The organism is Saccharopolyspora sp. NPDC002376 (assembly GCF_053593195.1).
Map to the genome: position 1 here is coordinate 1 of NZ_JBSFBZ010000057.1, position 51100 is coordinate 51100.

The window sequence follows — 51100 nt, forward strand, 5'->3', positions numbered from 1 at the left end:
GCGAAAACCGGCTCCAGGCGGTTTTCGCACTCACGACCCCCGGTCACGGCTTCTGACCGGCGCCCGCTACGAGTCCGGAGGTGAGCACGGCGTCGGCCTCGGCGCGGCCGTCGTGGACGTCCGTCTGCACCCCGAGGACCTGGAAGGTGCTCCGGTCGAACATCAGGACCGCGCGGTCGCCGGCGTTGTTGACGGCGTGGGCGACTCCGACCCCGTTGCGGCCGACCGCATCGGTGACGTCGTCGACGAACTCCACGTCCGGGACCGTCGCCGCGACGCGGTAGAGCGCGGCCTTCAGCTCTGGCGGCGCGGCACCCCGCACCAGACCTCCGATCATCTGGAACACCAGCTGATCGACCGTGTACAGCTGCTGGGCGCCCGGCCCGGAGCGGTCGAAGTCCGCCTGCACCTGCGCGTAGATCTCGGCGCGGAGCGCGGTGGGATCGGTCGGCAGCGTGGTCAAGTACTCGTAGGTCGGGTTGTACAGCGAAGGCGGCCCCAAGCCGTCGGTGACGGGGCTGAACTCGTCGACCTGGCCGTCGCGGTCGATGCGGACCAGGGCGTCCGTGCCGTCCACCTTCTGCCAGACCTCGGTGCGGACGACGCGTTTGCCGGCGTCCTCGTACACGTCGACCGTGCTCAGGTAGGTCCAGTCGCCTTGCCCCGCTGGCGTGCTGGACACCGCATCAGCCGCGTTGGCCAGCACCACACCTGGTGACGAGAACGCCGGGGCGACAGATGCGGGAGGCGGCGCGGCCGTTGGCGTCCCCGTGTCGGGCAGGACCACCACGGCGGTGACGACGCCGACCGTCGCCAGCGCGGCAACGCCGATCGCCAAGCGGGGAACCGGCCAGCGCCGCGGCGGGTTGGTGGCGTGGTTCAGCAGCGCGATCCGGTGCTTGGTGAGGACGGCGGGTTCGGGTTCGGCGGCATCGGGCCGCAGCCGGGAGAGCAGATCGAGTTCGTCCATGTCAGTGGTCCTCCTCGGGGAGCGCCTCGCGCAGTTTCCGGCGGGCGCGGTGCATGCGGGAGCGGACGGTTCCGATCGGAATGCCGAGCGCCACCGAGACTTCGTCGTAGGAGAGGCCTTCCCAAGCGATGAGCAGCACGATGTCGCGCTCGGCCGGGGAGAGTCCCGCGAGCGCTTTCCGCAGCGGTTGGGCCGCCGCGGTGACCCGGTCCGACACCAGCTCGTCGTGGCCTTCATAGGTGGTTTCGGGAACGGCCCTGGCCAGCGCCCGGTGCTGTCGCACCTCGGTTCGGCGGTGCCTGCGGAGCAGATTCGTCGCGATCCCGTACAGCCACGGGAGCGCGCTGCGCTGGGTGAGGTCGAACCGCCGCCGCTGGTCGAACGCGACCAGCATGGTCTGGCCGGTGAGATCGTCGGCGAGTTCGCCGCCGACCCGGCGCGCCAGGAATCGGTGCACGGTCACCGCGTGCCGGTCGAAGATGACGGCGAAGGCGTCGACGTCCGTCCAGGACCGCTCGACGATCGATGTGTCGTCGAGCTCATCGGCATCCGCGTCGGATCGTGCGGACATGGTCATGTGGAACCTCGCATCGGGCCTCCGTCGGGAAGTGTTCTCATCCTTCCTTTGCCCGAAGCCCGGGATCGAGTTCCCACGCGCCCGACGCCGCGATCTCAACGGAGATCAGAGGTGGCATGCATGAAAACGGGATCCCGCAGCCAGGCGGCGTCTGAGGTTCCGCCACCCGCACCGCCACGCAAAACGAGGATGGAAAAACCTCATTGAGATCGCGGATCCGCTCGCCGGGTCAGCGCTGGTCGGTGGACTCCTGGATCGAGCGCCACGTGGTGAGCAGGCGGGTCAGCGCCTCGGTGGTTTCGCGGATCGCCGTGACCGAGCAGGTTTCGTCGCTGACGTGGGCCTGGTCCGGGTCGCCGGGGCCGTAGACGATCACCGCAGGGGAGCCGAGCGCGGGCGCCAGCACCGAGGCATCGGTGAAGTACGTGGCGTATTCGGGGCGCTGGTCGGGGTTTTCCGGTCGCAACGCCGCCACGACGGCGCGGGCCAGCGGTGCCTCGGAACTGGTCGCGACGCCCGGCAGGTCCAGTTCGGCGGCGATTTCCGTGCCGGGGAGTGCGAGTTCGGTGATCGCGGTGCGTGCGTCGGCGGCGGTGAACTCCGGGGTGGTGCGGATGTCGAGCACCAGATCGGCCCGGTCGGGCACCAGGTTCGGCTGCACGCCGGAGTGGAACGAGCCGACGTTGACCGTGGCCGGGCCGTGCGTCGGGCTGGTCGGCCAGTCCTCGTTGCGGTGGATGCGCACGGCGGTTTCGGCGAGCGCGGCCAGGGCGTTCTCGCCGAGTTCCGGGCGAGACCCGTGCGCGCTCTTGCCGTGCGCGGTGAGCCGCAGCCACAGAACTCCCTTGTGCCCCAGCACGATCCGGTTGGCGGTGGGTTCGGCCACCAGCAGCGCGGGACTGGGCGTGAGTTCGGGCAGCAGGGCGGCGCCTTCGCAGCCCGTTTCCTCACCGAAGGTGAACACCAGCTGCGCGGCCAGCTCGTCCGGGGCGGTGCGGGCGGCCTGCACCGCGGCCGCGACGATCGCCGCCACACCGGCCTTCATGTCGCTGCTGCCTCGCCCGCGAAGCCGGTCGCCGTGGATCTCGCCGCTGTGCGGGTCGAACGTCCACGTCGCGGGATCGGCGGGCACCGTGTCGAGGTGCCCGGTGAGGGTGAGCGGGGTGCCGGTGCCGAACCTGGCGACGAGGTTGGCCCGGCCGGGGCGCGGCTCGTCGAGGGCGACTTCGAAGCCGGCGGAGGCGAGCAGCGGGGCGATCAGTTCGGCGGCGGCCTTCTCGCCCGCAGCGCGGGTGTCGAGGCGGACGAGTTGTTGGGCGAGCGCGATCGGATCGGGCACGGGGTCCTCCGGATCAGTGCTTGGGCGGAACAGCGGAACCGCGGATGACCAGCTGCAGCGGGAAGTTCCGCCGCACGGTGCTGCTGCCGGGGTCGGCGATGCGGGCGTGGACGAGTTCGAGCGCGCCGCGGGCCAGCTCGGCGACGGGCTGCTGCAGGGTGGTGAGCTTCGGGCGCAGCCATTCGCCGACCCGGATGCCGTCGCAGCCGACCACCGAGAGGTCTTCGGGGATGCTCAGGCCGTGCAGTTCGGCGGCGCCGAGGACGCCGACCGCGGCGATGTCACTGCCGATGAAAACGGCGGTGGGCGGCTGCGCAGCCCCGGTGAGGTACGGGAAGGTGCTCGCGCCGAACTGCTCGGTGTAGGGGCCGTGCAGGACCAGGCCTTCGTCGACCTCCAGCCCGGCGTGCTCCATCGCGTCGCGGTACCCGCGCAGCCGGTCGCGGGTGGTGGACAGCTCGCGCGGTCCGGCGATGTGCGCGATGCGCTGGTGGCCGAGCTGCGCGAGGTAAGCGGTGGCCTGGTAGGCGCCGCCGTAGTTGTCCACCCCGATGGTGTCCACTCCGGCGGTGTTGGCGATCTCCTCGTCCAGGACGACCACCGGCAGCCCGTCGGCGATGGCCTGGAGCAGCCGCGGGTTCTCGCGGTGCATCCCGACGTAGATCATCCCGTCGATGTCCTCGGTGCCTGCGACGAAATCGCTGACCTTGGCCTCGCGTTGCGCTTGCCGACCGGTGACCCCGATGACCAGCGAGGCGCCGCTGACGGCCGCGGCGGTGGCGATCTCCTCGGCCAGTGCGGCGAAGAACGGGTTGGCCAGTTCCGGGACGATCAGCGCGATGACCGGCGCGTGGTCGCGCCCGTTGCCCGCGGTGGCCGCCGGGCGCACTTCGTAGTGCAGCTCCTGAACGGCGGCGTCGATCCGCGCGGCGGTCTCGGGCTGCACCTTCAGTTGGCCGCGCAAGTAGCGCGACGCTGTCGAGGTCGACACTTGCGCACGTTGCGCAACGCGCGTCAATGTCATCCGCGCCCCTTCCATCGAGTGCTCTGGGCGCAGTGTATCGGCAAGGCGGCTCAGGTCGACGCTTGACGAAGGGCGCGGCGCGGATTAGTTTGCGCAACATCGAGCGCAAAATTTGCGCAACATCATCCAATCGAGGAGGCGGAATTGAGCCGCGTGCTGCTGGCCGGGGAGTCCTGGGTGGCCCGGACGACCGACGTCAAGGGCTTCGACGCCATCGATCGCGCCCAGCTCGAGATCGGGGCCGAGGCGTTGCTCGCGGCGTTGCGCGCAGAAGGCCACGACGTGGTCCACCTGCTGTCGCACCTCGTCGCAACGGATTTCCCCGCGTCGCTCGACGAGCTCGGCGAGTACGACGTGGTGATCCTCTCGGACATCGGCGCGAACTCGCTGCTGCTGCACCCGCAGGTGTTCAACCAGGGCCGCCGGTTCCCGAACCGGCTCAAGCTGCTGGCCGAGTGGGTGCGCGCCGGCGGCGGGCTGGCCATGGCCGGCGGGTACCTCAGCTTCCAGGGCTTCCAGGGCAAGGCGAACTTCCACGACACGCCGATCGAGGAAGTGCTGCCCGTGGAGATCCTGCCCTACGACGACCGGGTGGAGTCCCCGGAAGGCGTCTTCGGCGAGCTCACCGGCACCGCGCACCCGGTCGTCGAGGGCCTGGACGCGCAGTGGCCGGCCCTGCTCGGCTACCAGAAGCTGGTCGCCAAGTCCGACGCGACCGTGCTCGCCACCGTCGAGTCGCGGCCGCTGCTGGCGGTGCGCACCGAAGGCGCGGGCCGCACCCTGGCCTTCGCCTCGGACATCTCGCCGCACTGGGCGCCGACCGAATTCCTCGAATGGGACGGGTACCGTCGGCTGTTCCACCAGGCGGTCACCTGGTTGGCCGGCGGCCGGTAGGTAGCCCTTCCACCCCCTGCCCGCAGAACCTGTTTTCCAGACTCACCAATACACGGCAAACGCGCTGTCCTCGCCAAGAGCCCAAGTCGGGCGGGCACAGTCTGAGAACCCGCGGCGGTGCCAGTGCCGAGGGTGGGCTAAGCGCCTTCGGCGCTTCAAGACAAAGACAAAAGCAGGTTCGAAAACAGGCACTCGGGCAGCGCGGCACACCTCCAGCTCAACTACGCAGTTCGAGCAATCCGCAGCAATCCCACCGGTGCAGCACGGACGACAAAGGAGTCGCACCGCCATGACCAACACGCCCGCTCCCGAGCTGAGCCCGCCGGCCACGTCCGGCCGGGCGGCCAGGGGAGCCACCACGACCGTCCTGGTCCTGCTGACGGTCCTGGTCGGCATGCTCAGCCCGATGCAGTCCGCGGTCAACGGCGCGCTCGGCGCGACCGTCGGTGACGGCAACAGCGCCGCGGTGATCTCGTTCGGCAGCGGCCTGGTGCTGATGCTGGTGATCGTCTTCGCACGCCCCAGCACGCGTCGTCAGGCGCTGAGCATCCCGAGCCTGATCCGCAGCCGGCGCATCGGCTGGTGGAACTACCTGGCCGGGCTGTGCGGCGGCGCGGTGGTGCTCTCCGAAGGCATTTCGGTGGGGGTGCTCGGGGTCGCGGTCTTCCAGATCACCCTGATCGCGGGCCTGGTCATCTCCGGCGTGATCTGCGACCGCATCGGGGTGACCGCCACGGTCAAGCAGCCGATCTCGATCACCCGTGGCCTCGGCGCGGCGCTGGCCGTCGCGGCCACCGCGGTCACCATCTGGCCGAGCTTCCACGTGCCGCATGCGATCGCGCTGGCCGTCCTGCCCTTCGCGGCGGGCCTGCTCGCCGGTTGGCAGCCGGCCGGAAACGCCGCCGTGGCACGGGAATCCGGTTCGATGCTGGTCTCGATCACCTTCAACTTCCTGGTCGGGTTCGTCGTGCTGCTGGCCGGCCTGCTGGTCCGGTTGGCGCTGGGCACCGCCCAGTTCTCGCTGCCGCCGACGTGGTGGATGTACACCGGCGGGGTGCTGGGCCTGCTGTCGATCGGGTTCATGGCGCTGCTGGTGCGCGGCCTCGGGCTGCTGCTCCTCGGGCTGGGGTCGGTGGCCGGTCAGCTGGTCGGCTCGCTGCTGCTGGACCTGGTGGTGCCCTCGGTCGGGCAGCCGATCCACCTCGCCACCGTGATCGGCACCGTGCTCGCGCTCGTCGCCGCCGGGATCGGGATGATCCCCTCCCGCACCGCGGACGAACCGGGAGCCGCGCGATGACCGGCGGGATCGTGCAGACCGTCACCGGGCCGGTCGCCGCGGGCGAGCTGGGCATGGTCCTGCCTCACGAGCACCTCTTCAACGACCTGTCCGGGGTGCGCGACGAACCCAGCTACGGGTTCAGCGCGTTCCTCGCGGACCGAGCGGTGGACGCCGGTGCGGCGTGGGCGCTCCGGCACGACCCGTACTGCTGCGCGGACAACCTGGCCCCGAAACCGGTGGCGGACGTGATGGGCGAGATCGCGGCCTTCCAGACGGTGGGCGGCCGGACCATCGTCGACGCCACGTCCAGCGCCGCGATCGGCCGCGACCCCGACAAGCTGGTCGAGGTGGCCCGGCGCACCGGGCTGAACATCGTCATGGGCTGCGGCTCCTACCTGGAGAAGTTCGAGGGCGAGCGCATCGCGGCCCGGGCGGTCGAAGCGCAGGCCACGAGCATCGGCGACGAGCTGACCAGCGGCGTAGGTGCGCACCGGGCCAGGCCGGGGATCATCGGCGAGATCGGGGTGTCGCCGGACTTCACCCCGGCGGAGCAGGCCTCGCTGCGCGCCGCGGCGCTCGCCCAGCTCGACCACCCCGAGGTCCCGCTCATGATCCACCTGCCCGGCTGGCAGCGCCGCGGCGACGAGGTGCTGGACATCGTGCTGGACGAGATCGGCGTTGTTCCGGCGCGCGTCGTGCTGTCCCATATGGACCCGTCGGCGGAGGACGCCGCGTACCAGCTCGGGCTCGCCGGTCGGGGGGTGTGGCTGGAGTTCGACATGATCGGCATGGACATCACCTTCCCGAAGGAGGGTGCGGCGCCGTCGACCTCGACGACCGCGAGTGGTGTGGCCCGGCTCGTCGAGGCCGGCCACGGCGAGCAGGTGCTCCTGAGCCACGACGTCTTCCTGAAGCAGATGTGGACGCGCCACGGCGGCAACGGCTTCGCCTACGTGCCAACGATCTTCGCGGAAGAACTGCGCGCACTCGGCGTCAGCGACGAGTGGATCGAAACCCTCACCCGCACCAACCCGACCAACATGCTCTGCGGCTAGTCCCAGCAGATCGCCACCGCTCGACGGAGAGGCCCGTTGAACCGCTGATCGCAGGTCAACGGGCCTCTCAGCGGCGCTTGGCCAGGCCGTGGCGACTACGCGCGCAGCTCGGTGTGCGCGAGCATCGAAAGACCGCTGGGAGACAGGTTGTCCGTGCATTGCCACAGGACGCTGTCAATGGCATCCCGGGGATGCACGTGCTTGGTCGGGCCGAAGCCGTGTTCGGCGAGACATGTCGTCAGGGCGTCGGGGGTGGGGCGGGACAACCACGGCTCACCGCTGTCGGACACCACCTGCGCCACGGCCGAAGCATGAGTCCTGGTGGCCTGATCGCTGAGGTGCTCGGGGAGCATGTAGTCGAGGACGAGTTCGCTGCCGGGCGCTAGTCCACTGAGGACACCGAGCGTGCGGTCGACGGCCTCCCACGTGAGGTACATGGTGACGCCCATCCAGCCGATCAGCGCTGGCCGGGTCAGGTCGAAGCCTGCGGCCACGAGCTGGTCCATCAGCTGGTCTGTCTCGAAGTCGACCGGCACCCACCGCAGCATCTCCGGGACTACTATTCCGCCGTCGGCCAGCAGCTGTCGCTTCCACTGCTGCGTTGCCGGGTGGTCCACCTCGAACACCGCCAGCGGTGCGGTGGGATTCCGGTAGGCGAAGGTGTCCAGGCCGGCGCCCAGGATGACGTACTGGGTCACGCCTTGATCGGTGAGCGCCGCCAACCGGTCCTCGAGGTACCGGCTGCGAACTACGACATTAGCCCGGGCGTGAGACAGCAACGGGAGATCGCCGTGCAGTCGGTGGTAGCCGATCAGCTCATCAGCCCGGTCGCCGAGCAACTTCTCGGCGAGCGCGTCGGTGAAGATCGCGGGACTGTCGTCGACGACGAGATGAGCGGCGCGGGCTGTCGCGACCATGAGGGCAGTTTCGCTAGGACGATGTTCTCGCACATAGCGAAGCTAGCAACGATTTTCTGAATCATATCAGGTGAAGAAAAATACTGGAACTCGAATAGTGTTGCAAATCAATATCAATGCGCCTCGATGATTCGAGTTCCGTTGCTACTCATCGGGGTCGTGAGTGCTCAAACCGCTGGAGGCGGTATTCGCACTCACGACCCCGACGCTGGGCTAGGCCGCTGTGAGCAGGCTGATCGTGGACGAGATGCCCATGCCTGCGGCGATGGCCAGGACGACCCAGGCGAACGCCTTGCGGACGGTGCTCTCCGGGAGCCGGTTCGACAATCGCGCTGCGGCGATCGAGACCAGCATCGCAGTGCCCGCGAAGAGCACCAGCACGCCGAAGTCCAGCTGGGCCGCAGTGCCGGCGTGCGCGGCCAGCCCGGTGACCGAGTTGATCGCGATCACCACCATCGAGTTCGCGACGGCTTGCGGTGCGGTCAGCCCGAGCAGCATCGTCAGCGCGGGCACGACCACGAATCCGCCACCGACGCCGAACAGGCCGGTCAGCGTGCCGATCCCGGCCCCGGCAGCTGCCGAGCGCGGCAGGCACCGCTGGTGGTCGATGCTGCCGTCCGGTTTGCGGCACACGCCGCTGCGCTCGTCGTTGCCGCGGAACATGCGCAGGGCGACGACGACCATCAGCGCCGCGAAGGCCAGCATCAGCCAGTTCTGCGGCAGCGTCCGGCCGAGCGCCGTTCCGGCGAACGTGCCGGGAAGTCCGGCGATGCTGAAGACGATCGCCACTGGCCACTGCACCAGGCTCAGCCGACTGCGGGAGCTCAACCCGCCGATCGCCGACGCCGCCACCACTACCAGAGCGGTGGGCACCGCGGTGCTCATCGGCAGGCCGACGCCGTACACGAGCGCCGGGACGGCCAGGATGGAACCGCCGGCGCCGAGCAGACCGGTGCTGAGACCGATCAAGACGCCGAAAACGATGGCCAGCAGCATGACGTCAGCGCTGCGCGGACGAGGTCAGCGCCGCGAGCAGCGCCGGCCCGTCCTGTTCCGGAGTCCGGTTGTACGGCAGCCGCGAGAGCACCTGGGCCATCGCGCAGGTGTTGCTCAGCGCCGAGTAGGTGAGTCCGGCGCCGATGAGTCCGGCCAGCCACTTCATCTTCGGGGCGATGAGGCTGCTCAGGATCCCGGTGAGCACCAGGGAACCGGCGGCCAGGCGGACCTGCCGCTCCATCGCCCACTTCCCGGCGCGGGGCACGACGCACCGATCGGTCCCGCGGGAGACCGGAGCTCCCTGCTGATCCCAAGCGGTGATGCCGCCCTTCAGCACGGTGAGCTGCTTGAATCCCGCGTCACCGAGCAAGCCCCGGGCAGTCTCGGCCCGAACGCCGGATCCGCACACGAGCACGACCGGGTCCGAGTGGTCGGCGGTCAGCTCGGCGCGGTTCGCGCGCAGCAGGTCGAGCGGCACGTTGTGGGAGCCGGGGATGTGCGCGGCGGTGAACTCGCCGGGGGTGCGCACGTCGATCAGCCTGGTCCCGGGGGTGGAGGCCACTAACTTCCGGGCGGCGGGGACGTCGATCGACAACGAGTCGGTCATGCTTCTCCTTCGGTGCGGGCGGTCGTCATTCACCGGCGGTCAAGGCGACGCCGGAGGACTGGGCGGCGCCGAACGCGTCGTCGACGGCGACGACGGTGCGCCCGGCGGATTCGAGCAGCGAGGCGGCCGCAGCGGCTCGGTAACCGCTGCCGCAGTGCACCCACACGGAACCGGCCGGGACCTCGTCGATCCGGTTGGCCAGCTCGTAGAGCGGGATGTGCACGGCGCCGTCGACGTGCGAGGCACGCCATTCGTTGTTCGTCCGAACGTCGAGCACGACCTCGACGTTCGGGCGTGCACCGGGCTCGCCGTTGAGGGCGGCGGCCAGGTCGGTGAAGGTGGCGGTCTGGGTGCTGACCAGCTGGGATTCGTCTGCGGCCAGTTCCGCGGGCTGCCCGGTCGCCGCTGCGGCGGGCCGGTCGATGCCGATGCGGACGAGCTCGCGCTGGGCGTCGGCGATCTGCTCGCTCGACTCGCCGACCAGCGTGATCGGCGAACCCCACTCGATCATCCAGCCCAGCCAGGTCGCCATCGGGCCGTCCAGACCGAGGCTGATCGTGCCGGCCAGGTGGGAGTCGACGTAGGCCTTGCGGGCCCGCAGGTCCACCACCCATTCCCCGCGGCCCAGACGCTCGGCGAGCTCGGCGGGGGTCGCCTCGGCAGGTGCGCGGAGGTCGACGGGGTCCGGGCCGGTGATGTTGCGGATGCCCATGTGGGCGTAGTAGGCGGGGTAGGCGTCCAGGCCGGACAGCGTGGTCTCGACGAAGTCGTGCTCGGCCAACGACAGCGCGGGATTCACCGACTGCTGCTCGCCGATCGTCGACGAGTCGCCGCTGGCCTGGGTCGCCGAGCAGAAGCTGCCGAACCCGTGCGTCGGCCAGATCCGCGCCCCGGCGGGCAGCAGGTCGGCCAGCTTGCGCGCGGACTGGTACTGGTGCCGGGCCAGTACCTCGCTGTGCTCGGTGCCGAGCAAGTCGGTGCGCCCGGTCGTCCCGTAGAGCAAGGAGCCGCCGGTGAACACGCCGATCGGTTCGCCGGAGTCCTCCAGCGCATACGACAGGTGGTGGAAGGTGTGCCCGGGGGTGGCCACGACGCGCACCTGGAGGCGGTCGGTGACGTCGAGCAGGTCGCCGTCCTGCAGCGGGAGGTGCCCGAACGGCGCGTTGTCCGCGGCGGCGATGCCGTACTCGGCGCCGGTCAGGCGGGCCAGTTCCAGGCCACCGGAGACGTAGTCGTTGTGCACGTGCGTCTCGAGGACTAGCGCGATCTGCACGCCAAGGCGCCCGGCCGTGGCGATGATGCGGTCGATGTCGCGCTGAGGGTCGATCACCACGGCGCGTCGACCATCGGTGGCCAGGTAGCTGCGGTCACCCAGCGAGGAGGTCTCCAGGACCTCGACGTGGAGGCCGTCGGTCTGGGGGCGTTCCGTCACGTCGATTCACCTCTTATACCCCGGGGGGTATCGGTTGGACACGAGTGTCCGGCGGTCAGGTCGGTCGGGAAGTCAGGCGAGGGCGAGGAAGAGGCGTTCGAGCTCCTGCTCGGTCATCGGGGGTTCTTCGCCTTCTTCTCGGGCCTGCTGGCAGTAGCGCATTCCGCTGGCCACGATTTTGAAGCCCGCGCGGTCCAGAGCTCGGGAAACAGCTGCCAGCTGGGTGAGCACCGCGGCGCAGTCGTCGCCCTCTTCGATCGATTCGATCACGCTGGCCAGCTGGCCCTTCGCGCGCTTCAGTCGAGTTAGCGCGTCGCCGAGCATTTCTGGTCGCATCTGCATGTCTCTCGCCTCCTGATTCGAAGGTACCCCCGGGGGTATCCATATCGCTCGTATCTGTGGCTCAACGCACTTCCGCTGCTCGGCGAGCGGCCTCGGGGTGCCCTGTCCGACTTCGTGCATTGTGCTGATCCGCTGCATTCGCCTGGACGAGGGGTGAGCCTCTCCCGCTGAGTGGGACAACGCGCTCGGAACCGCGGTGATCGCACCACTGTGGGTGCACGACGATGCGCAGGAGGTGCTGCATGAGCAGTTTGGCGGGCAAGGTCGCGCTGGTCACGGGTGCGGGGCAAGGCGTGGGGCAGGGCATCGCGCTGGCTCTGGCCGGGGAAGGGGCATCCGTGGCGGTGACCGGGCGCACCGAAGCGAAGCTGAGCGCCACCTGCGCGCTGATCCGCGAGCGCGGCGGCCAGGCCGAACCGTTCCTGATCGACGTCACCGACACCACCGCCATTCCGCCGAGTTCGTCAAATCCATCCCGCTCGGCCGCATCGGCGAGTGCGAAGCCGACATCGGACGTGCGGTCGTGGCCCTCCTCGGCCCGGACCTGCGCTACCTGACCGGCGCCACCCTGCCGCTGGACGGCGGTCAGGCCTTTTTCGGCTGACTTCTGCCCATGCCAACGAGAGGTGGCCCCGCAGTGCCGGTTCGAAGTGGCTCCAGAAGTGCGCCGAGGGGAGCGATTACTTTGCCGACCTGGGGTTCTTGCGCTGGTTGGCGTTGAAGCGCGCTTTCTTCTGACGATTCCCGCACGTGCCCATGTCGCACCATCTGCGGGTGCGACTTTGGCTGGTGTCGAAGAAGGCGGCTCGGCAGGTCGGCGATGCGCACAAGGCCATTTTTCCGTCTCGTTCGCCTGCGATGATGCTGATCGCGTCGGCGGCGATCACGCCCAGGGCATCTTCTACGCAGGAAGCCGAGCTGAGTCGCCATTGACGATTGCCCTCGGGCGTCAGGACAGCCGCGGCCCGCCCCTGAATGCTGCAGTCATTGATGATCCGGACAGCAGACGCGGGGAGAGCGTCTTGGATCGCGGTCGCTGTCGCGGCGGCGTGAATTGATTCCCTCAGTTCCCGAGCGAGTTCGAGCTGGGCGGGGGTGCAGGACTCCACGGCGAGGCCGTTCACTGCCAGCCAGTCGACGAGTCGCTGCGGTGTGGGAATGCGTTCCACGGCGTTGCCACGCCGCTCCGTCAGCGTCGCCGTGAAGCTGGTCGCCAGCACGTTGCCGAGACGGAAGTCAGGGAACTGAGCACCCATGGAACCACCTTAGCGGGTTGCACGCTGACATCGAGGCCTGTTAGAACCGCCTTAGCCGGTTCGCGACAGGTCCACGCCGGCTCCGCGATGGCCAGGAGGTCTCATGCCCCGTCCAACCAGCGACGTGCAAGCATTTGAAGCCCGCGCAACTGACGCTGACCTCGACGATCTGCGCGCGCGACTGGCCGCGGCGCGGCTGCCGGAAGCTGAGACGGTCTATCGCGCCGCGCCCGACCCTCGCCGATGGGAACAGGGCGTTCCTCTCGCCGACCTCGTCGATGTCGTGAACTACTGGCGCACCGGGTACGACTGGCGGTCGTTCGAAGAGCGCCTCAACCGGATCGGCCAGTTCCGCACGACCATTGACGATCTGGGAATCCACTTCCTGCACCGCCGATCCGCGCGCGCAGATGCCACTCCTCTGATCTTGACGCACGGCTGGCCGGGCAGCATTGCGGAGTTCATCGATGTAGTGGACGAGCTGGCAGATCCGAAAGATGCAGACGCGCTGGCGTTCCACGTCGTGGTTCCATCGCTACCGGGCTTTGGTTACAGCGACAAGCCGGCCACCACCGGGTGGGGAACCGAGAAGATCGCGGCCGCATGGGTGGAACTGATGGGAAGGCTCGGCTACCGCAAGTTCGCAGCCCACGGCGGCGACTGGGGAGGCAATATCACCACGGTTCTCGGCGGCAGGTTCCCGGCGCACGTTCTCGGCATCCACACGACGTTCGCGGAGGGACCGCCCGGGTTGACGACGGACGGGCTGACTGAGGTCGAGCGCGAGTGGGCCGAGGAAACCCGCGATTTCTGGCGCCACCGCGCGGCGTACGCGAAGCAGCAGGCGGCCCGACCGCAGACCATCGGCTACTCGCTCGTCGATTCACCGGTCGGGCTTCTCGCCTGGATCCTCGACAAGTTCGCCGAGTGGTCGGACACCGAAGACAGCCCGTTCGAGACGATCTCCATAGACAGGGTTCTTGACGACGTCACCCTGTACTGGCTGACGCGGACCGGCGCATCGGCGGCCCGCATCTACTACGAAAGCCACAACTCGCTCGACCCCGAACTTCGGGTCGACGTCCCGTCGGCAATCAGCATGTATCCCCGCGACGTCGAGAAGTGTCCGCGTCCTTGGGCGCAGGAGCGGTACCGGCAGATCGTCCGCTGGAGGTCGCCCGAAACCGGGGGACATTTCCCGTCGCTGGAGGTTCCCGAGTACTTCGTCGAGGATCTGCAAGAAGGCCTTGCGGCAGTGCTGGCCGCCAATCGGTGACCCCCGCCGCCCCAACCTGTCACAGCCAGACTTCCCGGTGAGCGGGGCTGGACGAGGTGCGGGATCGCGAAACGTCCTACCTTCGCGGCATTTCCGCACCTCTCCTGAACCGCGAGGGCCGATGAGCGAACGACTGGGCACGATCGCCGATCTTCTGCTCGACCGCGTCGGCGACGACCGGCCCGGGCTGCGCAGTCGGGAGTTGACCTGGACCTGGGACGAGGTGGTCAGGGACAGCGCGGCTCGCGCGGCCATGCTCCGAGGGTTGCGCGACGAGAGCCGGCCGCTATCTGCTCCCAGGGACGGCTCGTCGGACTTGCCCGCCAGAACACCGCGAAGTACAGCATCGGCTGCGACGACGTCTGCTGCTGCATGCCGCTGTTCCACGGCAACGCCCTGATGGCGCTGTGGGCGCCCGCGCTGCTCGCGGGATCGTGCGTGGCGCTCGCTCCGAAGTTCACCGCGTCGGGATTCCTGGCGGACGTGCGCCACTACGGCGCGACCTACTTCACCTACGTCGGCAAGGCGCTCGGCTACCTCCTCGGCCAGCCGGAACGACCGGACGACGCGGAGAACACGCTGACGCACGGGTTCGGCACCGAGGCCTCGCCCGAGGAGCAGGCCGAGTTCAAGCGCCGTTTCGGGGCGAAGCTGTACGAGGGCTACGGGTCGAGCGAGAGCGCTGGGATGATCAACTAGGCGCCGGACGGTCCGCCGTCGGCGCTCGGCGTTCCGGCGCACGCGGGCATCCGCGTGGTCGACCCGGTGACCCGCGCGACGTGCCCACCCGCGGAGCTGGACGAGCACGGCCGGGTGCGCAACGCCGAGGAGTCCATCGGCGAGATCGTCAACACCGAAGGCACCGCGAAGTTCGAGGGCTACTACGAGAACCCGGCGGCCAACGCCGAGCGCGTCCGCCACGGCTGGTACTGGACCGGCGACCTGGACCTCCGCGAGCAGTTCGCCCGCGAACGGCAGGCTGCGCTTCCTCCCCTGGCGGGGGCGGCGTGAGAAGCGAGAGGAGAGTGCCGAAAATCAGGTTTATGCAGACCGATCTTGACACCCTCACAGCACTCCAGTTGTGCCCAGAAGAGCGCCGACGGCGTAGGTAGCGCCGAGTGCCAGCGCGCCGCCGACCACGACCCGGGCCGCGGCTCGTGCTCGGGATCCGCCACCGATCCAGGCGGCGATCGCGCCAGTCAGGGCGAGCGCGGTGAGAGTGGCGGCGAACGTCACCGGCACGCGCAGACCGGGACCGGGCAGCAGGATCGCGAGCATCGGCAGTACGGCGCCGATCGAGAAGGCAAGGAATGAGGCGATGGCGGCGTGCCAGGGACTGGCGACGTCGTCCTGGTCGATGCCGTGCCGCTCGCGTACCTGTGCTGCGAGCGGGTCGTGGGCGGAGAGCTCCTCGGCGACCCGGTGTGCGGTGCCCGCGGAGATTCCTCGTTCCACGTAGAGGTGGGCGAGAACCCGCTGCTCGCGTTCCGGGTCCTCGTCCAGCGCACGGCGTTCCCGCTCGATGAGCGCCCGTTCGCTGTCGCGCTGGCTGGAGACCGACACGTACTCGCCGAGGGCCATGGACACCGCTCCGCCGATCGCTGCCGCGAGCCCGGCCGTGAGAATCGGTCCGGTGGACACCGTCGCGCCCGCCACACCGACGAGGACTGCCGCGGTCGAGACGATCCCGTCGTTGGCGCCGAGGACGCCGGCCCGCAGCGCGTTGAGCCGCTGTTCGAGCAGGACGGTGCGCGGCCGATCGAACTCGGGAGTATCCGTATCAAAGGAGGGATCGGCGATATCTGAGATAGCCACGATTAGGGACGTTATTCCGATGCTCTGCGAATCGCAATCAAGGAAAGACTTACCTCATTCACGTCATCGGCCTTGCAATTAGGAAAGGCTCTCCTCGAATAGGAAAACCTCTGCTGGCTCCGGCTCGGGGTGCGGCTCCGGTGTGTCAAGGTCCTTGCAGGCAAGGGAAATACCGTCTCAGGCAAGCCGTGGTTGATTTGCGCACGGAGGGCGAACGGCGGGCAATTCGGCGCCCTGGCTGGGGTGCCGGTGTCGGATCGACGACGACTATTCCGGAACGGATGGGTTCGGGGATATCGGCGTAGCGGGTCAATTCGAAACCTCTGCTTTGTCATGCCAGACGAGAGCAAGGTTTTTACAGGTTCCAAGTGATGAGGGTTCGGGCCTGGTCAACGAGTCGGGACATTTCGAACTCTTCTGATTCGATTTCAGTCTTCGCCATCAAGAAAGGGTCTACCCGGTACGGGGCCGCGCTTCCCTCTTGCCTGCGAGACAGCACATAATTGCCTGCTGAGATTGACCTGGTATCCTCCTCGAGGATCCACTGAGCACCGTTCTCCGTGATAAGAACTTGGGCCACCAGGGCCGCAATTTGCGAGGTAAGCGTGTAGAGCTCTTCGTCGGATATATCCTCCACTGATATCGAGTCAAGTAGATCCTGAAAGACATCAAAGAGCAGAGAGGGGTCATCAAGGATCCGCGCAGGGGGCGAGATCTCTACGCGATCGGCAGTGGCGACAAGCAGCGAACGAGCCCCTGATTCCCACTTGGCGATTTCAGCTGCTTCATTTTTCGAGTTACCCACGTGACCCCTTCTTGAAATACTCGCGCGTTTCCTTCGCGCTCCTGAATTCTGCTGTGAATATTATACGAGCCTCGATCAACTTCTGGGCCAGGATTGCGTCAAAGTCGTGTTTCAGCATGTCAGGAGTAGTTCGACGGGGCGGTTGAAGTCGCGGGCGTGGTGTCGGGTGGCGGCGGTGATGTTGGTGTGGCCGGTGAGGCGGAGCAGGCTGATGGCGGTGTTGCGGAGGGTGGCCATGACCTGGGGGGATCCGGTGCGGATTTGGCAGCGGTCTTCGTCGTAGGCGACGTCGCGGACGTGGTGGAGTTGGTTCTCGATGAGCCAGTGGCCGCGGATCCAGGCGGCGATTTGCTCGGGGTGGGCGTCGGCGAGGGTGGGGCTGGTAACGGCGTAGAAGGTTTCGCGGGTACGTTTGCCGGTTTCGCGGATCGTGCGGGTGCGGGGCAGCCGTAGAACCTCGGCCGCACCGGGAAATCCGATACTCGTCGCCAGTTCGGTGGCTTTGAGGGTACGGGTGTCCTGTCGGCCGTGCCCACGTTCGCGGGAGACCGCGAGCGGTGGAATGTCTTTCCAGGGAAGGCTTTTCGCGCGTTTGCGGAGACTGGGCTGGTTGCCTTTGATGGTGAGGATGTAGTGGCCGCCGCGGTCGCGGATGCGCTGGGCGGTGTCGCGCTGACAGTGCAGCGCATCAGCGGTGACCACCGCGCCGTCGAGATCGAGGGTGTCTAGAAGTGTGGTGAGCATAGGGATCTCATTGGTCTTCGCGCCGATGGCGATCTGGGTCAATACGGCCGAGGTGTGCTGGCAGAGTCCGGCGAGCAGGTGTACGAGATTGCCCGCGGTGTCGCGGGCTCCTCGGAGGGGCTTGCCGTCGAAGGCGATCACCCGTTGTAACCAAGATCATCTCTGATCGCGCCGTGCCCGCTTCACACACCTACGAAACCCCAGGCCACACCACACAAACCCGACTTTGACGGCGCCCTGCCGCAACAATCCAGGATCGTTCGCGCCTCGGGGCGATGGTCTGCGACCAGGTCGCGCACCGCTTGGAGGGGGGCGGTGGCCTCCAGCAGAAGTTCGTCGGTCTTCCCCGGCGACCAGCTCTCGGTCGGCTGCTGGGGCGCCGATGCGAGCGCGGTCGCCTTCGGCGCGGAGGTGGGGGAGCGCGCCGTCCTGACCGGCGGAGAAGTCCGCTTCGGCAGTCCGCCCTCGGTGCAGGGCAGAAAGGCCTTGGCCGAGTTCTGCTGCGCTGTCGCAGTCTGGCGCAGTGGGAACGTTGTGGAATGGCGTGACCAGCTTCGTCAGCTGGCGGTCGGTTCGGGTCGCAGCCATCTGAGCGGCAGTTCGGGGAGTTCGATGATCGGGTTCGATTCCGGGAACGGCTCACGCGTCGCAGTGCCGCGTCGGGAGGGGTATGCGCCGCTGCGGGAATACGCGGCGCTGGGTGATGGTCGAACCGTGGCCCTCCTCGCCCGGGACGGTTCGGTGGACTGGCTGACGATGCCGGACCTGGACTCACCGACGGTCTTCGGCGCAGTGCTCGACGCGCGGCGGGGAGGCTGTTTCGCGCTGGAACCCGAGCCGCCCTACCAGGTGAACCGCCGGTACCTCCCGGACACGAACGTCGCGGAGACGACGTTCACCACGGCCGAGGGCGCGGTCCGGGTGACCGACGCCTTGACGCTGCCCGGAACGGCGTTGGCACCCACCCGGGAACTGGTCCGCAAGGTCGAAGGACTGTCAGGCGCAGTGCCCGTGCGCTGGCACGTGCAGCCCCGTTTCGGCTACGGCACCGCAGATCCGCGCATCGACCGGCGAGCAGGCGTGCCGATCGCGTCGGCAGGCACCGACGCGGTGGCCGTGTGCACCTGGGGCGCGGGCGAGCCGGTGTGCACCGGTGCGGCGATCGAAGGCGGGTTCGAGATCCGGATGGGTTCGCAGGCGGAACTCGCGCTGAGCTTCGCGCACGAAGAGCCGCTGGTGGTGCCCGCGCGCTCGGAGTGCGCGGCGCGGCTGGAGGAGACGGGCCGCCGTTGGCGGGCCTGGCTGCGGGATCGCTCCGGCGCCGGGCCGTGGCAGGAAGCCGTGACGCGCAGTGCGCTGGCGCTGAAGCTGCTGGTGTTCGCCCCGTCGGGCGCAGTGGCCGCGGCTGCTACCTCGTCGCTTCCCGAGGAGATCGGCGGAGGGCGAAACTGGGATTACCGGTTCTCCTGGCTGCGGGATTCCGTCTTCACCCTGGACGCCTTCCTCTCCCTCGGGTGCCCCGGCGAGGCGCAGGCCTACTTCTGGTGGCTGATGCACGCCACCCAGTTGACCGAGCCGCGCCTGCGCCCGCTGTACCGGCTCGACGGCGGGGTCCGCGCACCCGAGCGGGCGCTCGCGCTGGAGGGGTACCGAGGGTCAGCGCCGGTGCGGGCGGGCAATGCCGCCGCCGAGCAGTTGCAGCTGGACATCTACGGCGAACTGTTGCAGACGGCCTGGGCGTACGCGACGGCCAGCGGCCAGCTCGATGCCGACATCGCTCGGCGGTTGGCGAGGGTGGCCGATTTCGTCTGCGCGAACTGGCGGCGAGCGGACGCGGGGATCTGGGAAGTCCGCAGCGAGCCCCAACATTTCACCCAGTCGAAGATGATGTGCTGGATCGCTCTCGACCGCGCGCTGCGGTTGGCCGAACGAGGGCTGCTTTCCCACCGGCACGCACGCGCGTGGCGACGGGAGCAGGACGCGATCGAGGTTTTCATCGAAACGCGTTGTGCGAGCGAGGACCAGGACAGCTACGTGCGCAGCGCCGGCGTCGAGGAGGTGGACGTCAGCGTCTTGCTCGGACTGCTGCGAGGTTATGCAAGTCCGCAGCATCCTCGGATGCGCGGCACGATCCAGGCCATTCGCCGCGACCTGGCTCGCGGACCGTTCGTGTACCGCTACGGCGGCGACGACGGCCTGCAGGGGACCGAGGGAGCGTTCGTGGCCTGCTCGTTCTGGTTGGCTGAGGCCCTCGCTCGCAGTGGACACCTCGAAGAGGCCGCGGAGTTGATGGACGAACTGGTCGGGCTGGCCAACGATGTGGGCCTCTACAGCGAGGAGATCGACCCGACCACCGGGGATTTCCTGGGGAACATGCCGCAGGGCCTGACTCATCTGGCGTTGATCAGCGCAGCCTGCGCGATCACCGAGCGGGCGATGACGTCGTGACGATCTGGGGAGCGCTCGCCGGCGGATTCATCGGCACCCTGGTGCTGACCACGGCGTTGCGCGCGGCGAACGAGCTCAAGCTGACCCGCATCGACCTCCCGTTCCTGCTCGGCACCTGCCTCACGGTCAACCGCTCGCGAGCGAAAGCCCTCGGCTACCTGGCGCACTTCGTCTTCGGGGAGCTGTTCGCCCTGGGCTACTTCGGGCTGTTCACGGCCCTCGGCACCAGCAGCTGGTGGTTGGGGGCGTTGTTCGGTCTGGTCCACGGCTTGTTCGCCGGCACCGCGCTGGTGAACCTCCTGCTGCCGGTGGTGCACCCGCGGATGGGAACCAACCTCACCAGCGCTCCCGACACCGCGCTGCTCGAACCGCCGGGGTTCCTCCTGCTCAACTACGGAGTGGCGACACCGGCGGTCACGCTCCTGGGACACGTCGTCTACGGCGCCCTCGTCGGCGGATTCATCTCTTGCACCAGCGTTCCTTGAGCGGCGAAGACTGTCCGTTCTCAGGTATTGGCATGCATGAGAACGGAATCCAAGGCAAGGCGCTCACGGCGACCGGGTTGGGCGACTGCAGTCCAGGAACCACGCTGCAGAGCAGAGGAGCACCGCGTGACGGCTCAACATCGGCGCTGGCCGGAGGAACGCGCGAGGATGTTCGGGGCGCGCCTTCGCCGGCTCGGACAGGTCAATGCCGCGTTCGAGTGCTGCACAACGGGACTGGTGGGGTCCGGGAATGCGCCTGTGAACGGCCATGATGCTGAATCGGGCATGATGGCCGCATGCACGCAGATGCCGCAGAAGGACTCCGCAAGGTCCGTGCCTTGTTGGCGACCTTCAAAACGCCGTCCTGCATCCATCGTGCCGGCGAGCTGGACGGGGCCGCCGACAAGGTCACCTCCTGTGCCGCGGAGCTGCTCGACGCCGAGGGGGATCGGCTCCAGGAGCGTCTTGCATCCGCGGTCGGTGCTATCCAAGCGGCGGAGAAGGCGGCGGACGCCTACCAGCGGAGCCCGCTGCCCCGACCGATCTCCCAGGCGCGATTCGCCTTGAAGACGGGGTCGGCGATGGGTGCCCTCCAGCTCGCCTTGGAGGAACTGGACCCCGCGGAGAAGGCCGTCCGGGACGAACTGCGCGATCGGTAGCCCACGACGGCGCGGACACCGCAGCACCCATCCGCGATGCCCGTCCGGGGCGCCATGTCGTGGCCGGTCAGCACCTCGCAGTCCTGCTCGGCGGGATCGCCGCTTGATCGCCCGACCGCATCAACCTAACGTTTGCTCGGTAGGTTCTCGAGCGCCGGAGGTGCGCATGGCGGTTGAGCTGGACATGGCGGGACGGGTCGTCCTGGTCACCGGGGGGACCAAGGGCATCGGCCGGGCCATCGCCGCCGCCTTCGTGGCGGCCGGTGCGCAGGTGGTCACCTGTGCGCGGTCCGAAGTGGACGAACCGGCGCCGGGGACGACGCACCTGCGTTGCGACGTGCGGGACGCGGATTCGGTGCAGGCGATGGTGGATCGCGTGCTCGAGCAGCACGGTCGCATCGACGTGGCGGTGAACAACGCCGGGGGAGCGCCGTACGTCATGGCGGCGGACGCCTCACCGCGCTTCCACAGCAAGATCGTGGACCTCAACTTCACCGGGCCGCTGCTCGTCGCCCAGGCCGCCAACGCCGCGATGCAGAAGCAGGACACCGGTGGCGCGATCGTGAACATCTCGTCCATCAGCGCGCTCCGGCCCTCGCCCGGCACGGCCGCGTACGGCGCGGCGAAGGCCGGACTGGACTCGCTGACCCGCTCGCTGGCGGTGGAGTGGGCTCCGAAGGTGCGGATGAACTCGATCAACGTCGGCCTGTGCCGGACCGAGCTGACCGGGGACCACTACGGCGGCGACGACGGCGTGGCGGCGATCGAGCGCACCATCCCGCTGGGACGCATGGCGAGACCGGAGGAGATCGCCAACGTCGCGCTCTTCCTGGCCTCCGACCTGGCCTCCTACGTCAGCGGAGCCGCGATCGAATGCCACGGCGGAGGTGAACCCCCAGCCTTCCTCTTCGCAGCCCAAGGCCATTGAGGTTTTTCCATCCTCGTTTTGCGTGGCGGTGCGGGTAGCGGAACCTCAGACGCCGCCTGGCTGCGGGTGCCCGACTTTATGTATGCGCCAGACGCCGTCACCCTAGGGGTGGTCAATTTCGCGCGAAATTGACCACCCCAAGGGTGGCGGTGCCCCGAGGCGGAGCTCTGAGCTGTGGAGATGCAAAACTGGGTGGTGCCAATTTCTCGCGAAATTGACACCACCCAGGGTGACGCTGCGGGTCAGGTGGTGGGGGTTTCCTCCTGCACGGCAGCGGCTTCCGGCTTCTTGCCGTTGCGCTGCTCGGCTTCGAGGCGCTCCGCTTCCTCTCCGCCGACCGCTTCGCCGCGGGCGACGAGGCCCGCGACGTCCGACAGCGGGATCTGCTTGAGGACCAAGGCCAGGAGGAAGGCGATGCCGATGAACGGCAGCAGGTACCAGAAGACCGGGGCGAGGGCGTCGGCGTAGGCCGTGACCACGCCGTCGCGGATTGGTCCGGGCAGCTGGCTCAGCGTCTTCGGGTCCAGCGTCGCGGTGGCGGTCGACGCATCGGCCGCCGAGGCTCCCGCCGTGGTGAAGACGTCGGTGAGGTTCTCGGTGAGCCGGGTGGTGAAGATCGTGCCGAACACCGCGACGCCGAGCGAGGCGCCGACCTCGCGGAAGTAGTTGTTGGTGCTGGTCGCGGTGCCGATCATGGCCGGCGGGACCGCGTTCTGCACCACCAGCACGACCACCTGCATGATCAGGCCGAGGCCCGCGCCGAACACGAACAGGAAGGCGCAGATCAGCCAGACCGGGGTGTCGGCGGTCAGCGTGGTCATCATGACCATGGCCGCGCCGGTGATGATCGTGCCCAGGATCGGGAAGATCCGGTAGCGCCCGGTCTTGGTGATCATGGCGCCCGAGGTGATCGAGGTGCCGAGCAGACCCACCATCATCGGCAGCATCAGCAGACCGGAGGCGGCCGCCGAGGTGCCCGACGACATCTGCAGGAACGTCGGCACGAACCCGATTGCGGCGAACATGCCGAGACCCAGCGTGAGGCCGATCGCGGTGGCGTTGATGAAGATCGGGTTGCGGAACAGGCTCAGCGGGATGATCGGGTCCGCGGCGCGAGCTTCGGTGATGACGAACGCGATCGCCGAGGCCAGCAGACCGGCGCCCCAGGCCCACGTCTCGGGAGCGCTCCAGCCGTGCGCCTTGTCGCCGCCGAAGTCGGTGAAGAAGATCAGGCACGTCGTGGCCACTGAGAGGAACACGACGCCGAGCAGGTCGATCGGCTGGGTGGCCTTCTTGTCCGGCAGCGTCAGCGCGGCGAGCGCGATGATGAACGCGAGGATGCCGATCGGGATGTTGATGTAGAACGCCCACTGCCAGGTCAGGTGGTCGACGAAGAACCCGCCGAGCAGCGGGCCGCCGATGGCTGACAGGCCGAAGATGCCGCCGAGCGGGCCGAGGTACTTGCCGCGCTCGCTGGCCGGGACGATGTCGGCGATGATCGCCTGCGACAGGATCATGAGCCCGCCGCCGCCGAGGCCCTGCATGGCCCGGAACACCACGAACGTCCAGAAGTCGGGGGCGACGGCGCAACCCACCGAGGCGAGGGTGAACAGCGCGATCGCCACGAGGAACAGCCGGCGCCGGCCGAGGACGTCGCCGAACTTGCCGTAGATCGGCATCACGATCGTGGTCGCCAGCAGGTAGGCGGTGGTGATCCACACCTGGTGCTCGACGCCGCCGAGGTCGCCGACGATCGTCGGCATCGCGGTCGACACGATCGTCTGGTCAAGGCTGGCGAGCAGCATGCCCGCGATCAGCGCGCTGAAGATGATCCAGATCCGCCGCTGGGTCAGCAGCAGCGGTGCGGGAGCGGTGCTTGTCATGGCTTCCGTTCGGATTCTTGTTTCGGGGCGAGGAGATCGCGGGCGGCGGCGAGCCGGCGGGCCAGGATCTCCGTGAAGGTGTCGTTGCTGGTCAGGGTGAGGAATTCCCGTGCGGCCGCCCGGCAGAGGACTTGGACGAGCTGCACGGCGGCAGCTGCGCGGAGGTCACCGGGTGGCAGGCCTTCGCGCCGCTCGACGAGCTCCGTGTCGGACTGCTCGTCGCGCAGCATCCGCTCGATGCCCTTCGTGAACAGCCTGGGCTCGCGCTCGAACGCGGCGCGCACGTCTCGGACGCTTTCGGTGGTGATGCCGGAGGTGTCCCAGCGCTGCACCGCGAGCTCGACGAGGTCGTCGAGCAGATTCGCCGAAACCCCGGGGCTTTCCGGGGTTCCCCGAGCGGCGAACCAAGCGGTGAGCTCGTCGTCGTCCCTGCGGGCAGGCACTCCGAGGACCGCGTCGTCCTTCGAAGCGAAGTAGTTGAAGAAGCTGCGCCGGGATACCCCGACTCGCTCGCAGACCTCCTCGACGGTGAACCCGGACAAGCCGCGTTCGGCGGTCAGCCTGCGAGCGTGCGAAGTCATCTGCGCGGCGGTCGCTGCCATGCGCCGCCTGCGCGCGTTTGTTGCACGATTCATTGCATAGTGCATTATTGCACCCTCGAGCTCAGAGTGCATCGAGGTGTCGTGTGGTCCGGGACGCACCTGGGGTCTCGTGTCGGTCGCTCCCGGCGCCGCGCTGGCTGATGGCGGTCGTCTCGCCCACTGAGAAAGCGGGCTGTTGCAGATGTCCGAAGGGTTTGTTAATTCTCTGTTGAGTGGGGTATAGGTGGTTTCTATGGATTTTATTCCAAACTGGTCTGAGGTATGCCCGAACATTGCGTGACCTGCTCGTACACTCGGCTTTTCGCGTTGTTCGCAAGTGTTCCGGGATTCGGTTGGTTGGTGGTCCGAATTCGGTTCGATAGGGTTGTCGTGATCTCCGGGTGGCCGGTGGTCGCAATTCTTCGTTCAGCAGTTCCGCGGTTCGACGACGCCAGGAGGTTGGGATGAGCGATGCGATCCGCTCCCGCGAGCACCTGCCGATCCCGGACGAGGTCAGCGCCTCGGCCACCGCGCTGGACGCGCGCGACCAGCAGCCCCGGTTCGAACCCGTGCAACCGGTGCGGCCGCCGGAATCGGCGCCGAACGTGGTGGTCGTGCTCATCGACGACATGGGATTCGGCGCGCCCAGCGCGTTCGGCGGCCCGTGCCGGATGCCGACCGCCGAACGGCTCGCCGATGACGGGCTGCGCTTCAGTCGCTTCCACGTCACCGCGATCTGCTCGCCGACCCGGCAGGCGCTGCTCACCGGCCGCAACCACCACTCGGTCGGGATGGGCGTGACCACCGAGATGGCCAGCGCCGCGCCTGGATACAACGGCATCCGCCCCCGCAGTGCCGCCACGCTGGCGCAGGTGCTGCGTGGAAACGGTTACAACACCGCGGCTTTCGGCAAGTGGCACCAGACACCTGCCCGGGATGTCAGCGCCGCGGGGCCGTTCGACCGGTGGCCCACGGGGGAGGGCTTCGAGAAGTTCTACGGGTTCCTGTGCGCGGAGATGAACCACTGGTACCCGCTGCTGTTCGACGGGACGACCCCGGTGGAGCCCTCACGCCGCCCGGAGGACGGCTACCACCTCTCGGAGGACCTGGTGGAGCACGCGATCGACTGGGTGCGCGACCAGCGGTCCCTGAAGCCGGACCACCCGTTCTTCGCCTACCTGCCGTTCGGCGCCACCCACGCGCCCTACCACGTGCCCCGCGAGTACCGGGACAAGTATCGGGGCGCGTTCGACCACGGCTGGGACCGGCAGCGCGAGATCACCTTGCAGCGCCAGAAAGAACTCGGCGTGGTGCCCGAGGACGCCGAGCTGGCTCCGTGGGCGGAAGGCGTTCCGCACTGGGACGAGCTGTCGGCGACCGAGCAGCGGGCGGCCGCGTCGCTGATGGAGCTCTACGCAGGCTTCGCCGAGCACACCGACGACCAGGTCGGTCGGCTCGTCGATGCGCTGGAGGAGCTCGACGCGCTGGACGACACGCTGTTCATCTACATCCTCGGCGACAACGGGGCCTCCGCTGAGGGAGGGCTCGGCGGCACGCTCAACGAGCACCGCTTCGCCAGCGGCATCCCCGACAGCGCGAAGTTCATCGTCGACAACGCCGACGCGCTCGGCGACGCCACCACCCACGCGCACTACCCGGTGGGTTGGGCGCTGGCGATGAACACGCCCTACCAGTGGACCAAGCAGGTCGCGTCGCACTTCGGGGGCACGCGGGACGGCATGATCGTGCACTGGCCCCGGGGGATCGACGAGCAGGGCGGGGTGCGCAACCAGTTCCACCACGTGATCGACGTGGTGCCCACCGTGCTGGAGGCCGCGGGCATCCCGCACCCGGTCGAGGTGGACGGGATCGCCCAGAAGCCGATCGAGGGCACCAGCATGCTCTACAGCTTCAACGCCGCCGACGCGCCGGACCGGCACCGCGTGCAGTACTTCGAGATGGTCGGGAACCGGGGCATCTACCACGACGGCTGGATGGCGGTGACCCGCCACGGCACGCCGTGGGAGATGGTCCAGGGCGAGCAGCGCCGCTACTTCGACGACGACCAGTGGGAGCTCTACGACACCTCGGTGGACTGGACGCAGGCGCGCGACATCTCCGCCGAGCACCCGGGAAAGCTGAACGAGCTCAAGCAGCTGTTCCTCGTCGAGGCCGGTCGGCACGGGGTGTTCCCGCTCGACGACCGGATGACCGAGCGGGAGAACCCGAAGGAGGCCGGGCGGCTCGACCTGATGGGAGACCGCCGGTCGATCACCTTCCACGCCGGCGCCAAGCGGCTGACGGAGGAAACCGCGCCGAACATCAAGAACCGCTCCCACGCCGTGACCGCTGAGATCGAGACCGGCGACGAGGCAGCGGGCGTGATCATCGCCCAGGGCGGCCGCTTCGGCGGATGGTCGGTGTACTTCTACGACGGGCGGCTTTCGTACGCCTACAACTACTTCGGCCTGGACGTGCACACCGTGCGGGCGCGCGCCCCGATCTCGGCCGGTCGCCACGAGATCCGGGTGGACTTCGCCTACCGCGGCGGCGGTGTCGGCCAGGGTGGTGGCGTGACGCTGCACGTCGACGGCGAACAGGTCGGCGAAGTCGTGGTCCCGAAGACGATTCCGTACTACTTCGCCTTCGACGAGACCTTCGACATCGGCGTCGACCGCGCCACCCCGGTCACCGACGACTACCCGGTGGTGGACAACGCGTTCACCGGAAAACTGCGCTGGGTCCGCGTCGATCTGGGCGACGACCTGCACGACGATGCCGAAGCGGACCGGGATCGAGCCCGGTTCAAGGCCGCTCACGACTGAGCGGCCCTGCTGCGGAGAGGAGCTGCGTGGAACGCCGGGAGCTGGAGTACTTCCTCGCGATCGCCGAGAGCGGGAGCTTCACCGGCGCCGCCCAAACTCTGCGGATCGCGCAGCCTTCGCTGTCGCACGCGATCGGCTCCCTGGAGCAGAGATTGGGCGGCAAGGTCTTCCACCGCCTCCCGCACGGCGTCGCGCTCACCCCCGCCGGGGAGGCACGGAGTACACGGCCGCCCGGGTGGAAAAGCCACGTGGAGACCGCCAGCAGCCGCAGCCCTGCAACGCCTCACCGCGACTCGACCCTGGTGCTCCAGCCCCGATCTGCGGCTGGAGGACAGAAACCATTGCTATATGCCCCAACCGTCGTCGGCCAATCACCCACGGTCAAGGCATTGCACGCCGCATAGCACGTGCATAGCTCATGCGGTGTGATGCACCAAGCTAGTGAACACGTCGTCGACCGATGACGGAACCTTGTTGCGGCGCGCGGTTTCTGCTGCTGCGCGGATCCGTTGGGCAGCGCGAGCCGACGAGACTTGCGCGGCGAGGTCGTGGAGTTGGATTGCGGCGTTCTCTGCTTCCCGCCAGTCGGAAACTTCAGCCAGCGCGTTGAGCAGGTTCGCTCCACCGAGGAAGCGTGCCCACCGGTACCATTCGGCAGTGGATTCCACGACGGTGGCGTAGCACTCCACCGCGCGAGCGGGTTGGCCGAAAGCATGCCACATCCCGCCTTCGTGGACTGTGAGCTCGAGATCGGTGACCCACCAAGCCCATTCGGGATCTGTGCGGTGCACGCCGTTGGACAGGTCCGACTGAGCCCGCCTCATCATGGTGAATGCTCGTTCATCTCCGAGATCAGCGGCGGCACGTGCTCGGCGCAGGTTTGTCATCACGCGTAGTCGGGGAGAAAGCTTGAACGTTTCCATGAGCTGAACCGTGCGAAGAGCTTCGCGCGGCTGCTTCACCTCTTGGGCCTGCATGGCGGTGTTCCCCAGGAGGAACAGCTCCATGTCACGGTCCCCGGCCGAGCGGGCCAGATGCAGGGCCGCCAGGTTCAGGCTTCGAGCAGCATCGAAGTGCATGGAATCGAACGCGAGCCAGCCGGCCACTTCGCCGAGCTCCGCGGTGATTGCGGCGAAGTCGCGTTCGATGGATTGCTCATACCTGCCAGCGGCCAGCTGGGTTGATGCTGTACGGAACAAGCGTGCGGCTATTGGCGCGAGCTCCACCCCTCCGTGTTGGCCGTCCAGTCCAACGAGCTGGGAAATGCTCTGCCGCAGCTCGTCTACATGGCCGCTGGTGACAGGCTGTGTTGGCTCACGCGCTGGCGGGATCGCGAAAGAGGTCGGCGGAGCGACGAGTTGTGCTAGCCGTCCGGAAGCGTTCAACGTCTCGTCCAAGCGCTCCGCAACAGCAGAATCAGGCTTCGCACGGCCATTTTCCCACCTTGACAAGGTGGATTGATCCACATGGACGCGGCGGGCCAGCTGCGGCTGGGTAAGCCCCATCTCCTGACGAAGCTGCCGCAGGGTTCGCCCAAAGTCGGACATGCTGCACCCTCCTGCGGTCAGCCTCCCACGTCCGCCGGGCTCTCGCCGGATCGTAGTTGGTCACGTCAAAAGGGTGCTAGGCCCGGACAGGAATCCCCGGGCCTTCGCGAGTCGGGTGGCTAGCAGCCGAGTTGCTGGGCGAGGTCGAGGAAATCGCTGGCGTTGACGTCGAATTCGTCCGCGTAGGCCACGTCGACGTCCTGGTCGGGGCCGAATTCCAGCGGGCGGGCGACGAACGCGGTTTGGAAGCCCAGCTCTCCGGCGGCACGGATGTCGTACTTGTCGCAGGCGACCATCATGATCTCCTCGGGTAGGAGTCCGAGGTAGGTCGCAGCCATCCGGTAGGTGATCGGATCGGGCTTGAAGGCTCCGGCCATCCGCGGTCGTCACTGGCTGTCGTGGTCCTCAGCGCCGCGGAGTACGCGGCCCGAACTGAGGCCACACTCATCGCGCAGGAGCGTCGTTCGGTACTGCGACCTCGCTGCGAACGGCCCGCCTCGTGAGCCGGGCCGGTGCCGTCTCCGGCAGCGTCAGCAGGCAGAGCAGGGACAGCGTCAGCAGGGCGGCCAGATAGTAACTGACGTTGAGCGGATTGCCCGTGCCGGCGATGATCCGGTTCGCGATCATGGGCGTGATGCCGCCGCCGAGGACGGCTCCGAGGTGATAGCCGAGGCCGACGCCCGACTGCCGCTTCTCGCGGGGGAAGATCTCGGCGAAGTAGGCGTACATCGGCCCGAAGAGCACGCCGGTCGCGGTGAAGCCCAGGACGACGGCCGTGTTGACGGCCGTGACGGTGCCGCCCGAGGCGATCGGGAACATCGCCAGCGCCGCGGCCAGGGATAGCAGGACCCCGGTGAGCATGACCGGCTTGCGACCGATGCGGTCGGACAGCCACGCGGAGACCAGGTTGAGCGTCGCGTGGCAGGCCAGGCCCAGCAGGGAGCCGTTCACGATCGCCTGGCGGGACAGGCCGAGGCCTTCGGGGGCGCTGGCGGTGGCGTAGGACAGCATGAACGTCAGCAGCGTGAACGTGGTGGCGGTCAGGCCGATGTTGACCCCGGCGGTCTGCAGGATGAGGCGCCAGTGGGTCTTGATCACGTCCCGCAGCGGTTGCTCGGAACGGCTGTCGTGCGACTCGTCGGCGACCATCTTCTGGAAGACCGGGCTCTCCGCCACGCCCCGGCGCACCCACACCCCGATGGCCAGGACCAGACCGCCGGCCAGGAACGGCAGCCGCCATGCCCAGTCCCGCACGTCCTCGTCCGGCAGGAACAGGACCAGGGCGAAGGCGAAGTTCGCCAAGATGGTCCCGATCGGCGAGCCGAGGGCGACGAACGAGCCGTACAGGCCGCGCGAACGTTCAGGTGCGTGCTCGATCGCGAGCACCGCGGCACCGGCGTTCTCCCCGCCGCGGGCGACGCCGTGCAGCAGCCGGAGCGTGACGAGCATGATCGGCGCGGCGACGCCGATGGCGGCGTAGGAGGGCAGCACGCCCATGCCCAGCGTTGCCAAGCCCATCAGCAGGAATGCGCCGGTCAGCGCCGTGCGGCGGCCCTTCCGGTCACCGATCCAGCCGAAGAGGGCGGCGCCGAGAGGTGCCATCAAGAACCCGGCGGCGAAGGTGGTGAGGCTGAGGAAGGTGCCGAGCCAGGCGTCGCCGGTCTTGAAGAAGACGTCGCCGAACACGAGCGCTGCAGCGGTGCCGTAGATGGTGAAGTCGTACAGCTCCAGGGAGGTGCCGACCCCAGCGGCCACCCCCACCCGCAGCACGTTGGAATGCTGCTCCGCTGATCGGTGAGTCGAAGTCATCAGGCGTCCTCACGCAGGGCCAGTGGTCCCCGACACGTTAGGAATTCACACTGACCGCACCCAGTGGTGAATCCCTCAACGGCATAAGGGAATTCCGTATCGTGCCTCGCCCTGATGAGGACTGCCGGAGCGTCGAGGAGTCACCCGGACAGCAGCGACCCCGGGACCGTCTCCCGCTGGATCTCTCCGCGCAGGCCGAACCGGACTCAGTTCGGGGTCCCGGGGCCGGGTAGCTGCCTGGTATTCGCCGACCGCATCACCCGCGCAGGATCCCGAAGGGACCATCACGCGCCGGGTCGGCAGGATTGCCGTAGGCGGTCCTAGCGGACAGCCACCTCACAAGTCCTGATGTCGTTCAACGTCGGACCACCTCCTTTCCTGTGTACCGAGAAGGCTAGGCACGGTGCGCCGCACGGGCAACTGATTTTCCGGCTGAAGGTGGACCGCCAGTACGGCACGGTGCTCGACGTCGACGGCTAGGTCATGCCGCGCCCGTGCTGGTCACAGCCACTCGTTGAGGACTGCGACCAGCGCGGTCGCCCGTAGCGGACGGCTAGGCGGAGATGAGCTTGCTGCCCGTGACCACGTCGCTGTCGATGCGGCTGCCGTCGCCACCGGGGATGAGGGGGAGGTCGTTCGCGGTGACGCCGTCGAGGTAGATCCCGGCCTCCTCACCCGCACCGGCCACGGCGGCGGAGCGCCGGCGGACGTCGATGCTCTTGACCTGCACGGTGTGCTTCCCCGCGGGGAGGTGCAGGACGGCGTCCTGGCCCTGCTGGACCTGGCCGCTTTCGACGCGCCCGGTGAAGACCAGACCGCGCATCGGCACGGAGAAAACGGTCTCAACGACGAATTCGAACGGCTGCGGCGGTCCGGTCGGCTCCTTGTGCCGAGAGAACAGTCCCATGACCAGTAGCTTAGGCGTTCTGCCCGATCCGGATGCGAGCGGTCGTCGCACTGTCCAATTCGGACGCCCGTCGCGGGCGAAAACGACCGCCGGCCGCTTCGCGCTGCTCCTTCCCGTCGGACAAGTCCATAACGGCGTCGCGGTCGAAGTTCGTCCTGATCATGCCGTTCTCGGCTCGGCTCCAGCTGATTCATCCGGGTTCGGTGGGGCTTGGGGGCCAGGTTTCGGGGTTCAGGACGTTCAGGGTGTAGGCGCGGGCTACCAGGGCTGTTCTGCCGCGTACGCGCCAGCGGCGGGAGAGTTGGGTCAGGTGGTAGTTGACTCCGTCGACGGTTAGGTCTACCGCTTTTGCGATTCGCGCTGTTGTGTCTCCGCTTGCTGCCAGGGCAAGGATTCTGGCTTCGATTTCGCTTGCGGCGGGCGCAGGTTCGTGTTCTGAGGGTGTCGCTTCGCGTTCGCCCAGGACTCGGAGCAGCAGCATCAGGGCTGGGGGAGCGCTTGGGGTGTCGCTGACCGGGTCGACGTCCACCTCGCCGTAGCGCTCGACTCCGCTCGCCGGGGACCAGCTGACTTCGATCGGATAGCGGGACCTGTGGCGCAGTCGGACTGCTTCGGAGATCGGGTGGAGCCGGGCTGTTGTGCGGGGCCGGAAGAAGTCCAGCGCGTTGCGCCCTCGCATCTGGCCCGGCAGCATGCCCCATTCCGCGGCCATTGCCGGGTTCGCCAGGAGGATGGCGCCGTCGGGGTCGCAGAGCGCGACCGGTAGCGGCAGGTGGTCGAGCAGGAGGATGGCGCGGTTGCGCCAGGTGATCGCTTCCTGGTGCCAGGACTCCTCGGACGAGGATCCGTGCTGGAGATTCATGTGCTGCCCCTTGCCGCGTTGCGCATGCTGGTCGGTTTGGCAAGTCCTTCATGCACCGACGCACTACACGATTATGTAGTGCGTCGGCGGCCTCGGGGGTTCGCGGGCGGTGAGTGTTGAGGAGACGGCTGGAACCGCTCTTCGCGGCGGTTCCCTCCCCCAGCGCGAAAGGCGGTTAGCCCCCTCATGGCCGCGACTCTGCTCCCGCAACAGCTCGGCATCCCCATCGTCGACGTGTCCGACGCTCCTACTGGAACACCCGTCCTGCGGACGATGCGCCTGGCCAGGGAGCACGGTCCGGCCTTCGTCCAGCGTCAGCACGGCAACGACACGCTGTTCGTCAGCAGCCTGGACCTGGTCACCGAGCTCTCCGACGAGCAGCGGTTCTCCAAGGCCATCGGGCCGGCGCTGGAGAACGTCCGCGAGTTCGCCCACGACGGCCTGTTCACCGCCTACGGCGACGAGCCCAACTGGGCCAAGGCGCACGACATCCTGATGCCCGCCTTCGCCCTCGGGGCGATGCGCACCTACCACCCGGTGATGCTGCGGGTCGCCCGTCGGCTGATCGAGTCCTGGGACCGCGGGTGTGCGGCCGGCCAGCCGGTCGACGTGCCCGACGACATGACCCGGATGACGCTGGACACCATCGGCCTGGCCGGCTTCGGGTTCGACTTCGGTTCGTTCGAGCGGGACGAACCGCACCCGTTCGTCGACGCCCTGGTGCGCTGCCTGCACTGGTCGATGACCAAGCTCAGCCGCGACCCGGACGGCGACCACGCGCAGACCGACGAGGCGTTCCGCGCCGACGCTGCCTTCCTCGCCTCGGTGGTGGACGAGGTCATCGCGGCGCGCACCGCTCCTGGTGCGTCGGCGCCGGAGAGCGACGATCTGCTGGGGCTGATGCTCGGCGCCACCCACCCCTCGGACGGCACCACCCTGGACCTGGCCAACATCCGCGACCAGGTCATCACCTTCCTGATCGCCGGGCACGAGACCACCTCTGGCACCGTGTCCTTCGCCCTGCACAACCTGGTCAAGCACCCGACCGCGCTGCGCCTGGTGCAGCGCGAGGTGGACGAGCTGTGGGGCGACCAGTCCGATCCGGAGCCGACCTTCGAGGACATCGGCCGCCTGCAGTACACCCGCCAGGTGCTCAACGAGACGTTGCGGATGTTCCCGCCGGCGCCCGCGTTCTCGCGCCAGGCCCGCCACGACACCGTCCTCGGCGGCATTCCGATGCGGGCCGGGCAGTGGGCGTCGGTGGTGACCCCGATGCTGCACCGGGATCCGGTCTGGGGCGACAACCCCGAGCTGTTCGACCCCTCGCGCTTCGAGCCCGAAGCCGAAGCGGCGCTACCATCTGCAGCTCAAGCAGACGCTGACGATCAAGCCCGATGGTTTGTCCCTCGCCCTGGCCCGGCGCACCTCAGCCGATCGCGTCGTCATGCCGACCGCCGTTGCTGAAGTGCCGGTCGAGGACAGCGGGCTTCCCACTCGCGTTCAGCGGGGGACCGGGGGTCTGCTGCTGCACAGATCCAATTACGGGACCTGCCAGGGCTTTTCGGCTCAGCTGGCTGACGCCGCCGCCGATATCGGCGGCGAGACCACCGTTGCCCCGCTCGAATGTCCCCACAGTCGGCCATGAAACCAAATTATATGATCATGGTGTGCAGCTTCGGTACGGCTTCCGCCTGTACCCGACGCCAAGACAGCAGTCCGCGCTGGCTCAGGCGTTCGGGTGCGCTCGTGTGGTGTTCAACGACGCCATCGCCGCGCGCCGGGAAGCCTATGAAGCGGGCGAGAAAGTCCCCACCGCGTCGGAGTTGTCGAAACGACTTGTCACTGACGCGAAGAACACCCCGGAACGCGGGTGGCTGGGCGGGGTGTCGGCGGTGGTCTTGCAGCAGGCACTGCGGGATGCTGACCGGGCGTACAAGAACTTCTTCGAGTCGCTGAGCGGGAAACGCGCGGGCCGCAAGATCGGTGCGCCTCGGTTCAAGACTCGGCGTGATCGTCGTCAGGCGGTGCGTTTCACCGCCAACGCCCGCTGGTTGATCACACCGGGCGGTAAACTGCGGCTCCCGAAGATCGGCGACGTGCCGGTTCGCTGGTCCCGAATCCTGCCATCGATGCCGTCGAGCGTGACCGTGATCAAGGACGCGGCCGGGCGGTACTTCGCATCGTTCGTGGTCGATATCCGCCTCGAACCGATCAACAACGACTCACCTGAGATCGGTGTTGATCTGGGGTTGGGGCACTTCGCAGTGTTCTCGGACGGCACGAAGATCACCGCCCCGAGGTTCCTCCGCAACGCCGAGAAGAAGCTCAAGCGGGCACAACGAGACCTCTCACGCAAGCAGAAGGGCAGCACCAACAGGGACAAGGCAAGGATCAAGGTGGCCCGCGCTCACGCGCGGGTGGCCGATGCGCGCCGCGAGTTCCATCACCAGCTCTCCACCCGCCTGATTCGCGAGAACCAAGCGATCGCGGTGGAAGACCTGGCGGTCAAGGGACTAGCGCGTACACGCCTGGCCAAGTCGGTGCATGACGCTGGCTGGTCGGCGTTCGTGGGAATGTTGGAGTACAAAGCAGCACTGTACGGGCGGAGGGTCGTTCGGATCGGCCGGTTCGAACCCACCTCACAGACCTGCTCGCAGTGCGGTGTCAAAGACGGACCTAAGCCACTGCACATCCGCGCCTGGCAATGCCGGGCGTGCGGTGTATGGCTGGATCGGGACGTGAATGCGGCGGTCAACGTCGCGAAGGCCGCCGGACTGGCGGTGACCGCCTGTGGAGCGCAGGTAAGACCCGAACCCGTTCGGGCACAGCGCTGGGAAGCAGGAACCCACCGAGGTGACCTGGCAGCGCGAAGGCCGCGCCGCCAGGCACGGTAGGAATCATCGGCCTTCAAGTCGGTGAGGAAGTCAATTCGGCTGCGATGCCCCGGATGCGGACTACCTGCACAGTGCGGAACTGCGCGCCGCCGAGCTGGCCGGTGCGGTCCAGATGCGCCCGGCCTTCAGCGAGGCACCGGTCGACGGTCAGGCGTTCGTCCAGCACCGCATCGCCGCCGAGGCCGACGAGCTGTGGCAGCTGATCGGCGACGGGGCGAAGATCTACGTCTGCGGCGACGGAAATCGGATGGCTCCCGGCGTGCGCGACGCCTTCCGGGCCATCTACGCGGAACGGGCGGGTGGCGAGGCCACCGCTTGGCTCGACTCGCTGGTTGCCGACGGCCGCTACATCGAGGACGTCTACGCCGCGCGCTGAGCCGTCGATCCCCTTGCAGAATCGGAGGTTCTCATCTCATGAACACCATGATCACCGGGCGTCTGCGCGTGCCGAGCGGAAGGTTTCGCGTCGAGGAGGTTCCCGTACCCCTCCCCGGGCCGGGGGAGGCGCTGATCGAGGTCAAAGCGGCCGGCGTGTGCCTGTCCGACGTGCACCTGATCGACGGCAGCCTGGTTCTGGCGGGGCTCATGCCGCATCTGCTGACCATCGCTGAGGGCACGAAGTTCAGCCCTGAGATCGCAGGAACGCTGCCCGTTCAGGGGCGGAGGAACGCGATCCCGGCTTGCGGCCCGCTACTCCAGCCGTAGTTCGTGATCTTCGTGTTTGCTGTGGTTGGTGGTGTGGGGATGCGCGTCATGCGCACGAGAAGCGGGGAAGGCCGTGGTTTGTGATCACACGGCGAAACTGGTTGTCCCAGCCGTGCCACATGCCCAGCGTCAGCACTCCCGCGACCTGGAGGCCCGAGGATTCAACCGAAGCCCACAGGTGCAGGTCGCGGTCTTCGTCCAGTGAAAACCACCGGGCACCGTCGGAAGAGAAGGGCTGCCAGCCAGGCAGGTCCTGATAGATCCGTTGCAGTGCGTCCCAGTTCGCGGGGGTGAACCGATGCCAGTCCAGGCAGTAGACCCGATCCACCGCCATCCAGTGCATCGCGGCGTCCGCCGCCAGAACTCCAGGCCCCAAAACGGGGGACAGTTCCTCGCCGTTGTCGTGGTACCAGTCGCTTTCCTGCACGGGGGCAGCCTGCCAGACCAGGGATGACTCGCTGCCAGGGCAGCACGGTCCGGTGTGGACATCGGCCACCACTGATCACCGTGTGTTGTGTGGACAAACGAAGAGACGGTGGCCGCAGGCCACGGCATAGATGCTGCCCGCTCGAGCGCCATGTTCGAGGGGCTGACGGACCTGATGCCGCAAGGCGCCGTCCGGAAGTTCGATATTGTGGTTGAACGGATTCAGATCTTCGAGGGGAGCACAGGTGGGAATCTTCGGCGGGATGATGGGCAACGCTTCGACCATCGACCCCCGTGCGGCGGCGCAGGAGTTCGGACGTCTGCTCGCGCAGGGTGAGGAAATACACGCCGCCTACAAGCTGATCCGGGACTCGCTCCTCTTCACGAACCGGCGCCTGATCATCATCGACAAGCAGGGCATGACCGGCCGCAAGGTCGAGTACCACTCGATCCCGTACCGCAGCATCACCCACTTCTCCGTCGAGACGGCGGGCACGTTCGACCTCGACGCCGAGCTGAAGATCTGGCTGTCCGGCACCGCCGAGCCGATCGAGCAGCAGTTCGGCAAGGGCGTCGACGTCTACGAGGTCCAAGCCCTCCTCGGCGCCTTCGTAGCGCGCTGATCCAATGCTTCCGGGGCCGGTCGACACCACGTCGACCGGCTCTGCCCGCTGCAGTACCGGTGCACGGTCGACCGGCCGAGATGAGCCTGCTCGCCGATCTGCTGGTAGCTGTACCCGCTGGAACGCTTCAGCTCGTTGAGCGCATCCGCCAGACCCCCGGTGCTCGCAGGACGACTGCGGAATCAATCATCTATTCCGCGGCAGGGTTGGCCCAGCGTCCTCGAACCTGGCTGATGTGGTCCCGCATTACCGACTCGACGGCGTCCTGGTCGCGCGACCCGATCGCGTCGACGATGGCGTGGTGCTCGCGTGCGACGTCGACCAGTTCGCCGCGTTCGCGCAGTGCTGCCAGGCCGAAGAGGCGAGTGCGGGCGCGCAGGTCGGACACGAGGTTGGTCATGCGCGGGTTGTTGGCGTAGGAGAGCAGGCGCAGGTGGAAGACGCGGTCGGCCTCGGTGTAGTCGACCAGGTCGCCGGCCTCGGCTCCGGTGACGATGTTCTGCGCGAGCTCCCGCAGCTCGGCGAAGTCCGCTTCCGGGATGACGGGGGTGATCTTGCGGACGGCGGGCGGCTCGATCAGCAACCGGATCTCGGTGATCTGGTCGAGGTCGGCCTCGCTGACCTCGGTGACCCGGAAGCCCTTGTTGGGCACGATCTCGACGAGGTCCTCGCGGACCAGGTCGAGCATGGCTTCGCGGACCGGGGTGGCCGAGACGCCGAAGCGGGCGCCGAGCGAGGGCGCCGAGTACACGACGCCGGGCTCCATCTCGCCGGAGATGATCGCCGCCCGCACCGCCCGCCCGACCCGGTCGCGCAGGCTGACCTTCTCCATCTGAACCAGGCTGGGAGCCACAACAACCTCCACGATCTGCTCACGCCCATGGTATGTGACGTGGTACTGCAGGCCTCAGCCAGTCGCGCCCGGGTCACTCGTGCTGCGGGGTTTCGGCGAGCTGTTCGAGGGAGATGGGGGCGGTGAAGGTCTGCTTGGCGGTGGGACGCAGGTCCTCGGCGGTGAGCTCGCGGCCCTCCTGCGCGGCGGCGAGCTTCGCCGTGGCGAATCCGCACACCCGGCCCTGGCACCAGCCCATCCCGGGGCGGGCCATCATCTTGACCGACCGCGCATCGCCCGCGCCGAGTTCGTCCCGGGCGGCGCACACCTGCCCGAAGCTGACCTCCTCGCAACGGCAGACCGTGGTGTCCGAACGCAGCCACTCGTGCCAGTGCCGCGGCACGGGATGAGCTGCGTGCATCGCGGCGGCGAAGCGGCGGTAGCGGGCGATGCGCTTCTGCAGCGCCTGCACGTCCGCCCGCGGCACGGGCGTCCGCTGGTCTTGCGCGGCGACCAGGCCGGCGAGCTCGCCTTCGGCGACCGCGAGGAGAGCACCGCCGACTCCGGTGGCCTCCCCGGCGACGTAGACGCCCGGCACGGTGGCCCGCTGCTCGGAGTCGACGACCGCGACGAGCGAGTCGTCGGCGTCCTTGCGGGTCGCAGCACCGGTCGCGGTGATCAGCTCGAGTGATGGGGTGAAGCCCCACCCGAGCGCCACGAGGTCGACCTCGACGCTGCGGATCCGGTCGCGGATGCGGCCCCCGCGGTCCAGCCGCGACAGCTCCACCGACCGCACTGCGTCGGAGCCGCGGATCGCGGTGATCGCAGTCCGCTGGAGGTAGCGGATTCGGTGGTGGGCCAGCGCGGCGGCGTACTCGAGGGCCTCGCGGGCCTTCGCGGGAACCGCAGCCGCGGCGAGCGGGCGCTTGGCCCATCCGCTGACCGATCCGGCCTCGCACACCGCGACGACGTCCGCGCCCGCTGCGGCGAGCCCGGTGGCCACCGGGAGCAGGAACGGGCCCGTCCCGGCGACGATCGCGCGTCGGCCTGCCAGGGTGCGGTGCCCCTTGAGCAGGGCCTGGACGCCACCGGCGGCCATCACGCCGGGCAGGTCCCAGCCCGGGATCGGCAGCTGGCGGTCGTAACCGCCGGGGCACAGGACCAGCGCGTCGGCGGTGACCGAGTGCGGGACCTCGTCGCCGGAGCGGGCGGCCTCGGCATAGGCGGTGGTCAGGTGCAGGGTGTGGGATCGGGTGCCGGCGGCGGGACGCTCGACGAACCAGACCTGGCGGCGCGGCAGGTGGGTGATGCGGCCGCCGTCGGAGAGCCGGTGCAGCCGCTCGCGAAGGTCGGTGAAGGTCGACCAGTCGTGGTGGCCGAGCGACTCGTCGCCGCGGGGCGCGGATTCGTCGGGGTGGCGCCAGTACTGGCCCCCGGGTTGTTCGCCGGCGTCGACGAGCACGACCGAGCGTCCGGCCTCGGCGGCGGTGACGGCGGCGGCGAGGCCGGCGGGCCCCGCGCCCACCACGGCGATGTCGAAGCGGGGCTCAGGCATCGGTGTCGTCTCCGGTTTCGAACGGGCCCTCGCCGGACACGGTGCTCGACAGCGCCATGCCGGGCCGTGCGGGGACCAGGCAGGCGCGCTGGTTCGGCACGCCATCAACGGTGATCAGGCAGTCGTAGCAGATGCCGATCCCGCAGAACAGGCCGCGCGGGCGGTGCTGGACGCGGGTCGTGCGCCAGGACCGGATCCCGGCACCGGCCAGCACCGATCCGACGCTCTGACCGGCCACGGCGGGCAGCGGGCGGCCGTCGAAGACGATCTCGAAGCGCTCCGGCTCGGCCTTGGCGGGGGAGTTGAGGGTGGGGTTCACGATGCCTCCACGGTGTTCTTGCGGGACACCCGCACCTGGTCGGTCGTGCGAGCCGGAAGCGGAATTGCGGCTCATGCAGCCTCCACCGCGTCGAAGCGCTCGGGTGCGAACGGCGTGAGGTCGAGATCGGGTTGCCGGCCGGTCATCTGCTGGACGAGCAGCTTCGCCGAGCCGACCGACAGCCCGATCCCGGCGCCTTCGTGCCCGGCGGCGTGCCACAGCCCGGGTGCGCGCGGGTCGTGGCCGATCACCGGCAGGTGGTCGGCGCAGTACGGGCGGAACCCGGAGTAGTTGCGCAAGATCTTGGTCTTGGCCAGCGCGGGGTACAGGCTCAAGGCCTTCGCCGCGATCTGGCGCAGCGCGGGCAGCGAGACCGTGGAGTCGAAACCGACCCGTTCCCGCGAGGATCCGATCAGGATGGTGCCCGCGCGGGTGCCCTCGATGACGGTGGAGGTCTGCAGCCCCTCGTCGGAGGAGGTGGTGCTGGCGACGTAGTCGCCGGAGTAGACCTTGTGGAACACCGTCTTCGGCAGCGGTTCGGTGATCAGCACGAACCCGCGGCGCGGCATGATCGCCACCTTCACCCCAGCGAGTTGGGCGATGTCCCCGGCCCAGGTCCCGGCGGCGTTGATGACGTGATCGGCGTGGATGGCGCCCCGGCTGGTGGTGACCCCGGTGACGGTGTCGCCGTCGCGAAGCAGCGCGGTGACCTCGGTGCGGGTCCAGACCTGCGCACCGCGCTCGCGGGCGAGGCGGATCAGGTGGGCGGCCATGAGCATGGGCTGGACCTGGCAGTCCTGCGGGTAGAACGCGGCGGCGGCCAGGTCGTCGGTGATGTGGGGTTCGTAGTCGTGGATCTGGTCGGCGGGCACGCCGGTGACCTCGATCCCGGCGGCGCGCTGGCGCTGCGACAGCTCGGCTAGGTTCTGGGCACCGGCTTCGGTGGCGGCGACGATCAGGCCGCCCTTGGTCTCGAACTCCCACAGGTGGTTGTGCGGCGCGAGATCGGTGCGCCAGACCTGGTTCGAGTACAGCGCCAGGTCGAGTTCGTGCCCGGCTTCCTTGTCCGACACCAGCAGGTTGCCCTCGCAGGCGCTGGTGGTCCCGCTGGCGATCTGGCCGCGTTCGACGACGTGGACGCGAAGGCCCTGTTCGGTGGCGAAGTAGGCGCACGCGGCGCCGAGGGCGCCTGCGCCGATGACGACGACGTCAGCCGTGCGGGCCATCGCTACCTCCGTTGGTCGGGTCGAAATGCAAGGCAGGGCAAGGAGATCCGCTGCTCGAAGCGCGGCGGTCCGTCAGAGCTCGAAGCCTGCCGGGAACGGATCGGTGGGGTCGAGCATGTACTGAGCGGTCCCGGTGATCCAGGCGCGCCCGGTGATCGCCGGAACCACCGCGGTGCGGCCGCCCACCTCGGTCTCCGCCACGAGCCGGCCCACGAACGTCGTGCCGATGAACGATTCGTTGACGAAGTCGGTGTCGAGGGCGAGTTCGCCGCGGGCGTGCAGCTGCGCCATCCGAGCGCTGGTTCCGGTGCCGCACGGCGAGCGGTCGAACCAGCCCGGGTGGATGGCCATCGCGTGCCGCGAGTGCTTCGCGGTCGAGCCCGGTGCTTTGAGGTAGACGTGGTGGCAGCCCGAGATGTCGGGACGCTCCGGGTGCACCGGTCGGGCCTGCTCGTTGATCGCCGACATGATGGACAGACCGGCGTCGAGGAGCTGCTGCTTGGCCGAGCGCTCGAAGGGCAGCCCCAGGGCGTCCAGGTCGACGATGGCGTAGAAGTTGCCGCCGAAGGCGATGTCGTAGGCGACCGCGCCGAGGCTGGGCACTTCGACCTGCTGGTCGAGCGCGTGGCTGAACGAGGGAACGTTCTGGATCGTCACCGACTCGGCGTGCCCGTCGCGGACCGCGACGTCGGCAACCACGAGTCCGGCCGGGGTGTCGAGGCGGACCCGGGTGACCGGTTCGGTCACCGGCACCATCCCGGTTTCCACCAGGACGGTGGCGGTGCCGATGGTGCCGTGCCCGCACATCGGCAGCAGACCGGAGACCTCGATGAACAGCACGCCCCAGTCCGCGTCCGGGCGGGTCGGCGGCTGCAGGATCGACCCGGACATGGAGGAGTGACCGCGTGGCTCGCACATCAGCAGCGTGCGCAGGTCATCGTTGTTGTCGATGAACCACTGCCGCCGTTCGGCCATCGTCGACCCGGGGATGACCCCGACGCCGCCGGTGATGACGCGGGTGGGCATGCCCTCGGTGTGGGAATCCACGGCGTGCAGGACGCGGCTGGTCCTCATCGACCGTTCCTTCCGGCTGCGAACGCGGCTGGGCCGGTTCTGAAGTGGTCAGTTCTCCGGGGTGCCGTTGATGCGGCGGGCCACTGGCGTGGTCGGGGTGTCGGACAGTTCATCAGGCAGCAGGTGCTGCGGGTAGTTCTGGAACGCCACGGCGCGCAGGAATCGGGCGATCGCGGCGGTGCCGACCGAGGTCGTCGCCGGGGCGGTGGTGGCGGGGTAAGGACCGCCGTGCTGCTGGGCGTAGGTCACCGAAACCCCGGTGGGCCACTGGTTCCACAGCAGACGCCCGGCCTTGTCGACCAGGGCCCGGGTGAGGTCGGCGGCGACGCCGTCGGCCTCCTCGGCGATCAGCGTCGCGGTGAGCTGCCCGTCGATGGCCTCGGCGACCTGGACGAGCTCCTGCTCGTCGTCGTAGGTCACCACCAGCGCGGTCGGGCCGAAGCATTCGGTGAGCAGTTCGTCGAGGTCGGCGAGCAGGGTGGAGACGTCGGTGGTGAGCAGGGTCGGAGTCGGCGCCTCGCCCTCCGGGCTCGAGCCGCTGCGCAGGACCTCGACACCGGGCTTGGAGCTCAACACCTCGAGCGTCTCGTGGTAGCCGGAGACGATGCGGTCGTTGAGCAGCGGTGCGGACTGCGACAACTCGGTGCCGCGCAAGGTTTCGGTGACCGCGGCTGAGGTGGGGACGAGCAGCAGACCCGGTTTGGTGCAGAACTGCCCCGCACCGAGGGTGAAGGAGCCGACGAACTCCGCAGCGATGTCGGCGCCCCGGGCCTCGTCAGCGGCGCGGGTGACGAAAACCGGGTTGACACTGCCCAATTCGCCGAAGAACGGGATCGGCTCGGGTCGGGAACTGGCGACGTCGAACAGCGCCCGCCCGCCCGCGATGGAACCGGTGAAGGCGCCCGCCTTGACCAGCGGGTGCGTCAGGGCGACCCGGCCAGCTTCTTCGCCCCGGACGAGGTCGAACAGCCCGGCCGGCGCGCCTGCGCCCACCAGCGCTTCGCGCACCACGGCACCGGTTGTCGCGGACAGATCCGGGTGTCCGGGGTGGGTTTTGAGGACGACCGAGCAACCTGCGGCGAGCGCGGATGCGGTGTCGCCGCCGGCGACGCTGAAGGCGAAGGGGAAGTTGCTGGCCGCGAAGACCACGACCGGGCCGACCGGAACCTGGGAGCGGCGCAGGTCCGGACGCGGCGCGCCCATCGGCCACTCGGGATCGGCGTGGTCGATCCGCGCGTCGAGGTAGCTGCCTTCGCGGATCGTCTCGGCGAACAGCCGGAGTTGGAAGGTGGTGCGCTTGAGCTCACCGGTCAGCCGGCCTTCGGCGAGGCGGGTTTCGCGCTGCGCGGTCGGGATCAGCACCGGTGCGGCGGCGTCGAGCGCGTCGGCGATCGCGTCGAGCGCGCGGCCGCGCTCGGCGCGATCGGTGCTCGCCCAGATGCGCCCGGCTTCGGCGGATGCCGTGACGATCCGGTCGACTTCCTCGGCGGTGGTCGGTTCTGCCGGGGCGGTGGTCGTCATCGGTGGTGCCTTCCAGTCGGATGCGTGGTGGTGATGAGGGCCTGGGCTTGGCGGGGGTGGGACGGCGTCCACCGTCCCACCCCCGCAGCTCACTTGTAGCCCTTGGCCAGGACGTTCTTGGTGTCGGCGAGGACCTTGTCGGCGATCTCCGGAGCCAGCGGCGAGCGCGGCGGACGGCACCTGCCGCCCTTGCGGCCGACCACGTCCATCGACAGCTTGATCGCTTGCACGAACTCGGTCTTGGAGTCCCAGCGCAGCAGCGGGTGCAGGTCGCGGTAGATCGGCAGCGCCTTGGCGATGTCGGCCGGGTTGCCGGAGGTGGCCAGCTGGTAGAGCTCGAGGCTGGCCGCGGGCAGGGCGTTGGGGTACCCCGCGATCCAGCCCACCGCACCGGCCAGACCCACCTCGAGCAGGACGTCGTCGGTGCCGATCAGCAGGTCGAGCTCGGGCGCGAGCTCCTTGATCTCGTAGGCCCGCCGCACATCGCCGGTGAACTCCTTGACCCCGACGATGTAGCCCTCGGAGTGCAGCTCGGCCAGCAGCGCGGGGGAGAGGTCGATCTTGGTGTCGAGCGGGTTGTTGTAGGCCACGATCGGAATGCCGACCTCCGCGGCCAACCGGTAGTGCTCCACGATCGCCGCGCGGTCGGCGCGGTAGACGTTCGGGGGCAGCATCAGCACCGAGTGCGCACCCGACTCGGCGGCGTGCTCCACCCAGCGGCGTGTCTCGAGGGCGCCGTAGGCGGCAACCCCGGGCATCACGTGGAAGCCCTCGGGCGCGGCCTCGATCGCGGTGGTCACCACGCGGGCGCGTTCTTCGGCGGTCAGCGTCTGGTACTCGCCCAGCGAGCCGTTCGGCGTGATGCCGTGCATCCCGTTCGCGGCGAGCCACTGGACGTGCTCGGCGAAGCCGTCGTAGTCGACCGAAAGGTCGTCGTCGAACTGGAGGGCCGAGGCGACGTGGATGCCGTGCCAGGGCTTGAGCTGCTCGGTCATCGAGCCTCCGCTTCATTCAGGGGGAGATGCGAACGGCCGTAGTATGTGACATTGCACTGAACGCTGACAAGACTCCGATTCGGGCTGCGTGGCTCGCTCCTCGCGGCGATCGCGTCCCTGCGCTCCGGTTTGCGTGCGATGTCGGCGCCTCTGTTGCGCATCGTTTTCGCTGGTGGGGCTAGACGTCGGATTTTGTGCAATGTTATATGTCACACCTCTCATTCGCCGACTCAACGAGGAGGGCCACGCGGATGGATGTGTTGACGCAGATCAACGACTGGCTCTGGACGCCACTGATCGTCCTGGTGCTGGGCTTCGGGCTGCTGCTGACGGCTCTGACCCGGTGCATGCAGATCCGTTTGCTTCCCGAGATGCTTCGGCAGTTGGTGAAGGGGGAGAAGTCCGAGGAGGGGATTTCCCCGTTCCAGGCGCTGTCGCTGACGCTGTCGAGCCGGGTTGGAGTCGGCAACATCGCCGGTGTGGCGACCGCGATCGCCGCGGGCGGACCAGGGGCGCTGTTCTGGATGGCCGCGATGGCCTTCCTCGGTGGGGCTACCGCGTTCGTGGAGTCCACCCTCGCCCAGATCTACAAGCGCCGGATCGACGGGCAATTCCGGGGCGGAATTCCTTACTACATCGAGAAAGGACTCGGGCTGCGCAAGGTCGCAGTCGTGGCTGCGGCTGTCGCCGCGCTGCTGTACGCGGTGCTGGCGCCCGGCGTTCAGTCCAACGCCATCGCCAGCAGCTTCGATTCCGCGCTGGGCATCGACCCGCTGATCAGCGGCATCGTGATCGCCGCGGCGCTGGCGTTCATCATCATCGGCGGGCGGCAGCGCATCGTGAAGTTCGTCGAGGTCATCGTGCCGTTCATGGCCGGTGCCTACATCCTCGGGGCCCTGGTCGTGCTGGTCTTCAACATCAGCGCGCTGCCGACCGCTGCGGGACTCGTGCTCTCCAGTGCCTTCGGTGCCAACTCCGTGTTCGGCGGCATCCTGGGCTCGGCGATCGCGTGGGGTGTGCGCCGCGCGCTGTTCTCCAACGTCGCCGGGGTCGGCGAGGGCACCTACGGTTCGGCCGCCGCCCAGGTCTCGCACCCGGCCAAGCAGGGCCTCGTGCAGTGCTTCTCGATCTACATCGACACCTTGTTCATCTGCATGGCGACCGGGCTGATGATCATCGTGACCGGCGCCTACAACGTCGAGCCCGCCGGCGTTCCGGCGCTGGCGACGAACCTGCCGGGCACCGAGGCGGGGCCGGCCTACACCCAGGCGGCGATGGACTCGGTGTTCGTCGGTGCGGGCGGCCCGTTCGTCGCGGTGGCGATCGCGTTGTTCGCGTTCTCGACGCTGGTGGCCTTCTACTACATCAGCGAGACGAACCTGACCTACGTGCTCGGCCGCACCCCGACCGCTGCAACCGCGATCCTCAAGGCCGTCCTGCTGGGCATGACGTTCTGGGGAGCGGTGCAGTCCGCCGACCTGATCTGGGCGATCGGCGACGTCGGCTACGCAGCCTTGGCCTGGGTCAACATGCTCTGCCTGCTCCTGCTGACCAAACCGGCCCTGCGAGCCCTGCGCGACTTCGACGCCCAACGACGCCGCGGCCAGGACCCGACCTTCGACCCGGCATCGATCGGCCTCACCGACCTCGAATGCTGGGGAACCGCAAGCACTCCCGCGCAAAACCGCGACTGATCATCGCACGGCCCAGTCGGTTCCGTTTCGCGCCGACTGGGTCCTGTCGGAAGGCTCAGGCGGGAGGTCGGCGGCCCTCGCGCTGGTACTGCACGTACAGCCGGGCCGCCAGCTTCTTGTCGGCGTCGAGCCGCATGGACAGCGGCACCAGCCGGAGCATCGCGGCACCCGCGAAACCGAACATCACCACGAACGCGGCGACCGCCGGTGCCGAGTTCGTCGAGCTTGTCCCAGGCCTTCTTGAAGACCTTGGTGACCTTCTCGGTCCACTCGGAGATCTTCTTCGCCCTGGTCCTGGCGACCGGAGGCGCTGGCGGTCGCCGGGACCACAGTTTCAATTGAAACTGTAAATCCACCGCGCCCGGTGCAGGGGCTCGTGGCGTCGGTGTCTGCTGGGCTGAAAAAGGTTCATCGGAGATGACTGATCAATTCTGGGGTACTGGAATTGATCAGGGGGCTTGGCGCAGTTCCGCCCGTCCGGCGGTGGTGATCGCCGGACGGGCGGTGTGCTCAGAGGACCTTGTCCAGGAAAGTGCGGATTCGGGGATTGGTGTTGCTGTCGGAGAAGAACTGATCCGGTGGGAGGTCGGCGACGATGTGCCCGCCGTCGACGAAGACGACGCGGTCGGCGACCTTGCGGGCGAAGCCCATCTCGTGCGTGACGACGACCATGGTCATGCCGTCGTCAGCGAGCTCGGACATGATGTTGAGGACGTCCTGGACGACCTCGGGATCCAGCGCGGAGGTCGGTTCGTCGAAGAGCATCAGCTTCGGGTCCATCGCGGCGGCGCGGACGATCGCAACGCGCTGCTTCTGCCCGCCGGACAGCCTGTTCGGGTAGGCGTCGGCGCGTTCGAGCATGCCGACGCGCTCCAGCAGGCCGCGTGCCTTCGCCTCGGCCTCGGTCTTCGACCTCTTGAGCACGTTCAGCTGCGGCAGCACGACGTTGCGCAGCGCGGTCATGTTGGGGAAGAGGTTGAAGTGCTGGAACACCATGCCCATCCGGGACCGCAGCCGGTTGAGGTCGACACCGCGGCCGGTCAGCTCTTCGCCGTCGAAGCGCACGCTGCCGGAGGTCGGGGTTTCCAGCAGGTTGAGGCAGCGCAGGAAGGTGGACTTGCCGCCGCCGCTGGGACCGATCACCGCGACCACCTGGCCGGGTTCGATGGTGAAGTCGATTCCGCGCAGCACTTCGACATCGCCGTAGCTCTTGGTCAGGTCCTTGACTTCGAGTAGTGCCATCAGGTGTACACCGCCATCTTCTTCTCGATGGTGCTCGTCGCGAAACCGATGAGGTTGGTGATCAGGTAGTAGAGCAGGCCGATGAACAGGTAGACCGTCAACGCGTCGAACGTGCGGGAGATGATGGTCTGCCCCACGAGGAACAGCTCGTGGATGGTCACGAACGACACCAGCGCCGAGTTCTTCGTCATCGAGACGAACTCGTTGCCCAGCGGCGGGAGCATGCGCAGGAATGCCTGCGGGATGATCACGTGGCGCATGGCCGAGGCGTGCGACATCCCGCACGACCGCGACGCTTCCAGCTGTCCGCGATCGACGGACTGCACGGCACCGCGGAAGATCTCGGTCACGTACGAGCCGCTGTAGACCCCGAGGGCGATGATTCCGGCGGCCATCGGGGGAAGTTGCAGCCCGAGCTGGGGGAGTCCGAAGTAGATGAAGAACAGCTGGACCACGAACGGCGTCCCGCGGATCACCGAGACGTAGGCGGTGCCCAGCCACCTGAGCGGTGCGATCCGGCTGAGCTTGGCGAAGCCGCCGATGGTGCCGAGCAGCAGGCTCAGCACCAGTGCGCTCAGGATGACCTGGATGCTGACGAGCAGGCCCTGCCAGATCTGTCCCCAGGACTCGACGATGGTGGAGAAGTTGAACAGGGGGTGTTCGGCCGGCTTGGCAGCGGTGGCCTCCGCACCGAACCACTTGTCGGTGGTCTGCTGGTAGGAGCCGTCGTCGTGCATCTGCTTGAGCGCGGTGTTGAACGCGTTCCGCAGGTCCGCATCGGCCTTCTGGAAGGCGTAGCCGTAGTTCTCCTCGGTCAAGCGGTCACCGACCTGCTTGAGACCGCCCTGCTGGGCGATGAAGTACTTCCCGCCGGGGGCGCCGGTCACGACGGCGTCGGCCTGCCCCAGCCGCGCTGACGAGAACATCTGCTCGTTGGTCTGCACCGTGATCAGCTGTGCGGCGGGTTGGTGCTGCTTGAGCCACTCGACGGACTTCGTGCCCACTTGGACGGCGACCCGCTTGCCCGCCAGGTCCTCGAGCGAGGAGATCGAGTTGTCCTTCTCGTTGGTGAAGATGGCGAGGCCGCCGGGGTAGTAGACGTCCGTGAAATCAACGGCTTTGGCGCGTTCGGCGCTGATGTAGATCGCCGAGGCGCCCACGTCGATCTGGTCGGCCTGCAGCGCGGGAACGATGTTGCCGAACGGCATCTGGACGAACTCGACGTTCTTGATCCCGGCCCGCGCGGCCAGCGCTCGGACCAGGTCGACGTCGAAACCGAGCTGGTTTCCCCCGGCGTCGGTGAACTCGAACGGCGGGAAGGTCGCGTCGGTGCCGACCCGCAGCGTGAGCTGACCGGACCGCAGTGCCGCGAGCTTGTCGGTGGGGGGAGGTTCTTCCGCGGTCGCCGCGCTCGTGGGCACGAGCACGAGGAGACAGGCGGCCAGACCGGTGAGGAGTGCGGTCGCTAACCGCGCCCAGGTCCGCTGACGGGGCATCTCAATGTCCTTCCGGGACAGATCGGTCGGCAGCGCTCATCGCGATCGTGTGCACGAGGCGGGCCGCGATCCGAGCGGTGCGGTTGTCGATGTCGTAGGTGGGATTCAGCTCGGTGATGTCGGCCAGGACGAGCTTCGGGTCGTTGCCGACCAGCCGGCACACTTCGATGACGACACCGGCGGGTACGCCGAGCGTCGAAGGGGCGCTGACTCCTGGCGCCTGCGCGGCGGGGAGCACGTCGAGATCGATCGACAGGTACAGCGCGTCGACGTCCGCGGTGAAGGCCCGGACGAATTCGACGACGTCGTCGACATGCCGCTCCTGGCAGTCGAGGTCCAGCAGATGGCGGACGCCGAGCTCGGCCGCGGTGGTGAACAGCGCGGCGGTGTTGCTCGGCTGGCTGATTCCGATGGCCGCGTAGGTGAACTCGGCGCCGCGCTCGGCTTCCCCGGTGGCGATCTGCCGGAACGGGGTGCCGGACGTCGCGCGATCGGCTTCCCGGAGGTCGAAGTGCGCATCGAGGTTAAGCACGCCCAGGCGCCGTCCGTCGAGCAGGCCGCTTCGCGCGAGCCCGAGGTAGGAACCGTAGGCCGTTTCGTGCCCACCGCCGAGCACGAACGGGAGGTTTCCGGCGCCCAGCTGTGCCGCGACAGCTTCGGCGAGGCCGTCCTGCGCCGCTTCGAGGGCATCACCGGCGACCGCGACGTCGCCCGCATCGTGCACGACGACCTCCGGCTGGATCGCGAACGAACCCAGCGCAGCGCGGATCGTGCCCGGGCCTGCTTGTGCTCCCGGCCGGCCACCGTTGCGGCGGACTCCGATGTCGCTGGGAAAACCGATCAGCGAGACGCCGGCAGCACTGGGTGATTCGTTGATCGCGTTGTGCCACCTGCGATGTTCTGGTCCGGGTCCGTCAGTGCGTCCGGTCCACTTAGGAGCATATGTGCTCACGCGTACGCCTCCAGTCTGCTGATGTCCTGCGCCGCGGCGTGAGTGAGCGTTATGAGGGACTCACGCCGCGCTCGGACGCGGAAATCCGGGGCCATCGTGCTGACCACGCCGACGAGGTCGTGCTTGCGGCCCAGCACGGGCACGCTCACGCCCCACACCCCTGGATCGACCTGCCCGACGCTCACCGCGAAGCCCTGGTCCCGCACCCGCCGCAGGTCGATCTCCAACTTCTCGACCTGCGCGGTGGTCAGCCCGTGCGCCGCGGCGGCACGCGCGACCCGGTCTCCGGGCAGGTGCGCCAGCAGGGCTTGGGCGCTCGCGCCGAAGGCGAGCGGCTTGCTCAGCCCGGGGGAGAAGCTGCACCGGATGACCCTTGTTCCCTCGGCGGCTTCGATGCAGAGCACGTCGTTGTCGCGGGCGATGAGGAACGCGGCCAGTTCGTCGGTGTCGGTTGCCAGCCGCCGGAGTCGAAGCCGCACCCCACCCTGGTTGAGCACTTCCCGCCGGTAGTTCTCGGCCATCTGCACCGTCAACGATCCAGCACAGTAGCGGCCGCGCGTGCGTCCCTGGTGCACCAGGCCGATTTCGACGAACGCCGTCAGGTGCCGGTACACGGCGCTCGATGGAATGCCGGTGCCGGCGGAGATCTCCTCCGCCGTCGCGCTCTCCTGTTCGGCGAACACCGCCAGGATCTGCGCTGCTCGTCTACCGGCTTTCCGGTTCGTTTCCGGGCTGGTCACGGCGGGCACAGTACGTCGGCGGTGTGCGGCTGCCCAGTTGATTCTCCCAGTGAATGGGAATTTAATTCCCAGTATTCGAGCGGATGCGGAGAGGAACGGTCGGCAGTGCCGGAGCGAGATGACCGACAGTGGCAATTCGACTACGGACGGCTGGTCGAGGCGGCAGGTGCGGTCCTTGATGCAGTCCCGCCGCATAGAGCACTTCGGGTTGGGGCAGCCTGATGCGCCAAGGGATTGAGGGCGCACTGCGGCAGCATGCCTAGTGCTGGGGTCTGAGGCCGCATCGTTATGGCGCTGTCACGGCACTGTGGTGGGTTGTGAACATGGTGTAGGTGATTGGGCTTTCCAAGCGAAGCTCGGTGATGCTGAAGAACTGCTGGGGGCTTGAGGCATCGGACTGGTGAATCTCCAACCTCGTCCGTACAGGTGAACGGCTCAAAAGGAGGTCTCTAGTAGGGCAGCCGCACTTTGATGGTGTCATGTGAGTTGGATCCGGCGGCGGAGTCGGGTGCGGTGGTGGAACCAGCGGGCGCGGGCTTGGTGG

53 protein-coding genes are annotated in these 51100 nt (G+C 68.2%); 19 read left to right on the top strand and 34 right to left on the bottom strand.

What is annotated here, in order from left to right:
* Positions 1–43: 43 nt before the first annotated feature.
* The 4 genes from ACWCO2_RS29365 to ACWCO2_RS29380 form a co-directional block, all read right to left on the bottom strand.
* Entirely contained in the window at positions 44–970 is a 927-nt protein-coding gene (locus ACWCO2_RS29365; protein ID WP_450131029.1) for a CU044_5270 family protein, read from the bottom strand.
* 1 nt (position 971) lies between these two features.
* Positions 972–1541, bottom strand: a complete 570-nt coding sequence (locus ACWCO2_RS29370; RefSeq protein WP_450131030.1) for an RNA polymerase sigma factor — start codon at positions 1539–1541, stop codon at positions 972–974.
* A 235-nt stretch (positions 1542–1776) separates the two neighbouring features.
* Entirely contained in the window at positions 1777–2886 is a 1110-nt protein-coding gene (locus ACWCO2_RS29375; protein ID WP_450131031.1) for a M20 family metallopeptidase, read from the bottom strand.
* A gap of 13 nt (positions 2887–2899) precedes the next feature.
* The gene (locus ACWCO2_RS29380; RefSeq protein ID WP_450131032.1) at positions 2900–3925 is read right to left on the bottom strand and encodes a LacI family DNA-binding transcriptional regulator; all 1026 of its coding nucleotides are present in this window, start codon (positions 3923–3925) and stop codon (positions 2900–2902) included.
* Between the two features lie 138 nt (positions 3926–4063).
* Here ACWCO2_RS29380 and ACWCO2_RS29385 point away from each other — a divergent pair, with 138 nt between their 5' ends.
* The 3 genes from ACWCO2_RS29385 (at position 4064) to ACWCO2_RS29395 (ending at position 7138) form a co-directional block, all read left to right on the top strand.
* Positions 4064–4804, top strand: coding sequence for a glutamine amidotransferase (locus tag ACWCO2_RS29385; RefSeq protein ID WP_450131079.1), 741 nt, complete (start codon positions 4064–4066; stop codon positions 4802–4804).
* A 289-nt stretch (positions 4805–5093) separates the two neighbouring features.
* The gene (locus ACWCO2_RS29390; RefSeq protein WP_450131033.1) at positions 5094–6101 is read left to right on the top strand and encodes a DMT family transporter; all 1008 of its coding nucleotides are present in this window, start codon (positions 5094–5096) and stop codon (positions 6099–6101) included.
* On the top strand, positions 6098–7138 hold the full coding sequence (locus ACWCO2_RS29395; protein ID WP_450131034.1) for a phosphotriesterase family protein: 1041 nt from the start codon (positions 6098–6100) through the stop codon (positions 7136–7138). The genes ACWCO2_RS29390 and ACWCO2_RS29395 overlap by 4 nt, the downstream gene beginning before the upstream one ends.
* A 95-nt stretch (positions 7139–7233) precedes the next feature.
* Here ACWCO2_RS29395 and ACWCO2_RS29400 read toward each other — a convergent pair whose 3' ends face one another.
* The 5 genes from ACWCO2_RS29400 to ACWCO2_RS29420 form a co-directional block, all read right to left on the bottom strand.
* A complete protein-coding gene (locus ACWCO2_RS29400) occupies positions 7234–8055 on the bottom strand; it encodes a class I SAM-dependent methyltransferase (RefSeq protein ID WP_450131035.1) in 822 nt (273 codons plus the stop codon).
* A 213-nt stretch (positions 8056–8268) separates the two neighbouring features.
* Entirely contained in the window at positions 8269–9051 is a 783-nt protein-coding gene (locus tag ACWCO2_RS29405) for a sulfite exporter TauE/SafE family protein (protein WP_450131036.1), read from the bottom strand.
* Positions 9052–9055: 4 nt separating this feature from the next.
* Entirely contained in the window at positions 9056–9658 is a 603-nt protein-coding gene (locus tag ACWCO2_RS29410; RefSeq protein ID WP_450131037.1) for a rhodanese-like domain-containing protein, read from the bottom strand.
* A 25-nt stretch (positions 9659–9683) separates the two neighbouring features.
* The gene (locus tag ACWCO2_RS29415; RefSeq protein WP_450131038.1) at positions 9684–11090 is read right to left on the bottom strand and encodes an MBL fold metallo-hydrolase; all 1407 of its coding nucleotides are present in this window, start codon (positions 11088–11090) and stop codon (positions 9684–9686) included.
* A gap of 72 nt (positions 11091–11162) precedes the next feature.
* On the bottom strand, positions 11163–11432 hold the full coding sequence (locus ACWCO2_RS29420; protein ID WP_450131039.1) for a metal-sensitive transcriptional regulator: 270 nt from the start codon (positions 11430–11432) through the stop codon (positions 11163–11165).
* 242 nt (positions 11433–11674) lie between these two features.
* Between ACWCO2_RS29420 and ACWCO2_RS29425 the strand changes: the two genes are divergently transcribed.
* The gene (locus ACWCO2_RS29425) at positions 11675–11989 is read left to right on the top strand and encodes an SDR family NAD(P)-dependent oxidoreductase (RefSeq protein WP_450131040.1); all 315 of its coding nucleotides are present in this window, start codon (positions 11675–11677) and stop codon (positions 11987–11989) included.
* A gap of 123 nt (positions 11990–12112) precedes the next feature.
* On the opposite strand, the gene ACWCO2_RS29430 is transcribed toward ACWCO2_RS29425, so the two are convergent.
* Positions 12113–12688 carry a CGNR zinc finger domain-containing protein gene (locus ACWCO2_RS29430; protein WP_450131041.1) on the bottom strand — a complete coding sequence of 192 codons (576 nt, stop codon included), beginning with the start codon at positions 12686–12688 and terminating at the stop codon, positions 12113–12115.
* 103 nt (positions 12689–12791) lie between these two features.
* On the opposite strand from ACWCO2_RS29430, the gene ACWCO2_RS29435 reads away from it, so the two are divergent.
* The 3 genes from ACWCO2_RS29435 (at position 12792) to ACWCO2_RS29445 (ending at position 14975) form a co-directional block, all read left to right on the top strand.
* On the top strand, positions 12792–13964 hold the full coding sequence (locus tag ACWCO2_RS29435; RefSeq protein ID WP_450131042.1) for an epoxide hydrolase family protein: 1173 nt from the start codon (positions 12792–12794) through the stop codon (positions 13962–13964).
* Between the two features lie 345 nt (positions 13965–14309).
* Positions 14310–14663 carry an AMP-binding protein gene (locus tag ACWCO2_RS29440; protein WP_450131080.1) on the top strand — a complete coding sequence of 118 codons (354 nt, stop codon included), beginning with the start codon at positions 14310–14312 and terminating at the stop codon, positions 14661–14663.
* A 66-nt stretch (positions 14664–14729) separates the two neighbouring features.
* Complete coding sequence (locus ACWCO2_RS29445; protein WP_450131043.1) at positions 14730–14975, top strand: hypothetical protein; 246 nt, start codon at positions 14730–14732, stop codon at positions 14973–14975.
* Between the two features lie 54 nt (positions 14976–15029).
* Here the strand turns inward: ACWCO2_RS29445 and ACWCO2_RS29450 are convergent, their stop codons facing one another.
* The 3 genes from ACWCO2_RS29450 to ACWCO2_RS29460 form a co-directional block, all read right to left on the bottom strand.
* Positions 15030–15779: a VIT1/CCC1 transporter family protein gene (locus tag ACWCO2_RS29450; protein WP_450131044.1), complete on the bottom strand. Its 750-nt coding sequence runs from the start codon at positions 15777–15779 to the stop codon at positions 15030–15032.
* A gap of 355 nt (positions 15780–16134) precedes the next feature.
* Entirely contained in the window at positions 16135–16584 is a 450-nt protein-coding gene (locus ACWCO2_RS29455) for a hypothetical protein (protein ID WP_450131045.1), read from the bottom strand.
* Between the two features lie 111 nt (positions 16585–16695).
* Positions 16696–17469, bottom strand: a complete 774-nt coding sequence (locus ACWCO2_RS29460; RefSeq protein WP_450131046.1) for an ISAs1 family transposase — start codon at positions 17467–17469, stop codon at positions 16696–16698.
* 174 nt (positions 17470–17643) lie between these two features.
* Between ACWCO2_RS29460 and ACWCO2_RS29465 the strand changes: the two genes are divergently transcribed.
* From ACWCO2_RS29465 to ACWCO2_RS29480, 4 genes are all read left to right on the top strand, one after another.
* Positions 17644–19776, top strand: coding sequence for a glycoside hydrolase family 15 protein (locus ACWCO2_RS29465; RefSeq protein ID WP_450131047.1), 2133 nt, complete (start codon positions 17644–17646; stop codon positions 19774–19776).
* On the top strand, positions 19773–20261 hold the full coding sequence (locus tag ACWCO2_RS29470) for a hypothetical protein (protein WP_450131048.1): 489 nt from the start codon (positions 19773–19775) through the stop codon (positions 20259–20261). The genes ACWCO2_RS29465 and ACWCO2_RS29470 overlap by 4 nt, the downstream gene beginning before the upstream one ends.
* Before the next feature lie 296 nt (positions 20262–20557).
* The gene (locus ACWCO2_RS29475; RefSeq protein WP_450131049.1) at positions 20558–20920 is read left to right on the top strand and encodes a hypothetical protein; all 363 of its coding nucleotides are present in this window, start codon (positions 20558–20560) and stop codon (positions 20918–20920) included.
* Between the two features lie 166 nt (positions 20921–21086).
* Entirely contained in the window at positions 21087–21848 is a 762-nt protein-coding gene (locus ACWCO2_RS29480; RefSeq protein WP_450131050.1) for an SDR family oxidoreductase, read from the top strand.
* 242 nt (positions 21849–22090) lie between these two features.
* On the opposite strand, the gene ACWCO2_RS29485 is transcribed toward ACWCO2_RS29480, so the two are convergent.
* Both ACWCO2_RS29485 and ACWCO2_RS29490 read right to left on the bottom strand, forming a co-directional pair.
* Entirely contained in the window at positions 22091–23731 is a 1641-nt protein-coding gene (locus ACWCO2_RS29485; RefSeq protein ID WP_450131051.1) for an MDR family MFS transporter, read from the bottom strand.
* Entirely contained in the window at positions 23728–24312 is a 585-nt protein-coding gene (locus ACWCO2_RS29490; protein ID WP_450131052.1) for a TetR/AcrR family transcriptional regulator, read from the bottom strand. Before ACWCO2_RS29490 ends, ACWCO2_RS29485 begins: the two co-directional genes overlap by 4 nt.
* A gap of 464 nt (positions 24313–24776) precedes the next feature.
* Between ACWCO2_RS29490 and ACWCO2_RS29495 the strand changes: the two genes are divergently transcribed.
* Both ACWCO2_RS29495 and ACWCO2_RS29500 read left to right on the top strand, forming a co-directional pair.
* Positions 24777–27137 carry an arylsulfatase gene (locus ACWCO2_RS29495; RefSeq protein WP_450131053.1) on the top strand — a complete coding sequence of 787 codons (2361 nt, stop codon included), beginning with the start codon at positions 24777–24779 and terminating at the stop codon, positions 27135–27137.
* 26 nt (positions 27138–27163) lie between these two features.
* Positions 27164–27541, top strand: a complete 378-nt coding sequence (locus tag ACWCO2_RS29500) for a LysR family transcriptional regulator (protein ID WP_450131054.1) — start codon at positions 27164–27166, stop codon at positions 27539–27541.
* A gap of 12 nt (positions 27542–27553) precedes the next feature.
* Here ACWCO2_RS29500 and ACWCO2_RS29505 read toward each other — a convergent pair whose 3' ends face one another.
* From ACWCO2_RS29505 to ACWCO2_RS29525, 5 genes are all read right to left on the bottom strand, one after another.
* Positions 27554–28684, bottom strand: coding sequence for a helix-turn-helix domain-containing protein (locus tag ACWCO2_RS29505; protein ID WP_450131055.1), 1131 nt, complete (start codon positions 28682–28684; stop codon positions 27554–27556).
* A gap of 119 nt (positions 28685–28803) precedes the next feature.
* Positions 28804–29061 carry an HAD hydrolase-like protein gene (locus ACWCO2_RS29510; RefSeq protein ID WP_450131056.1) on the bottom strand — a complete coding sequence of 86 codons (258 nt, stop codon included), beginning with the start codon at positions 29059–29061 and terminating at the stop codon, positions 28804–28806.
* Positions 29062–29128: 67 nt separating this feature from the next.
* Positions 29129–30493, bottom strand: a complete 1365-nt coding sequence (locus ACWCO2_RS29515; protein ID WP_450131057.1) for an MFS transporter — start codon at positions 30491–30493, stop codon at positions 29129–29131.
* A gap of 553 nt (positions 30494–31046) precedes the next feature.
* The gene (locus tag ACWCO2_RS29520) at positions 31047–31400 is read right to left on the bottom strand and encodes a hypothetical protein (protein ID WP_450131058.1); all 354 of its coding nucleotides are present in this window, start codon (positions 31398–31400) and stop codon (positions 31047–31049) included.
* Between the two features lie 190 nt (positions 31401–31590).
* On the bottom strand, positions 31591–32262 hold the full coding sequence (locus ACWCO2_RS29525; RefSeq protein WP_450131059.1) for a PAS domain-containing protein: 672 nt from the start codon (positions 32260–32262) through the stop codon (positions 31591–31593).
* 186 nt (positions 32263–32448) lie between these two features.
* On the opposite strand from ACWCO2_RS29525, the gene ACWCO2_RS29530 reads away from it, so the two are divergent.
* The 4 genes from ACWCO2_RS29530 to ACWCO2_RS29545 all read left to right on the top strand — a co-directional run bounded on the left by ACWCO2_RS29530 (position 32449) and on the right by ACWCO2_RS29545 (position 35861).
* A complete protein-coding gene (locus ACWCO2_RS29530) occupies positions 32449–33726 on the top strand; it encodes a cytochrome P450 (protein WP_450131060.1) in 1278 nt (425 codons plus the stop codon).
* Positions 33727–33872: 146 nt separating this feature from the next.
* Entirely contained in the window at positions 33873–35156 is a 1284-nt protein-coding gene (locus ACWCO2_RS29535) for an RNA-guided endonuclease InsQ/TnpB family protein (RefSeq protein WP_450131061.1), read from the top strand.
* Positions 35157–35268: 112 nt separating this feature from the next.
* The gene (locus ACWCO2_RS29540; RefSeq protein ID WP_450131062.1) at positions 35269–35532 is read left to right on the top strand and encodes a hypothetical protein; all 264 of its coding nucleotides are present in this window, start codon (positions 35269–35271) and stop codon (positions 35530–35532) included.
* A 38-nt stretch (positions 35533–35570) separates the two neighbouring features.
* Positions 35571–35861, top strand: coding sequence for a hypothetical protein (locus ACWCO2_RS29545; protein WP_450131063.1), 291 nt, complete (start codon positions 35571–35573; stop codon positions 35859–35861).
* A gap of 46 nt (positions 35862–35907) precedes the next feature.
* On the opposite strand, the gene ACWCO2_RS29550 is transcribed toward ACWCO2_RS29545, so the two are convergent.
* The gene (locus tag ACWCO2_RS29550; RefSeq protein ID WP_450131064.1) at positions 35908–36288 is read right to left on the bottom strand and encodes a hypothetical protein; all 381 of its coding nucleotides are present in this window, start codon (positions 36286–36288) and stop codon (positions 35908–35910) included.
* Positions 36289–36532: 244 nt separating this feature from the next.
* On the opposite strand from ACWCO2_RS29550, the gene ACWCO2_RS29555 reads away from it, so the two are divergent.
* On the top strand, positions 36533–36910 hold the full coding sequence (locus tag ACWCO2_RS29555; RefSeq protein ID WP_450131065.1) for a PH domain-containing protein: 378 nt from the start codon (positions 36533–36535) through the stop codon (positions 36908–36910).
* On the opposite strand, the gene ACWCO2_RS29560 is transcribed toward ACWCO2_RS29555, so the two are convergent.
* The 8 genes from ACWCO2_RS29560 to ACWCO2_RS29595 form a co-directional block, all read right to left on the bottom strand.
* Positions 36868–37062 carry a helix-turn-helix domain-containing protein gene (locus tag ACWCO2_RS29560; protein ID WP_450131081.1) on the bottom strand — a complete coding sequence of 65 codons (195 nt, stop codon included), beginning with the start codon at positions 37060–37062 and terminating at the stop codon, positions 36868–36870. The genes ACWCO2_RS29555 and ACWCO2_RS29560 overlap by 43 nt on opposite strands.
* A gap of 38 nt (positions 37063–37100) precedes the next feature.
* The gene (locus tag ACWCO2_RS29565) at positions 37101–37742 is read right to left on the bottom strand and encodes a GntR family transcriptional regulator (protein ID WP_450131066.1); all 642 of its coding nucleotides are present in this window, start codon (positions 37740–37742) and stop codon (positions 37101–37103) included.
* A 94-nt stretch (positions 37743–37836) separates the two neighbouring features.
* On the bottom strand, positions 37837–39297 hold the full coding sequence (locus ACWCO2_RS29570; protein WP_450131067.1) for an FAD-dependent oxidoreductase: 1461 nt from the start codon (positions 39295–39297) through the stop codon (positions 37837–37839).
* A complete protein-coding gene (locus tag ACWCO2_RS29575) occupies positions 39290–39691 on the bottom strand; it encodes a (2Fe-2S)-binding protein (protein WP_450131068.1) in 402 nt (133 codons plus the stop codon). Before ACWCO2_RS29575 ends, ACWCO2_RS29570 begins: the two co-directional genes overlap by 8 nt.
* A complete protein-coding gene (locus tag ACWCO2_RS29580; protein WP_450131069.1) occupies positions 39688–40842 on the bottom strand; it encodes an NAD(P)/FAD-dependent oxidoreductase in 1155 nt (384 codons plus the stop codon). Before ACWCO2_RS29580 ends, ACWCO2_RS29575 begins: the two co-directional genes overlap by 4 nt.
* Positions 40843–40914: 72 nt before the next feature.
* The gene (locus tag ACWCO2_RS29585; RefSeq protein WP_450131070.1) at positions 40915–41916 is read right to left on the bottom strand and encodes a proline racemase family protein; all 1002 of its coding nucleotides are present in this window, start codon (positions 41914–41916) and stop codon (positions 40915–40917) included.
* Positions 41917–41964: 48 nt separating this feature from the next.
* Complete coding sequence (locus tag ACWCO2_RS29590; protein WP_450131071.1) at positions 41965–43437, bottom strand: aldehyde dehydrogenase (NADP(+)); 1473 nt, start codon at positions 43435–43437, stop codon at positions 41965–41967.
* A gap of 89 nt (positions 43438–43526) precedes the next feature.
* Entirely contained in the window at positions 43527–44432 is a 906-nt protein-coding gene (locus ACWCO2_RS29595; RefSeq protein ID WP_450131072.1) for a dihydrodipicolinate synthase family protein, read from the bottom strand.
* 251 nt (positions 44433–44683) lie between these two features.
* On the opposite strand from ACWCO2_RS29595, the gene ACWCO2_RS29600 reads away from it, so the two are divergent.
* On the top strand, positions 44684–46126 hold the full coding sequence (locus ACWCO2_RS29600) for an alanine/glycine:cation symporter family protein (RefSeq protein ID WP_450131073.1): 1443 nt from the start codon (positions 44684–44686) through the stop codon (positions 46124–46126).
* Between the two features lie 55 nt (positions 46127–46181).
* Here the strand turns inward: ACWCO2_RS29600 and ACWCO2_RS29605 are convergent, their stop codons facing one another.
* The 5 genes from ACWCO2_RS29605 to ACWCO2_RS29625 all read right to left on the bottom strand — a co-directional run bounded on the left by ACWCO2_RS29605 (position 46182) and on the right by ACWCO2_RS29625 (position 50556).
* Positions 46182–46310 carry a hypothetical protein gene (locus tag ACWCO2_RS29605; protein WP_450131074.1) on the bottom strand — a complete coding sequence of 43 codons (129 nt, stop codon included), beginning with the start codon at positions 46308–46310 and terminating at the stop codon, positions 46182–46184.
* 326 nt (positions 46311–46636) lie between these two features.
* Positions 46637–47368 (bottom strand): amino acid ABC transporter ATP-binding protein, encoded by a 732-nt coding sequence (locus ACWCO2_RS29610; protein ID WP_450131075.1) that lies wholly within the window; start codon positions 47366–47368, stop codon positions 46637–46639.
* Positions 47368–48864, bottom strand: a complete 1497-nt coding sequence (locus ACWCO2_RS29615; RefSeq protein WP_450131076.1) for an ABC transporter substrate-binding protein/permease — start codon at positions 48862–48864, stop codon at positions 47368–47370. The genes ACWCO2_RS29610 and ACWCO2_RS29615 overlap by 1 nt, the downstream gene beginning before the upstream one ends.
* Before the next feature lies 1 nt (position 48865).
* Entirely contained in the window at positions 48866–49816 is a 951-nt protein-coding gene (hutG, locus tag ACWCO2_RS29620) for a formimidoylglutamase (RefSeq protein ID WP_450131077.1), read from the bottom strand.
* The gene (locus tag ACWCO2_RS29625; RefSeq protein ID WP_450131078.1) at positions 49813–50556 is read right to left on the bottom strand and encodes an IclR family transcriptional regulator; all 744 of its coding nucleotides are present in this window, start codon (positions 50554–50556) and stop codon (positions 49813–49815) included. The genes hutG and ACWCO2_RS29625 overlap by 4 nt, the downstream gene beginning before the upstream one ends.
* Between the last annotated feature and the right edge of the window lie 544 nt (positions 50557–51100).

Coding starts and splice junctions, on each gene's coding strand:
- ACWCO2_RS29365 (WP_450131029.1), bottom strand. CDS start 970: ATGGACGAACTCGATCTGCTCTCCCGGCTGCGGCCCGATGCCGCCGAA.
- ACWCO2_RS29370 (WP_450131030.1), bottom strand. CDS start 1,541: ATGTCCGCACGATCCGACGCGGATGCCGATGAGCTCGACGACACATCG.
- ACWCO2_RS29380 (WP_450131032.1), bottom strand. CDS start 3,925: ATGGAAGGGGCGCGGATGACATTGACGCGCGTTGCGCAACGTGCGCAA.
- ACWCO2_RS29390 (WP_450131033.1), top strand. CDS start 5,094: ATGACCAACACGCCCGCTCCCGAGCTGAGCCCGCCGGCCACGTCCGGC.
- ACWCO2_RS29395 (WP_450131034.1), top strand. CDS start 6,098: ATGACCGGCGGGATCGTGCAGACCGTCACCGGGCCGGTCGCCGCGGGC.
- ACWCO2_RS29400 (WP_450131035.1), bottom strand. CDS start 8,055: ATGGTCGCGACAGCCCGCGCCGCTCATCTCGTCGTCGACGACAGTCCC.
- ACWCO2_RS29405 (WP_450131036.1), bottom strand. CDS start 9,051: ATGCTGCTGGCCATCGTTTTCGGCGTCTTGATCGGTCTCAGCACCGGT.
- ACWCO2_RS29410 (WP_450131037.1), bottom strand. CDS start 9,658: ATGACCGACTCGTTGTCGATCGACGTCCCCGCCGCCCGGAAGTTAGTG.
- ACWCO2_RS29420 (WP_450131039.1), bottom strand. CDS start 11,432: ATGCAGATGCGACCAGAAATGCTCGGCGACGCGCTAACTCGACTGAAG.
- ACWCO2_RS29425 (WP_450131040.1), top strand. CDS start 11,675: ATGAGCAGTTTGGCGGGCAAGGTCGCGCTGGTCACGGGTGCGGGGCAA.
- ACWCO2_RS29430 (WP_450131041.1), bottom strand. CDS start 12,688: ATGGGTGCTCAGTTCCCTGACTTCCGTCTCGGCAACGTGCTGGCGACC.
- ACWCO2_RS29435 (WP_450131042.1), top strand. CDS start 12,792: ATGCCCCGTCCAACCAGCGACGTGCAAGCATTTGAAGCCCGCGCAACT.
- ACWCO2_RS29475 (WP_450131049.1), top strand. CDS start 20,558: ATGCACGCAGATGCCGCAGAAGGACTCCGCAAGGTCCGTGCCTTGTTG.
- ACWCO2_RS29480 (WP_450131050.1), top strand. CDS start 21,087: ATGGCGGTTGAGCTGGACATGGCGGGACGGGTCGTCCTGGTCACCGGG.
- ACWCO2_RS29485 (WP_450131051.1), bottom strand. CDS start 23,731: ATGACAAGCACCGCTCCCGCACCGCTGCTGCTGACCCAGCGGCGGATC.
- ACWCO2_RS29490 (WP_450131052.1), bottom strand. CDS start 24,312: ATGACTTCGCACGCTCGCAGGCTGACCGCCGAACGCGGCTTGTCCGGG.
- ACWCO2_RS29495 (WP_450131053.1), top strand. CDS start 24,777: ATGAGCGATGCGATCCGCTCCCGCGAGCACCTGCCGATCCCGGACGAG.
- ACWCO2_RS29505 (WP_450131055.1), bottom strand. CDS start 28,684: ATGTCCGACTTTGGGCGAACCCTGCGGCAGCTTCGTCAGGAGATGGGG.
- ACWCO2_RS29510 (WP_450131056.1), bottom strand. CDS start 29,061: ATGGCCGGAGCCTTCAAGCCCGATCCGATCACCTACCGGATGGCTGCG.
- ACWCO2_RS29515 (WP_450131057.1), bottom strand. CDS start 30,493: ATGACTTCGACTCACCGATCAGCGGAGCAGCATTCCAACGTGCTGCGG.
- ACWCO2_RS29520 (WP_450131058.1), bottom strand. CDS start 31,400: ATGGGACTGTTCTCTCGGCACAAGGAGCCGACCGGACCGCCGCAGCCG.
- ACWCO2_RS29525 (WP_450131059.1), bottom strand. CDS start 32,262: ATGAATCTCCAGCACGGATCCTCGTCCGAGGAGTCCTGGCACCAGGAA.
- ACWCO2_RS29530 (WP_450131060.1), top strand. CDS start 32,449: ATGGCCGCGACTCTGCTCCCGCAACAGCTCGGCATCCCCATCGTCGAC.
- ACWCO2_RS29540 (WP_450131062.1), top strand. CDS start 35,269: ATGCGCCCGGCCTTCAGCGAGGCACCGGTCGACGGTCAGGCGTTCGTC.
- ACWCO2_RS29545 (WP_450131063.1), top strand. CDS start 35,571: ATGAACACCATGATCACCGGGCGTCTGCGCGTGCCGAGCGGAAGGTTT.
- ACWCO2_RS29565 (WP_450131066.1), bottom strand. CDS start 37,742: ATGGAGAAGGTCAGCCTGCGCGACCGGGTCGGGCGGGCGGTGCGGGCG.
- ACWCO2_RS29570 (WP_450131067.1), bottom strand. CDS start 39,297: ATGCCTGAGCCCCGCTTCGACATCGCCGTGGTGGGCGCGGGGCCCGCC.
- ACWCO2_RS29575 (WP_450131068.1), bottom strand. CDS start 39,691: ATGAGCCGCAATTCCGCTTCCGGCTCGCACGACCGACCAGGTGCGGGT.
- ACWCO2_RS29580 (WP_450131069.1), bottom strand. CDS start 40,842: ATGGCCCGCACGGCTGACGTCGTCGTCATCGGCGCAGGCGCCCTCGGC.
- ACWCO2_RS29585 (WP_450131070.1), bottom strand. CDS start 41,916: ATGAGGACCAGCCGCGTCCTGCACGCCGTGGATTCCCACACCGAGGGC.
- ACWCO2_RS29590 (WP_450131071.1), bottom strand. CDS start 43,437: ATGACGACCACCGCCCCGGCAGAACCGACCACCGCCGAGGAAGTCGAC.
- ACWCO2_RS29595 (WP_450131072.1), bottom strand. CDS start 44,432: ATGACCGAGCAGCTCAAGCCCTGGCACGGCATCCACGTCGCCTCGGCC.
- ACWCO2_RS29600 (WP_450131073.1), top strand. CDS start 44,684: ATGGATGTGTTGACGCAGATCAACGACTGGCTCTGGACGCCACTGATC.
- ACWCO2_RS29605 (WP_450131074.1), bottom strand. CDS start 46,310: ATGTTCGGTTTCGCGGGTGCCGCGATGCTCCGGCTGGTGCCGCTGTCC.
- ACWCO2_RS29610 (WP_450131075.1), bottom strand. CDS start 47,368: ATGGCACTACTCGAAGTCAAGGACCTGACCAAGAGCTACGGCGATGTC.
- ACWCO2_RS29615 (WP_450131076.1), bottom strand. CDS start 48,864: ATGCCCCGTCAGCGGACCTGGGCGCGGTTAGCGACCGCACTCCTCACC.